The sequence below is a fragment of the uncultured Dechloromonas sp. genome, from assembly GCF_945957265.1.
Classification (GTDB): Bacteria; Pseudomonadota; Gammaproteobacteria; order Burkholderiales; family Rhodocyclaceae; genus Azonexus.
In genome coordinates, this window is record NZ_CAMFKO010000002.1 from 223,893 (window position 1) to 264,398 (window position 40,506).

A 40,506-nucleotide genomic window follows, 5' to 3' on the forward strand; every position below is an offset into this window, starting at 1 on the left:
TTCTCGGTTTGCGTTAGCCGGCATGAAATCCCGGCTGCTCGCGAAACAGCTGCAGGAAATCTTCGGCGACGAAGGTGAGTCGCGGTTTCGCCAGCTGCTGGAGCAGGCGCGCCAGGCGAATCAGCCGGAACTGGCCGATGGCGCCGACAGGCTGCTGGGGGTTGTCGATTCGGCCTACCGGGCCTATGCCGGGCAGAATCTGAGCGGCTGGTATGCCCGCTTGTCGGGCGACGCGCTGACCGACTGGAATCTGGCAACCGGCCATATCGAGTCAGGCAGGCAGTGGAAGCAGATGCTCGGCTATGCCGAGGGCGATCTGGACGACTCCATCGTCCAGTGGCAGCGCATGGTGCATCCCGAGGACCTGCGCGCGCTGCAGGCGCGGATCGACGCGCATCTCAAGAGTCAGGAAGTCGCCTTCCAGGCCGAGTGCCGGCTGAAGGCCAGGGACGGCCAGTGGCGCTGGTTCCTGTTGCGCGGCGCGGTTGCCGTGCGCGATGCCGAGGGGCGGCCGGCGCGGGTCTTGGTGCTGCAGCGCGACATCAGCGAAATGAAGGCCACCGAGGCGGCGCTGATTTCGGCGAAGGAGGCTGCGGAGGCCGCCAATCGGGCGCGGGGCGCGTTTCTGGCCAACATGAGTCATGAAATCCGCACGCCGATGAACGGCATCATCGGCATGATCGAGCTGGCCCTGGATACCGATCTCGATGCCGAGCAGCGGCACTATCTGAAAACCGTCAAATCCTCTGCCGATGCCCTCCTGACCATCGTTAACGACATCCTCGACTTTTCGAAGATCGAGGCCGGCAAGATGGAGTTCGAAGCCCTGGCCTTCTCGGTGCAGGATGTCGTGCTCGAGGCCGTCAGGGTGCTTGCCGTCAGCGCGCACAAGAAAGGCCTGGAGCTGATCGCCGATGTCCGGCCCGATGTTCCGGCCCGCGTCGTGGGTGATCCGACGCGTTTGCGCCAGGTCGTGATCAACCTGATTGGCAATGCGATCAAATTCACCGAGGCGGGTGAGGTCGTGATACGGATCGAGGTCGATCAGCAGACTGAGCATTCCGTATTCCTGCGCTTCTCGGTGCGCGATACCGGTATGGGGGTTCCGGAGGACAAGCAGCAGGCCATTTTCGAGGCGTTTTCCCAGGCCGACGTATCGACGACCCGGCGTTTCGGCGGGACCGGTCTCGGGCTTGCCATTTGCGCCCGCCTCGTCCAGTTGATGGACGGCAGGATCTGGCTGGAGAGTGCGCCGGGGCAGGGGTCGGTGTTCTGCTTTACCGGGCGTTTCGGCGTCGAGGCACCGGTTGGCGCGCCCTTGCTCGATCCGCGCTATGCCGGGCGACGTGCCTTGGTCATCGACGACAACGAGGCCAGCGGGCGCTATCTGGTCGAATTGATCGAGCGGCTCGGCGTTCAGGCCTCCTGGTCGGCGGACGGTGCGGCGGCGGTGGCTGCGGTGGAGCGTAGTCGGGCGGTCGATTTTCCCTATGACTACATCGTGCTCGACGCCAACATGGATCCTCCGGCCGGTTTTACCTTGGCCGAAACATGGGGGCAGTCGGGGCGCAAGGAAAAGCTGATCATCGTGCTGACCACCGAAAACCAGCGTCACGACCTGGCGCGCTCGAGGGAATTGGGGGTCTCGGCGCATCTCGTCAAGCCGGTAGGCTGTGCCGACATGCTCGATGCCCTGGCGCTGGTCGAGGGCAGGGACAACCTGGAACTCGACGCTTTCATGTTGTCGCACGTGAATTTCGCCAAGCTTGCCGAAGAGGAAAAGGCGGGCCTGAGCGTATTGCTGGTTGAGGACAATCCGGTCAACCAGGAGCTGGCCAGGCGCTTGCTGGAGCGCATGTCGCACCGGGTGTCGATCGCCAATAATGGCGCCGAGGCCCTGGATCAGTTCGATGGCGGGCATTTCGACGTGATCCTGATGGATATGCAGATGCCGGTGATGGGCGGGCTGGAGGCGACCGAAGCCATACGCTCCCGGGAAATGCGGCGGAGCTGGGTTGTCTCGCACGAATTCAGGCCGGTCTACATCGTTGCCATGACCGCCAATGTCATGGCATCGGACCGCGAGCGCTGCCTGGGGGCGGGGATGAACGACTACGTCGCCAAACCCTTGCGGCCCGATGATCTTTACGCGGCGCTCGATCGGGCGCGCGGCAACGCCTCGGAGACCGGGTTCGCGGCGCTGGATGGTGGAATGACCGGCGCTTCGGCGCAGCTGGATCTGGGGGCCGCGCTAAGGGATATCGGGGAGCCGGACTTGCTTGCAACCATGGCCTGGATGCTGCTGTGCGAATGGGATGCCCATCTCGGCCGCCTGCGCTCGGCCATCGACGCGACCAATCCCCATGAGACCCGCATGCACGCCCATACCCTGAAGGGGCTGCTGGCCATGTTCCACGCCGAGCACTCGCGGCTGCGGGCGATGGAACTGGAGCAGGCGACGCTGGCCGTGGAAAACGTCGACTGGGCGGTCTGTCGTCGACTTTACGGGGCTCTGGTCGATGAAATGACCCTCATCAAGCCGATTTTCGAACGCTACGTCGAGACGCGTGTAATCCCTTGAATTTGCCTGAAAAGGCACTTTTCGGCTAGAATAGAAAGGTTAAAAAGCACAAGCGGGGAGGCGCAAGCCTTCCCGCTTGGCACATGATAAAGCAGAAAATATTTGGAGAGCCGACGTGTCACTGCTGCCCTCATTCACACCCGCCATTCTCGCCCTCGCCGACGGAACGGTTTTCAAGGGCCAATCCATCGGCGCCGATGGCCTGACCAGTGGCGAAGTGGTGTTCAACACCGCCATGTCCGGTTATCAGGAAATCCTGACCGATCCGTCCTATTGCCGCCAGATCGTCACCCTGACCTACCCGCATATCGGCAACACCGGCTGTAATGCGGAGGATTTCGAATCCAACGCCAACTACGCCGCAGGCCTGGTCATCCGCGACCTGCCGCTGGTTGCGTCCAACTGGCGTACCCAGGACGACTTGTCGTCCTACCTGAAGAAGCACGGCATCGTCGCCATCGCCGGCATCGATACGCGCAAGCTGACCCGCATCCTGCGCGAAAAGGGCGCCCAGGCCGGCTGCATCCTGGCCGGCGAGGCCGACGAGTCCAAGGCCCTGGCCATGGCGCGCGCCTTCCCGGGGCTGAACGGCATGGACCTGGCCAAGGTGGTTTCGGCCAAGGACAGCTATTCCTGGACCGAGGCCGAGTGGACCCTGAAGGGCTACAAGCCGGCTGCCGAGCCGCGCTTCCATGTCGTCGCCTACGACTTCGGCGTCAAGCGCAACATCCTGCGTATGCTGGCCGAGCGCGGCTGCCGCCTGACCGTGGTGCCGGCGCAGACGCCGGCCGCCGACGTGCTGGCCATGAAGCCGGACGGCGTCTTCCTGTCCAACGGCCCGGGCGACCCGGAGCCGTGCGACTACGCCATCGCCGCCATCCGCGAATTCCTCGACCGCGGCGTGCCGACCTTCGGCATCTGCCTCGGCCACCAGTTGCTGGCGCTGGCCTCCGGCGCCAAGACGGCCAAGATGAAGTTCGGCCACCACGGCGCCAACCACCCGGTCAAGGACATGGACACCGGCCAGGTGCTGATCACCAGCCAGAACCACGGCTTTGCCGCCGACATCGAGTCGCTGCCGGCCAACCTGCGGGTCACGCACGTCTCGCTGTTCGACGGTTCCCTGCAAGGCATCGCCCGCACCGACGTGCCGGCCTTCTCCTTCCAGGGCCATCCGGAAGCCAGCCCGGGGCCGCACGACGTGGCCTACCTGTTCGACCGCTTCCTCGACACCATGACGCGTGGCGTTGCCGCGCTGCAGCCGGCGCAATAAGGCGAGAGTAAAGAAATGCCGAAACGTACAGACATAAAGAGTGTTTTGATTATTGGCGCCGGCCCGATCATCATCGGTCAGGCCTGCGAATTCGACTACTCCGGCGCCCAGGCCTGCAAGGCCCTGCGCGAGGAGGGCTACAAGGTCATCCTGGTGAACTCCAACCCGGCGACCATCATGACCGACCCGGAAATGGCCGATGTCACCTACATCGAGCCGATCACCTGGCAGGTCGTCGCCAAGATCATCGAAAAGGAACGCCCGGACGCGCTGCTGCCGACCATGGGCGGCCAGACCGCGCTGAACTGCGCGCTCGACCTCGATCGCGAGGGCGTGCTGGCCAAGTTCGGCGTCGAGCTGATCGGCGCTTCCAAGGAAGCCATCGACAAGGCCGAGGACCGCCAGAAGTTCAAGGACGCGATGACCAAGATCGGTCTCGGTTCCGCCAGGTCGGCCACCGCCCACAGCATGGAAGAGGCCTACCAGGTGCAGGCGATGATCGGCTTCCCGACCATCATCCGTCCGTCCTTCACGCTGGGCGGCACCGGCGGCGGCATCGCCTACAACATGGAAGAGTTCGAGACCATCTGCAAGCGCGGTCTCGAAGCCTCGCCGACCAACGAGCTGCTGATCGAGGAATCGCTGCTCGGCTGGAAGGAATACGAGATGGAAGTCGTCCGCGACAAGGCGGACAACTGCATCATCATCTGCTCGATCGAAAACCTCGATCCGATGGGCGTGCATACCGGCGACTCGATCACCGTCGCCCCGGCCCAGACGCTGACCGACAAGGAATACCAGATCCTGCGCAACGCCTCGATCGCCGTGCTGCGCGAGATCGGCGTCGATACCGGCGGTTCCAACGTCCAGTTCTCGATCAACCCGAAGGACGGTCGCATGATCGTCATCGAGATGAACCCGCGCGTCTCGCGTTCGTCGGCGCTGGCCTCCAAGGCCACCGGCTTCCCGATCGCCAAGATCGCCGCCAAGCTGTCGGTCGGCTACACCCTCGACGAACTGTCCAACGACATCACCGGCGGCAAGACCCCGGCTTCCTTCGAGCCGTCCATCGACTACGTCGTCACCAAAGTGCCGCGTTTCGCCTTCGAGAAATTCCCGCAGGCCGATTCGACGCTGACCACGCAGATGAAGTCGGTCGGCGAAGTGATGGCCATCGGCCGCACCTTCCAGGAGTCCCTGCAGAAGGCCCTGCGCGGGCTGGAAGTCGGTGTCGACGGCTTCAATCTGAAGTCGGTCGATCCGGAAACCATCGACGAGCAGCTGGCCCGTCCGTCGCCGGATCGCCTGTGGTACGTTGCCGATGCCTTCGGTGTTGGCATGACCGTCGACAAGGTCTTCGAGCTGACCAAGATCGACCCGTGGTTCCTGGTCCAGATCAAGGAGATCGTCGACCTCGAGCTGCAGATCGAGAAGCGCGAACTGGCCTCGTTCTCGGCCGAAGAGCTGCGCTACCTGAAGCGCAAGGGCTTCGCCGACCGCCGTCTGGCCCACCTGACCAAGACCAGCGAAGCCGCCGTCCGCGAGCGTCGCCATGAGTTGAAGGTGCGCCCGGTCTACAAGCGCGTCGACACCTGCGCCGCGGAATTCGCCACCGGCACCGCCTACATGTACTCGACCTACGAGGACGAGTGCGAGGCCAACCCGACCGACAAGAAGAAGATCATGGTGCTGGGCGGCGGTCCGAACCGCATCGGCCAGGGCATCGAGTTCGACTACTGCTGCGTGCACGCCGCCATGGCCATGCGCGAAGACGGTTACGAAACCATCATGGTCAACTGCAACCCGGAGACCGTGTCCACCGACTACGACACCTCCGACCGCCTGTATTTCGAGCCGCTGACGCTGGAAGACGTGCTGGAAATCTGCGCCATCGAGAAGCCGGTCGGCGTCATCGTCCAGTACGGCGGCCAGACCCCGCTGAAGCTGGCGCTGGCGCTGGAAGCCAACGGCGTGCCGATCATCGGCACGACGCCGGAATCGATCGACATCGCCGAAGACCGCGAACGCTTCCAGAAGCTGCTGCACGATCTCGGCCTCAAGCAGCCGCCGAACCGCACCGCCCGTACCGAAGAGGATGCGCTGCGCCTGGCGCAGGAAATCGGCTATCCGCTGGTCGTCCGCCCGTCCTACGTGCTCGGCGGCCGGGCCATGGAAATCGTCCATGAGCAGAAGGACCTCGAGCGCTACATGCGCGAAGCGGTCAAGGTTTCCAACGATTCGCCGGTGCTGCTCGACCGCTTCCTGAACGACGCCGTCGAGTGCGACGTCGATGCGCTGTCGGACGGCGAGGAAGTGATCATCGGCGGCGTCATGGAACACATCGAACAGGCCGGCGTGCACTCCGGCGATTCGGCCTGCTCGCTGCCGCCGTACTCGCTGTCGGCCGCCGTGCAGGACGAACTGCGCCGGCAGACCAAGCTGATGGCCAGGGCCCTGAACGTCTGCGGCCTGATGAACGTGCAGTTCGCCATCAAGGACAACGACGTCTACGTGCTGGAAGTCAATCCGCGCGCCTCGCGCACCGTGCCCTACGTCTCGAAGGCGACCGGCCTGCAACTGGCCAAGATCGCCGCCCGCTGCATGTCGGGGCGCAGCCTGAAGGACCAGGGGATCACGAAGGAAGTCATTCCGCCGTATTTCTCGGTCAAGGAAGCCGTCTTCCCCTTCGTCAAGTTCCCGGGCGTCGATACCATCCTCGGGCCGGAAATGAAGTCGACCGGCGAGGTCATGGGCGTCGGAACCACCTTCGCCGAAGCCTTCGTCAAGTCGCAACTGGCGGCCGGCGTCAAGTTGCCGGCCTCGGGCAAGGTCTTCCTGTCGGTTAAGGACAGCGACAAGGCCAAGGCCATCGAGATCGCCCGCCACCTGCACGACGCCGGTTTCCAGCTGGCGGCCACGCGCGGCACGGCGCACGCCATCGAAGCGGCGGGCTTGCCGGTGCAGCAGGTCAACAAGGTCACCGAGGGCCGTCCGCACGTCGTCGACATGATCAAGAACGATGAAATCGTCTTGATCATCAACACCGTGGAAGAAAAGCGCGGGGCGATCAACGATTCGCGTTCGATCCGTACCTCCGGCCTGCAGGCGCGGGTGACCATGTACACGACGATCTGGGGTGCGGAAGCCGCTGCCGAAGGTATCCGCCATCTGGGTGAGCTTGTGGTGTATCCGATCCAGACGCTGCATTCGCAGCTTCACTAAAACCAACCTGAACCGCCGGGTAGCCCCTTTTCGGGCGCCGGCGGTTTTGCTTTTGCTGGAAAAAATATGAGCAAAGTACCGTTGACCGTGACCGGCGCAGAAAAGCTGCGCGAGGAACTGCATCGCCTGAAAACCGTCGAGCGCCCGAATGTGGTGGCGGCGATCGCCGAGGCGCGTTCGCATGGCGACCTGTCGGAAAATGCCGAATACGACGCCGCCAAGGAGCGCCAGGGCTTCATCGAAGGGCGCATCCAGGAAGTCGAGGGCAAGCTGTCGAATGCCCAGATCATCGATCCGAAAATGCTCGATGCCGACGGCCGCTGCGTATTCGGCGCAACCGTCGAGATGGAAGACCAGGATAGCGGCGACAGCGTGACCTACCAGATCGTCGGCGAGGATGAAGCCGACATCAAGAATGGCAAGATTTCCGTCAATTCCCCGGTGGCCCGCGCGCTGATCGGCAAGTACGCCGGCGATATCGCCCAGGTCCAGGCGCCGGGCGGCATGCGCGAATACGAGCTGATCGACGTCCGCTACGAATAAGTCGCGATGCGCCGTTTTTCCGAAGCCCTCTATCTGATCGCCATCACCTTATGGGTCGGCGGGCTTTGGGCCATAGGCTACGTTGCGGCGCCGGTTCTTTTCGCCAGTCTGGGGGATCGGCAACTGGCCGGCCTGGTAGCCGGCAAGCTGTTCGCATGGGTGGGCTGGATCGGCCTCGGCTGTGCCGCTTACCTGCTGCTGTTCGCGCTGCTGCGCTCGGGGACGGGCTTCTTCAGGAGCGCCGTCTTCTGGCTGGTGCTGCTGATGGGCTTGCTGACGGTCGCCAGCCAGTTCGGCATCCAGCCGTTGATGGCGCAGTTGAAGGCCGACGCCCTGCCGCGGGAAGTGATGGAAAGCGTGTTGCGCGACCGCTTTGCGGCGTGGCACGGCATCTCCAGCATCCTCTACCTGGTGCAGAGTCTGCTGGGGCTGTGGCTGGTGGTGTGGAGCGGACGCGGGCTGAGGTGATCAGCCCTGGTGGCTGCGCTTGGTGCGGCGCGGCGCGGTGGCGGCGCGGGCAGCCTGCGCTTTCTTGGCTTCGGCAGCCGCTTTTTCTGCATTGTGACGGTAGACCACGAGCAGCTTGCCGATATGTTGCACCGGAGCGGCACCCAGTTGGGCGCAGATTTGTTCGTAGTATGCGATGCGGTCTTCGCGACTGTCGCCATAGACGCGAATCTTGATCAATTCGTGAGCCTTGAGGCAGTTGTCGATTTCCTTGAGCACCGAGTCGGTCAGGCCGTTTTCGGCAATCGAGACGACCGGATTCAGTCCATGTGCCTGGGCGCGCAGTTCGCGACGCTGGGCAGAGTTGAGTTGTTGCATAGTAAAACCTTTCAAAAACGGCATTTTACCGAATGAAGAGAACCAGAACCAGCAAAGCTTGGATGCGCGAGCACATCAATGATCCCTATGTCCAGTTGGCCAGGAAGGAAGGCTGGCGTTCGCGGGCTGCCTTCAAGCTGATGGAGATCGACGACAAGGACCTGCTGCTCAAGCGCGGCGAAGTCGTGGTCGACCTCGGGGCGACACCCGGCGGCTGGTCGCAGGTCGCGGTCAAGCGCGTCGGCGACCAGGGGCTGGTGTTCGCCCTCGATCTGCTCGAAATGGAGCCGATTCACGGTGTTCACTTCATCCAGGGTGATTTCCGCGAGGACGAGGTCCTGCATCAACTGGAAGAAAAGCTCGGCGATCGCCGGGTGGGGCTTGTAATGTCGGACATGGCCCCCAATATGTCCGGTGTGCCGCTGGTCGATCAGGCCCGCGTCATGCATCTCGCCGAGTTGGGCCTGGAGTTCTGCCGAGCCCATTTGAAACCGGAAGGCGCTTTTCTGGTCAAAGTTTTCCAAGGGTCCGATTACGAGACGTTTTTGAAGCAGATGCGTGAAACCTTCAAAACCGTCGCGGTACGGAAACCGGATGCTTCGCGCGATCGTAGCCCCGAGCTTTATTTGCTCGGTCGCACATTACGCTGAGAGTTTTGTTTAGAATGCTATTTTTGTCGCTCGACGCTGTAGAAGGAGAGCAAGCTTGAACAACATGTTCAAAAACCTCGCAATCTGGCTGGTCATCGGCCTGGTGCTGATGACGGTTTTCAACCAGTTCAACAACCGTCAGGTTGCGACCGGTGCTGTCGAATACTCCCAGTTCATCGAAGAGGTGAAGGCGGGGCGTATTTCCAAGGTGGTGATGGAAGGGCGCACGCTGAAGGCGACCACGTCCGAAGGCAAGCGCATCACCTCCTATGCGCCGCCCGACCTGTGGCTGGTTTCCGACCTCCTGAAGAATGGCGTCAAGATCGAAGCCCGGCCGGAAGAGGAGCCGTCCTTCCTGATGAACATCTTCGTCAGCTGGTTCCCGATGCTGCTGCTGATCGGCGTCTGGGTCTTCTTCATGCGCCAGATGCAGGGCGGCGGCAAGGGCGGGGCCTTCTCCTTCGGCAAATCGAAGGCGCGGATGACCGACGAGGCCCAGAACACGATTACCTTCGTCGATGTCGCCGGTTGCGACGAGGCCAAGGAAGAAGTCCAGGAAATCGTCGATTTCCTGCGCGATCCCTCCAAGTTCCAGAAGCTCGGCGGCCGCATTCCCAAGGGCGTGCTGATGGTCGGCAACCCGGGTACCGGCAAGACCCTGCTCGCCAAGGCCATCGCCGGCGAAGCCAAGGTGCCGTTCTTCAGCATTTCCGGTTCCGACTTCGTCGAAATGTTCGTCGGCGTCGGTGCGGCCCGTGTTCGCGACATGTTCGAGAATGCCAAGAAGCATGCCCCGTGCATCATCTTCATCGATGAAATCGACGCCGTCGGCCGCCATCGCGGTGCCGGCCTGGGCGGCGGCAACGACGAGCGCGAACAGACGCTGAACCAGCTGCTGGTCGAGATGGACGGTTTCGAAGGCCACTCCGGCATCATCGTCATCGCCGCCACCAACCGCCCCGACATCCTCGATCCGGCGCTGCTCCGCCCGGGCCGCTTCGACCGCCAGGTCGTCGTGCCGCTGCCGGATATCCGCGGCCGCGAGGAAATCCTCAAGGTGCACATGCGCAAGGTGCCGATCGCCGGCGACGTCAAGGCCGACGTCATCGCCCGCGGTACGCCGGGCTTCTCCGGCGCCGACCTGGCCAACCTGGTCAACGAGGCTGCCCTGTTCGCCGCCCGTCGCAACAAGCGCCTGGTGGACATGGACGACTTCGAGATGGCCAAGGACAAGATCATGATGGGTGCCGAGCGCCGCAGCATGGTAATGACCGAGGAAGAGAAGATGAACACGGCCTACCACGAGTCGGGCCATGCCGTGGTCGCCAAGCTGGTGCCCAAGTCGGATCCGGTGCACAAGGTCACGATCATCCCGCGCGGTCGCGCCCTGGGCCTGACCATGCAGTTGCCGGAGCAGGATCGCTACGCCTACGACCGCGAATACCTGATGAGCCGCATCGCCGTGCTGTTCGGCGGTCGCATCGCCGAAGAGCTGTTCATGAACCAGATGACCACCGGCGCCTCGAACGACTTCGAGCGTGCCACGGCTATGGCCCGCGACATGGTGACTCGCTACGGCATGTCCGACCTCGGCGTGATGGTCTATGGCGAGAACGACGGCGAGGTCTTCCTCGGCCGCTCGGTGACCCAGCACAAGAACGTGTCGGAAGCGACGATGCAGAAGGTCGATGCCGAAATCCGCCGCATCATCGACCAGCAATACGCCCTGGCGCGCCAGTTGCTGGAAGACAACCGCGACAAGGTCGAAGCGATGACCAAGGCGCTGCTCGAGTGGGAAACCATCGATGCCGAGCAGATCGACGACATCATGGGCGGCAAGCCGCCGCGTCCGCCGAAGCCGTCGCAGGGTTCGTCGCGTCCTGCGGCTTCGAATGACACCACGGGCGGTGCGGAGCCGAGTGCGGCAGCACCCGCCTGAACCGAAATGCCATGAACCCGGCCGGGATAGTCTCCCGGCCTTTTTGTTTTTGCCATGTCCACATTACAGTGCGGTTCATACCGCTTGTCGCTCGATCGTCCCTTGCTGATGGGGATCGTCAATCTGACGCCGGATTCCTTTTCCGGGGATGGCCTGGTCGGCCATGTCGATGACGCCATTCGGCACGCTCGCCAACAGCTCGAGGCGGGGTCGGATATTCTCGATATCGGGGCCGAGTCCTCGCGTCCCGGGGCGGTGCCGACCCCGGAAGACGAAGAATTGCGCCGCCTGATACCGGTTCTTCGTGAGATCACGACCTGGGGTGTGCCGGTGTCGGTCGATACCTACAAGCCCGCGGTGATGCGGGCGGCGCTTGAAGCGGGCGCCTCGATGATCAACGACATTACCGGCATGGCGCGCCAGGGGGCGCTCGACGCGGTGGCCGGCGGCAATTGCGCCGTTTGCGTGATGCACATGCAGGGCGAGCCGGGCACCATGCAACAGGCGCCGAATTACGATGACGTGGTCGGTGAGGTGCGCGCTTTCCTTGACGGCTGCGTGGCGCGCTGTCGCGCTGCCGGGATCGCGCGCGATCGCCTGGTCATCGACCCCGGTTTCGGCTTCGGCAAGACGCTTCGGCATAATCTTGCGCTGTTCCGGGCCTTGCCGGACGGGGCGCTGGGCGACCTGCCTTTGTTGGTCGGGGTCTCGCGAAAGTCGATGCTGGGCGCCATCACCGGCCGCCCGGTCGAGCAGCGACTGGCGTCCAGCGTGGCGGCGGCGCTCATGGCGGCGCAAAAAGGTGCGAAAATATTACGCGTGCATGATGTGGCGGCGACCAGGGATGCCCTGGCGGTGTGGTCGGCAATAGAACAGGGAGAGTCTTCGTGAGCAGAAAATATTTTGGAACCGACGGCGTGCGTGGTCGCGTGGGGCAGTCCCCGATCACGCCGGATTTCGTGATGCGCCTGGGCTATGCGGCCGGCAAGGTCCTGCTGGGGCGTTGCGAGATGCCGCCGGGCGAGCGTCCGGCGGTTCTGATCGGCAAGGACACCCGGCTGTCCGGTTATATGCTGGAGTCGGCCCTCGAGGCGGGGTTTTCGGCGGCCGGTGTCGAGGTTTGTCTGGTCGGGCCGATACCGACCCCGGCGGTGGCCTATCTGACGCGTGCCTTGCGCCTTCAGGCGGGGATTGTCATTTCCGCTTCGCACAATCCGTACTACGACAACGGCATCAAGTTCTTCTCGGCCCAGGGCACGAAGCTGCCGGACGAGGTGGAGCAGGCCATCGAGCGGGGAGTCGATGAGCCCATGGTCTGCGCGCCGCCGGCCGAATTGGGTCGGGTCAAGCGCATCGAGGATGCGCGCGGTCGCTACATCGAATTTTGCAAGAGCACCTTTCCGAACGATCTGGACCTTCGCGGCCTGAAAATCGTCGTCGATTGCGCTCATGGCGCGGCCTACCACATTGCGCCCAGCGTCTTCCACGAACTGGGCGCCGAGGTGGTGACGATAGGCGTTCAGCCCAATGGCCTGAATATCAACGACGCGGTCGGCGCCACCGCGCCGAAGGCGCTGTGCGAGGCCGTCCTGGCCAACCGTGCGGACCTCGGGGTGGCCCTCGATGGCGATGCCGACCGCCTGCAGATGGTCGATGCGGACGGCAATCTCTACGATGGCGACCAGTTGCTCTACGCCATCGTGCGCAGTCGGGCCAGGACCTCGGCGGTCAAGGGCGTCGTCGGAACCCTGATGACCAACCTGGCGCTCGAACATGCCCTGGGCAAGCTGGATATTCCGTTTGCCCGGGCTGCGGTGGGCGATCGCTATGTCGTGGAGATGCTCAACGAAAAGGGCTGGCTGTACGGCGGCGAGAACTCCGGCCACATCCTGGCGCTGGACCGCCACACGACAGGGGACGGCATCGTCGCCGCCCTGCAGGTTCTGGCGGCGCTGCGCGAATCCGGCGGCGATTTGAAGTCGCTGCTGGGCGGGTTGGTGCTCTATCCGCAGAAATTGATCAATGTTCCGGTCGTCCGCGGTTTTTCGTGGAAGGAGCATCCGGCGATCGTGGCGGCCTTGGGCGATACCGAGAAGCGGCTGGCGGGGCGTGGCCGGGTGCTGTTGCGCGCCTCGGGTACCGAGCCTTTGCTGCGCGTCATGGTCGAGGGCGAAGATGTCGCCGAGGTGCTTGATGCGGCGGAAAAACTGGCTTCCGTGGTGCGCGAGGCGGCTCAGTAGTCATCCGCTGTTTCCCGGTTCTTATTGACCGAAAAATCGCCAAGTCGCTATAATCCAAAAGTTTTTCGCCAACCAAACTACTGCATCCATGCGTAAAAAGCTCGTCGCCGGTAACTGGAAAATGCACGGCAGCCTCCAGAAGAATGCGGCGCTGCTTGAGCAGGTCAAGGCCGGGGTGTCTGGCTTGGCGTGCGAAGTGGCTGTGTGTCCGCCGTACCCCTATCTGGCTCAGGCCCAGGCCTTGTTGTCCGGTAGCCCGGTTGCCTGGGGCGCGCAGTCGGTCAGCGAGCATCCGGCTGGTGCCTATACGGCGGAAGTGTCGGCTGCCATGCTGCAGGATTTTGGCTGCCGCTATGTGCTGGTCGGCCACTCCGAGCGTCGTGCCTTGTTTGGCGAGACGGATGGGGTGGTGGCGGCGAAATTCGCCGCCGCGCAAAAGGCGGGGCTTGTTCCTGTCCTGTGTGTTGGTGAAACGCTGGCGGAGCGAGAGGCTGGCCTGACGGCTGTCGTGGTGTCCCGGCAGCTGGCGGCGGTGCTTGATGCGCAGGGCGTTGCGGCGCTGGCGTCGGCGGTTGTCGCATATGAGCCGGTATGGGCGATTGGCACGGGGATTACAGCCACGCCGCAGCAGGCGCAGGAAGTGCATGCGGCCATTCGTTCTCAGGTGGCGGCCCTGGATGCCTCGGTGGCGAATGGATTGCGTATTTTGTACGGTGGTAGCGTGAAGCCGCAAAGCGCGGCTGAATTGTTTGGGCAGGCGGATGTCGATGGCGGTTTGATCGGCGGCGCTGCCTTGGTTGCAGATGATTTCCTGGCAATTTGCCGGGCGGCAAATTGATAGGCTGATACATGAACTGGTTATTTTCTCTCGTCCTCGCGGTCCATATCCTGGTGGCCATTGCAATCATTGGTCTTGTGCTGATGCAGCATGGCAAGGGGGCTGACATGGGGGCGGCCTTCGGTAGCGGCGCCTCGGGGAGTTTGTTCGGGGCGACCGGTTCGGCGAATTTTCTCAGCCGTGCGACCGGCATTCTGGCCGCCGTGTTTTTCGTGACCAGTCTTACCCTGGCCTATATCGGTTCCAATAAGCCAAAAACGACTGGCAGTCTGATGCAAGAACCGGTACAATCGCAGTCTGTTTCGCAGCCGACTTCGGCGGCTGGCGAAGCGCCGGCGGCCCCTGCTGATGCGGGTTCCAAGGCGAAAGAAATACCGAAGTAGCGCAAGGTGACTTGCCTGGCACGGGGTCCTCGCCGGGTGGGTTGCAAAAAAATAGTGCCGACGTGGTGAAATTGGTAGACACGCTATCTTGAGGGGGTAGTGGCGCAAGCTGTGCGAGTTCGAGTCTCGCCGTCGGCACCAAAAAACTGGGGCAGTGGCCTGCGGGTACGCTGTTTCGAACAAGAAACTGAATATTGGCGGCGGATCATGGAAAACTACTTTCCAATCCTGATGTTCGTTCTGGTGGGGGTTGCGATCGGCGTTCTGCCTGTTGCGATGGGCTTTATTCTTGCCCCCAGTCGTCCGGACCCGGAAAAGCTCTCTCCCTACGAGTGTGGCTTTGAGGCATTCGAAGATGCGCGCATGAAGTTCGATGTGCGCTATTACCTGATTGCCATTCTCTTCATTCTGTTCGATCTTGAAGTTGCCTTCCTTTTCCCGTGGGCGACGATCTTCAAGGATATCGTGGCGACGGAATCGATCAAGATGTTCGGTTTTGTCGAGATGATGGTATTCGTTGCCATTCTGGTCGTCGGCTATATCTATGCCTGGGCCAAGGGCGCGCTGGAATGGGAATAAGGCTCGAATATGGCTATTGAAGGCGTTCTTCAGGAAGGCTTTGTCACCACGACGGCTGACAAGCTGATCAATTACATGCGCACCGGCTCCTTGTGGCCGATGACCTTCGGTCTGGCGTGCTGCGCGGTCGAGATGATCCATGCCGGTGTGTCCCGCTATGACCTGGACCGCTTTGGCGTGGTGTTCCGCCCGAGTCCGCGTCAGTCCGACGTGATGATCGTGGCCGGTACGCTGACCAACAAGATGGCGCCGGCCTTGCGCAAGGTCTATGACCAGATGGCCGAGCCGCGCTGGGTCATTTCCATGGGCTCCTGCGCCAACGGTGGTGGCTATTACCACTACTCCTATTCCGTGGTGCGCGGCTGCGACCGCATTGTTCCCGTTGATATCTACGTGCCGGGCTGTCCGCCGACCGCCGAGGCGCTGATCTACGGGATCATTCAGTTGCAGAACAAGATACGCCGTACCAATACCATTGCTCGTTAATTGCCAAGGCTGATCGAATATGTCTGCCAAGCTGGAAACGCTTAGTGAGAACCTGCAGAAGCATTTCGGCGACAAGATAAAGTCTCTGAAGCTGGCGCTCGGTGAAGTAACCATTGAAGTCGGTGCTGCTGACTACCTCGGCGTGATGACTGCGCTGCGCGACGAGTCGGACTTCCGCTTCGAAGAGTTGATCGACCTGTGTGGCGTCGATTATTCGACCTACGGTGACGGTGCCTGGACTGGCGCGCGTTTCGCGGTCGTCGTCCATCTCTTGTCGGTGTCCCAGAACATCCGTCTGCGCGTTCGCGTCTTTGCCGATGACGAAAGCTTCCCGTCGGTCGATTCGGTGACTGCTGTCTGGTCGACGGCCAACTGGTTCGAACGCGAGGCCTTCGATCTCTACGGCATCGCCTTCGTCGGCCACGACGACCTGCGTCGCATCCTGACCGACTACGGCTTCATCGGCCATCCTTTCCGCAAGGACTTCCCTATCTCCGGTCACGTCGAAATGCGTTACGACCCGGATCAGGCTCGCGTGATCTACCAGCCGGTGACCATCGAGCCACGCGAAAACACCCCGCGCATCGTGCGCGAAGATACCTACGGGGATCCGGCACATGGCTGATATCCGCAATTTCACCCTGAACTTTGGCCCGCAGCACCCGGCGGCGCACGGCGTGCTGCGTCTGGTGCTCGAACTGGACGGCGAAGTCGTCCAGCGCGCCGACCCGCATATCGGCTTGCTGCACCGTGCCACCGAGAAGCTTGCTGAAACCCGTACCTGGGTCCAGTCCGTGCCCTACATGGATCGTCTCGACTACGTGTCGATGATGTGCAACGAGCACGCCTACTGCCTGGCAACCGAGAAGCTGCTCGGCATCGAGGTGCCGGAGCGCGGCAAGTACATCCGCGTGATGTTCGACGAAGTCACCCGTATCCTCAACCACCTGTTGTGGATCGGCTGTCACGCGCTGGACGTCGGTGCGATGACCATGGCGCTGTACACCTTCCGCGAGCGCGAAGACCTGATGGACGTCTATGAGGCGGTTTCCGGTGCCCGGATGCACGCTGCCTACTATCGTCCGGGCGGCGTCTATCGCGACCTGCCGGATCGCATGCCGCAGTACCAGGAATCGACCTGGACCAATGCCAAGAAGGCGGCGGAGAAGAACGAGAACCGCAGCGGTTCGGTCCTCGACTTCCTCGAGGACTTTACCAATCGCTTCCCGACCTATCACGCCGAGTACCATACCCTGCTGACCGATAACCGTATCTGGAAGCAGCGCCTGGTCAATGTCGGCGTGGTCAGTCCCGAGCGTGCCCTGCAGATGGGCTTCACCGGCGCCATGCTGCGTGGTTCGGGCATTGCCTGGGACTTGCGCAAGAAGCAGCCGTACGCCGCTTACGACAAGGTCGATTTCGATGTGCCGGTAGGCGTGAATGGCGACAGCTACGACCGCTACCTGGTTCGCATGGAAGAAATGATCCAGTCGAACAACATCATCAAGCAGTGTATTGCCTGGCTGCGCAAGAATCCCGGCCCGGTGATCACCGACAACAACAAGGTGGCGCCGCCGCCGCGTGAAAACATGAAGACCAACATGGAGGAGCTGATTCACCACTTCAAGCTCTTCACCGAAGGGATTCATGTTCCGGCAGGCGAGGCCTACGCTGCCGTCGAGCATCCGAAGGGCGAGTTCGGTATCTACTTCGTCTCCGACGGTGCCAACAAGCCGTACCGCATGAAGATCCGTGCGCCGGGCTTTGTCCACCTGTCCGGCCTCGATGAAATGTCCCGTGGCCACATGATTGCCGACGTCGTTACGATCATCGGCTCCCAAGATATCGTTTTTGGCGAGATCGACCGCTGATGTTTTCCGCTGAAACCCTCCAGAAATTTGCGCGCGAAGTCGCCAAGTACCCGGCTGATCAAAAGCAGTCGGCCACCATGTCCTGCCTGGCCCATGCCCAGGAAGAGAAGGGCTGGTTGCCTTCCGAGGCAATCGAGGCCGTCGCCGATTATCTCGGCATTGCCCCGATGGCTGTCTACGAGGTCGCTTCCTTCTACAACATGTACGACCTCAAGCCGGTCGGCAAGTACAAGATCACGGTCTGTACCAACCTGCCGTGCGCGCTGTCCGGCGGCTACCATGCCGGCGAGTACGTGCAGAAGAAGTTGGGCATCGGCTACGGCGAAACCACGGCCGACGGCAAGTTCACGTTGAAGGAAGGCGAGTGCATGGGCGCTTGCGGCGATGCGCCGGTCTTCATCGTCAACAACCGCTCGATGTGCAGCCACATGCATCCGGAACAGATCGACAAGCTGCTTGAGGAGTGCAAATAATGGCAATGCTTGGTTCGATCAACGGCGTTCTGATGGAAGGCCTGGACGGCGACAACACCTGGCATCTCAAGGATTACGTCGCCCGTGGCGGCTATGCGCAGCTGAAGCGCATCCTGGAAAGCAAGATGACCCAGGAAGACGTCATCAGCGAAGTCAAGAAGTCCGTGCTGCGCGGTCGTGGCGGCGCCGGCTTCCCGACCGGCCTGAAGTGGTCCTTCATGCCGCGTTCCTTCCCGGGTGACAAGTACGTCGTCTGCAATACCGACGAAGGCGAGCCGGGGACCTTCAAGGACCGCGACATCATGCGTTACAACCCGCATTCCGTCATCGAAGGCATGGCCATTGCCGCCTACGCGATGGGCGCGAACCGCGGCTACAACTACGTGCACGGCGAAGTCTGGCAAGAGTACAAGCGTTTCGAGGAGGCGCTCGACGAAGCGCGCGCCGCCGGCTTCATTGGCCAGAACATTCTCGGCTCCGGCTTCAATTTCGAACTGTTCGCCCACCACGGCTACGGCGCCTACATCTGTGGCGAGGAAACCGCGCTGCTCGAGTCGATCGAGGGCAAGAAGGGCCAGCCGCGCTTCAAGCCGCCATTCCCGGCCTCTTTCGGCCTCTACGGCAAGCCGACGACGATCAACAATACCGAGACCTTCGCTTCCATTCCCTTCATCCTGAAGATGGGCGGCGAGGAGTTCCTCAACCTGGGCAAGCCGAACAACGGCGGCACCAAGCTGTTCTCGGTGTCCGGCCACGTCAATCGTCCGGGCAACTATGAAATTCCGCTCGGCACGCCGTTCTCCACCCTGCTCGAAATGTGCGGCGGGATGCGCGGCGGACGCAAGCTGAAGGCCGTCATCCCCGGCGGTTCGTCGGCGCCGGTCATGCCGGGCGAAGTCATCATGGATTGCACCATGGACTACGACTCGATCAGCAAGGGCGGCTCGATGCTCGGTTCCGGCGCGGTCATCGTCATGGACGAAACGGTTTGCATGGTCAAGGCGCTGGAGCGTCTCTCCTTCTTCTATCACGAAGAGTCCTGCGGCCAATGCACGCCTTGCCGCGAAGGCACCGCCTGGATGTACAAGGTCGTGCATCGCATCGAGAACGGTCTCGGCAAGCCCGAGGATCTCGACCTGCTGAACAGCGTGCTCGGCAATATCGCCGGTCGCACCATCTGCGCGCTCGGCGATGCGGCAGCCTTCCCGGTGCAGAGCTTCATCAAGCACTTCGGCAAGGAATTCGAGTACCACATCGAAAACAAGACCTGTCTGGTTCCCAAGGATGTGCAATGGGCCGGCAGTGGCTTCCACAAGATTCCGGCCTGACAGGCCGCGGGTTAGTAACGAAAAAACTGGCTACAAGGTAGCGACATGCTAGAAATCGAGATCGACGGCAAAAAGGCGCAAGTGCCCGACGGCAGCACGGTGATGGATGCCGCGCAGCAGGTTGGCGTTTACATTCCGCATTTCTGCTACCACAAGAAACTTTCGATCGCCGCCAACTGCCGGATGTGTCTGGTGCAGGTGGAAAAGGCGCCGAAGCCGTTGCCGGCTTGCGCGACCCCGGTGACCAACGGGATGAAGGTGTTCACCCACTCCGAACTGGCCGTCAAGGCCCAGAAGGGCGTGATGGAATTCCTGCTCATCAACCACCCGCTGGATTGCCCGATCTGCGACCAGGGCGGCGAGTGCCAGCTGCAGGACATGTCCGTCGGCTACGGCCCGATGAAGAGCCGCTACACCGAGGAAAAGCACGTCGTCTTCCACAAGAGCGTCGGTCCGCTGATCTCGATGGAAGAAATGAGCCGCTGCATCCACTGCACCCGTTGCGTCCGCTTCGGCCAGGAAATCGGCGGCATCATGGAACTGGGCATGGCCAATCGCAACATGCACTCGGAAATCATGACCTTCGTCGGTCGTTCGGTGGATTCCGAACTGTCCGGCAACATGATCGACCTGTGCCCGGTCGGTGCGCTGACTTCCAAGCCTTTCCGCTACACCGCCCGTTCCTGGGAACTGCAGCGCCGCAAGTCGATCAGCGCGCAGGATTCCGTTGGCGCCAACCTGGTGGTCCAGGTCAAGCACGACGACGTGATGCGCGTTCTGCCGCGCGAGAACGAAGCGGTCAATGAATGCTGGATCTCCGACAAGGAGCGTTTCTCCTACCAATCCCTGAGCTCCGACGAGCGGCTGACCAAGCCGATGGTCAAGCAGGGCGGCGAGTGGAAGGAAGTCGACTGGAACGTCGCCCTCGACTATGTCGCCCACGGCCTGAAGGATGTCGCCCGCGAACATGGCGGCGACGCCGTGGCCGCGCTGGCCGCCCAGAGCTCGACGGTGGAAGAGCTGTTCCTGCTCGGCAAGGTCATGAAGGGCCTGGGTAGCGGCAATACCGATTTCCGTCCGCGCCAGAGCGACTTTTCGTCCGATTTCAAGCGCGCCGGCGCGCCCTGGCTGGGCATGCGCCTCGCCGAGATCAAGGATCTCGACGGTGCATTGGTCGTCGGTTCCTTCCTGCGCAAGGATCATCCGCTGATCGCCCAGCGCCTGCGCCAGGCCGCCAAGAAATTCACCAAGGTCAGCCTGCTCGACGTGGCCGGTGACGATCCGCTGATCAATGTGCACGCTCGCCTGACCGTCGCCCCGGCCGCGCTGGCGAACGCGCTGGCCGCCGTGGTCAAGGCTGCCGCCGAGATCAAGGGCGTTGCTGTCCCGGCCGCGCTGGCCGCCGTCGCGGTTTGCGATACCAGCAAGAAGATTGCGCAAAGCCTGGTCGATGGCGAAAAACGCGCCGTCTTCCTGGGCAATGTGGCGACCCAATCCGCCGATGCCACCCAGCTGCACGCGCTGGCCCTGGAACTGGGCAAGCTGACCGGCGCCACCGTCGGCTTCCTCGGCGAGGGTGCCAATACCGTCGGTGCCCACCTGTCCTGGGCGCTGCCTTCCGGTGCCAATGCCCGCCAGATGTTCGAGCAGCCGCGCAAGGCCTATGTCCTGATGGGCATCGAGCCGGAATTCGATTGCGCCAATCCGCAACTGGCGCTGGCCGCGCTCAAGCAGGCCAGCCTGGTGGTTTACATGTCGGCCTTCAAGCACGCGCCGGCACTGGAATACGCCGACGTGATGCTGCCGATCGCGCCCTTCACCGAAACCTCGGGAACCTTCGTCAATACCGAAGGCCGTGCCCAGAGCTTCAACGGCGTGGCCAAGGCCCGCGGCGATGCCCGTCCGGCCTGGAAGATCCTGCGCGTGCTGGGCAATGTGCTCAACCTGGACGGCTTCGGCTACGCTTCGAGCGAACAGGTTCGCGACGAGGTGTTCGGGGGTACGGCGGTTGAATTCGTCGCCGGTCTCAGCAACGAACTGAACGGTATCGCCATCGCTCAGCCCGCCGCCGCGGCGAACGGTCTGCAGCGTATTGCCGATGTGCCGATCAACTTCGCCGATCCGATGGCGCGTCGCGCTCCGGCGCTGCAGCAAACGGCCGACTCGGTCGCGCCGACCGCCCGCATGAATGAACAAACCCTGGCCCAGATCGGTGTTGCCGACAAGGGGCAGGTCCGGGTCAAGCAGGGTGCCGGCGAGGCTGTTCTCGCAGCCAGGCTGGATAACGGCGTGCCGGCCGGTTGTGTTCGTGTTGCTGCGGCACATGCGAGCACCGTCATGCTCGGCGACATGTTTGGCTCGATTTCCGTGGAGCGTGCATAAATGGACGCACTGATGAATTTCGGACAAGGCCTTTTCGGCGGCGCATGGCCTGCGGTATGGGCCCTGCTCAAGATTGTCCTGATCGTTGCGCCGATGATGCTTGGCGTTGCCTACCTGACCTACTTCGAACGCAAGGTCATCGGCTACATGCAGGTTCGTATCGGTCCCAACCGGGTCGGTCCGTGGGGCCTGATCCAGCCGATCGCCGACGGCCTGAAGCTGCTGATGAAGGAAATCATCGTTCCGGCAACGGCCAACAAGGGCATCTTCGTCATCGCCCCGATGCTGGCCATCGCGCCGGCACTGGCCGCGTGGGCCGTGGTTCCCTTTACCGACAGCCTGGTCCTGGCCAATATCGACGCCAGCCTGCTGTACATCATGGCCATCACCTCGATGGGTGTGTACGGGATCATCCTGTCCGGCTGGGCTTCCAACTCCAAGTACGCTTTCCTCGGCGCCATGCGTTCCGCGGCGCAGATGGTTTCCTACGAAATCTCGATGGGTTTCTCGCTGATCTGCGTGCTGATGGTTTCCAACAGCCTGAACCTGGTTGAAATCGTCAATGTCCAGAACCAGGGCCGCTTCGCCGGCTGGGGGCTGAGCTTCCTGTCCTGGAACTGGCTGCCGCTGTTCCCGATGTTCCTGGTGTACTTGATTTCCGGCGTGGCCGAAACCAACCGCGCCCCGTTCGACGTCGCCGAAGGCGAGTCGGAAATCGTCGCCGGTTTCCACGTCGAATACTCCGGCATGGCCTTCGCCGTCTTCTTCCTGGCCGAATACGCCAACATGATCCTGGTCGCTGCGCTGACTTCCATCATGTTCCTGGGCGGCTGGCTGTCGCCGGTCGGTTTCCTGCCGGACGGCATTCTCTGGCTGTTCGCCAAGATGTCGGCGATCCTCTTCCTCTTCCTGTGGTTCCGCGCGACTTTCCCGCGTTACCGCTATGACCAGTTGATGCGTCTGGGCTGGAAGGTGTTTGTGCCGATCTGTCTGATCTGGCTGGTTGTTGTCGGCGTCTGGATGATGTCGCCGCTGAATATCTGGAAGTGAGGAGAGACTAATGGGTTCGATGAAGGAAATCTTCAACAGCCTCTTCCTCAAGGAATTGTTGAAGGGGATGTCGGTGACGGGCAAGTATTTCTTCGCCCGCAAGATCACCGTTCAGTATCCGGAGGAAAAGACGCCGCAGAGCTTCCGTTTTCGTGGCCTGCACGCCTTGCGTCGCTACGAGAACGGCGAAGAGCGCTGCATCGCCTGCAAGCTGTGCGAGGCGATCTGCCCGGCTTTGGCGATCACCATCGAGGCCGAGCCGCGCGACGACGGTTCGCGTCGTACGACGCGCTACGATATCGATCTGACCAAGTGCATCTTCTGCGGTTTCTGCGAAGAAGCCTGTCCGGTCGATGCGATTGTCGAGACCCGCATTTTCGAATACCACGGTGAAAAGCGCGGCGATCTGTATTACACCAAGCAGATGTTGCTGGCCAACGGCGACCGCTACGAAGATCAAATCGCGAAGGATCGCGAGCTTGATGCTGCTTACCGATAACAGGTGCTAGCGATGGATTTTCAAACTGGGGTTTTCTACTTCCTGTCGGCGATTCTGATCTTCGCGAGCCTTCGCGTGATCACCGCCCGCAATCCGGTGCATGCCGCGCTTCACCTGATCCTCGCCTTCTTCACCTGCGGCGGCATCTGGGCTTTGCTGCAGGCGGAGTTTCTGGCGATCGCCATCATTCTGGTGTACGTCGGCGCGGTCATGGTCCTCTTCCTGTTCGTCGTCATGATGCTGGACATCAATATCGACCGCATCCGCCAGGGTTTCTGGAACTATCTGCCGCTGGGCGCCTTGCTCGGCCTGCTGATGGTCATGGAGATGGGCCTGGTGCTGGGCAGCAAGTACTTCCAGGTACCGGCAGCCGAAGCCATGGTGCCGGCCGGCGTGTCCAACACCAAGGCGATCGGTGCGCTGATGTTCAGCGACTACGTCTATCCCTTCGAACTGGCTTCCTTGATCCTGCTCGTCGGCATGATCGCCGCGATCGTGCTGACCTATCGCGGTCCGAAGAAATCCAGGTACACCAACCCGAACCAGCAGGTCTTCGTCAAGGCGAAGGATCGCGTCCGCGTCCTGCAGATGCCGGTTGAAAAAGACTGAACCCAGGGAAGATCATGCTCAATCTGACACTCTCGCATTTCCTGATTCTGGGCGCGATCCTGTTCGCGATCAGCGTCGTCGGGATATTCCTGAACCGCAAGAATCTTCTCGTTCTGCTGATGGCCATCGAACTGATGCTGCTGGCGGTGAACATGAACTTCGTGGCCTTCTCGCACTATCTGCAGGATATCTCCGGCCAGATTTTCGTCTTCTTCATCCTGACCGTCGCTGCCGCTGAATCGGCGATCGGTCTGGCCATCCTGATCGTGCTGTTCCGCAACCTCAAGAGCATCCATGTGGATGACCTGGGCAGCCTGAAGGGTTAAACATGGAAATGCAAAAACTCTATCTGCTCGTTCCGCTGGCACCGTTGATCGGTGCCATGATCGCCGGCCTGTTCTGCCGCGTCATTCCGCGCTGGGTTGCCCATACCGCCACCATCGCCGGTGTCGCCATCGCCTTCATCGCCTCGGTGATGATCTTCAAGGACGTCCAGGCCGGGCACACCTTCAACGGTCCGGTCTACACCTGGCTGACCAGCGGCGACTACAAGTTCGAGGTCGGCTTCCTGATCGACTCCCTGACCACGACCATGATGATCGTGGTCACCTTCGTGTCGCTGATGGTCCACATCTACACCATCGGCTACATGCAGGAAGATCCGGGCTACAACCGCTTCTTCAGCTACATCTCGTTGTTTACCTTCTCCATGCTGATGCTGGTGATGAGCAACAACTTCATGCAGCTCTTCTTCGGCTGGGAAGCCGTGGGCCTGGTCTCCTACCTGCTGATCGGCTTCTGGTACACCCGCCCGACCGCCATCTTCGCCAACATGAAGGCCTTCCTGGTCAACCGTGTCGGCGACTTCGGTTTCATCCTCGGCATCGGCCTGATCCTGACCCATTTCGGTACCCTGGATTACGCCACCGTCTTCCAGAAGGCTCCGGAACTCGCCGCGACCACGATCAACCTGTTCGCCGGCCGCGAGTGGGCCACCGCGTCCCTGATGACAGTGACCTGCATCTGCCTGTTCATCGGTGCCATGGGCAAGTCCGCCCAGGTTCCGCTGCACGTCTGGCTGCCCGACTCCATGGAAGGCCCGACCCCGATTTCCGCGCTGATTCACGCCGCGACCATGGTTACCGCCGGTATCTTCATGGTGTCCCGGATGTCGCCGCTGTTCGAACTGTCGACCACGGCCTTGTCCTTCGTCATCGTGATCGGCGCCATCACCGCGCTGTTCATGGGCTTCCTGGGCATCATCCAGAACGACATCAAGCGCGTCGTCGCCTACTCGACGCTGTCGCAGCTCGGCTACATGACGGTCGCGCTCGGCGCGTCGGCCTACTCGGTCGCCATCTTCCACCTGATGACCCACGCCTTCTTCAAGGCGCTGCTCTTCCTTGCCGCGGGTTCCGTCATCATCGGCATGCACCACGACCAGGACATCCGCAACATGGGCGGCCTGCGCAAGTACATGCCGATCACCTGGATCACCTCCCTGGTCGGCTCGCTGGCCCTGATCGGCACGCCCTTCCTGTCCGGCTTCTACTCCAAGGACTCGATCATCGAGGCGGCCGCCGTTGCCTATCACGCCGGTCAGCCGGGGGCAGGCTTCGCCTACTACGCCGTTCTCGCCGGTGTCTTCGTCACCGCCTTCTACTCCTTCCGCATGTACTTCCTGGTCTTCCATGGCGAGGAACGTTTCGGCAAGGCTGACGATGCCCATCATCATGAGCACGAAGGCGACCACGACGACGAGGAAGCCACGCACGACCACCACCATGGTCTGGCCCCGGGCCAGAAGCCGCACGAGACCCCGTGGGTCGTCTGGCTGCCGCTGGTGTTGCTGGCCATTCCGTCGCTGGCGATCGGTTACCTGGCGATCGAGCCGATGCTCTACGGCGATTACTTCAAGGGCGTGATCTTCATCGATCACCACGCTCACCCGGCCATGGAACACCTGGCCGAGGAGTTCCACGGCGCCGCGGCGATGGGTGTCCATTCGCTGACCACGCTGCCGTTCATCCTGGCCCTGTCCGGTGTCGTCGTCTCCTGGTTCTTCTACATGAAGCGTCCGGACATTCCCGCCGCCATCCAGCGTCGTTTCTCGGCGATCAACACCCTGTTCGAGAACAAGTACTACTTCGACAAGTTCAACGAAGTCGTATTCGCCGGCGGTGCCCGTCTGCTCGGCAAGGCCTTGTGGAAGGGCGGCGATGTCGCCGTGATCGACGGCCTGATCGTCAATGGCTCGGCCAAGATGGTCGGCTGGATTGCCACCGTGACCCGCCTGTTCCAGACCGGTTACGTTTATCACTACGCTTTCACCATGATCATCGGCGTCTTCGTGCTGATGACCCTGTGGATCAACCGCGCCTAGCGTGAATAGTTCGCAGAAGAGCAAGGAATAACATGTCGACTTACCCGCTGCTATCTCTCGCAATCTGGATTCCGATCGTTTCCGGCCTGGTCGTGCTGACCACCGGCGGCGACCGGAACGCTCCGCTGGCGCGGATGCTTGCCCTGATCGGTGCGGTCGTTGCCTTCCTGGTGACGATCCCGCTGTGGACGAACTTCGACATCGCCAACGGTGGCATGCAGTTCGTCGAACTGAAGACGTGGATTCCGCGCTTCAACATCAACTACCACCTCGGGGTCGACGGCATCTCGATGCTCTTCGTCGTCCTCAACGCCTTCATCACCATCGTCGTGGTGGCGGCCGGCTGGGAAGTGATCGAGCAGAAGGTCGCCCAGTACAACGCCGCCTTCCTGATCATGTCGGGCCTGATGAACGGCATCTTCACCTCGCTGGACGGCGTGCTGTTCTACGTCTTCTTCGAAGCCTCGCTGATCCCGCTGTACCTGATCATCGGCGTCTGGGGCGGCCCGAACCGGGTTTACGCCGCCTTCAAGTTCTTCCTCTACACGCTGTTCGGTTCGCTGCTGTTCCTGCTGGCCCTGATGTACCTGTTCATCCAGTCCGGCGGCAGCTTCTCGATCCTCGAATGGCACAAACTGCCGATCGGCCTCGGTCCGCAGATCTGGCTGTTCCTGGCGTTCCTGATCGCCTTCGCCGTCAAGGTGCCGATGTGGCCGGTGCACACCTGGTTGCCGGACGCTCACGTCGAGGCGCCTACCGGCGGCTCCATCGTCCTGGCGGCCATTGCGCTGAAGCTCGGTGCCTACGGCTTCCTGCGTTTCTCGCTGCCGATCGCCCCGGATGCCTCGCACGAGTTGTCCGGCCTGGTCGTCGCGCTGTCGCTGATCGCCGTGGTCTATATCGGCTTCGTCGCCCTGGTTCAGGAAGACATGAAGAAGCTGGTCGCCTATTCCTCGATCGCCCACATGGGTTTCGTGACGCTGGGCTTCTTCATGTTCAGCGCCATGGGTATCGAAGGCGCGCTGGTCCAGATGGTTTCCCACGGCTTCGTGTCGGGCGCCATGTTCTTCTGTATCGGCGTCATGTACGACCGCGTGCATAGCCGCCAGATCGCCGATTACGGCGGTGTGGTCAACAAGATGCCGAAGTTCGCCGCGCTGTTCATGCTGTTTACCATGGCCAACGCCGGCTTGCCGGCCACCTCGGGCTTCGTCGGCGAATTCATGGTCATCCTCGGCGCTGTCAAGTTCAATTTCTGGGTGGCCTTCGCTGCCGCCTCGTCGATGGTCATCGGCGCCGCCTACTCGCTGTGGATGTACAAGCGCGTGATTTTCGGCGACGTCGCCAACCATCACGTCGAGGAACTGAGCGACATCAACAAGCGGGAGTTCGCCATCCTGGCAGTGCTGGCCATCGCCACGCTGTGGATGGGTATCTACCCGCAGCCCTTCACCGAAGTCATGCACGCCTCGGTCAACGACCTGCTGCATCACGTTGCCATCAGCAAGATTCAATAAACGGTAGCCGACATGTTCGACAATTTCGTTGTCCCCAATCTTCTGCCCGCTGCACCGGAAATCTTTCTGGTGACGATGGCCCTGGCCATCCTGATGATCGATCTGCTGGTCAAGGACAGCCGGCGCACCGTCACCTTCGTGCTGACCCAGCTGACCCTGATCGGTTGCGCCGCGATCCAGTTCGCGACGAGCACCGGCGAGATCACCTACACCTTCAGCAACATGTTCGTCGACGACCTGATGTCCGACCTGCTGAAGCTGTTCCTCTACATGACCGTGGTCATCGTGATGTTCTACTCGCGCGGCTACATCATCGACCGCGAGTCGATGAACAAGGGCGAGTACTACGTGCTGGCCTTGTTCGCCACGCTCGGCATGATGGTCATGATCTCGGCCAACCACTTCCTGACCATCTACATCGGTCTGGAACTGCTGTCGCTGTCGCTGTACGCGATGGTGGCGATGAACCGTGATTCCGTGGTGTCGACCGAAGCCGCGATGAAGTACTTCGTCCTGGGCGCGCTGGCTTCCGGCCTGCTGCTGTACGGCATGTCGATGATCTACGGTGCTACCGGCACGCTGGAAATCACCGGTATCGCCGAGCGCCTGTACGGCGGCGGCGTCAACAAGACCGTGATGGTCTTCGGCCTGGTCTTCCTGGTTGCCGGCCTGGCCTTCAAGCTCGGCGTCGTGCCCTTCCACATGTGGATTCCGGACGTCTATCACGGCGCGCCGACCTCGGTCACGCTGTTCATCGGTTCCGCGCCCAAGCTGGCCGCTTTCGCCATCGTCATGCGCCTGCTGGTCAATGGCCTGATCACCATGGCCCAGGATTGGCAGGCCATGCTGGTCATCCTGTCGGTGCTGTCGATGGCCATCGGCAACCTGGCCGCCATCGCCCAGACCAACCTCAAGCGCATGCTGGCCTACTCGGCAATTTCCCACATGGGTTTCATGCTGCTCGGCATCGTCACCGGCGTGGTCGGCGGCGACGCCCGCTATGCGCTGAACGCCTACAGCTCGTCGATGTTCTACGTCATCGCCTACGTGCTGATGTCGGCCGGTACCTTCGGCATGATCCTGCTGATGTCCCGCGCCGGTTTCGAGGCCGACGAACTGGAAGACCTCAAGGGCCTGAACAAGCGCAGCCCGTGGTTCGCCGGCATCATGCTGATGCTGATGTTCTCGATGGCCGGCGTGCCGTTCTTCATCGGCTTCTTCGCCAAGTTCTCGGTGCTGCAGGCCGTCGTCGCCGCCGGTTACCTGTGGCTGGCCATCGTCGCCGTGCTGTTCTCGCTGATCGGTGCCTTCTACTACCTGCGTGTCGTCAAGCTGATGTATTTCGACGCACCGGTCGACGAAACCCCGCTCACCGCCGGCATGGACATGCGTATCCTGATTTCCGCCAACGGCCTGGCCGTGGCTTTCCTGGGCATCTTCCCGCAAGTGATCATGTCGCTGTGCGCCTACGCACTGTTGCGCTCGCTCTGATCGGGAACCGCTGCTGAATCAAAAACGCCCCGCCTGTCGGGGCGTTTTGCTTTGTGGAGTTGAACATGTCGCACGACGCACACCTGATCGAATCCGAAATAGCCAGCGAATCCGTCTTCGATGGCGCCTTGCTGAAAGTGAGGAAGGACCGTGTCCGCCTGCCCAACGGCAAGGAGTCGGTACGGGAATACATCGTCCATCCCGGGGCCGTCGTCATCCTGGCCTTCCTGCCCAATGGCAATCTGCTGTTCGAGCGCCAGTTCCGCTATCCGCTGCGTCGGGTATTCCTGGAGTTGCCGGCCGGAAAGATCGACCATGGCGAGGCCATCATCGAGACGGCGAAGCGCGAGTTGCTCGAGGAAACCGGCTATGCCGCCAGCGAGTGGGAGTACCTGGGGGTGATGCACCCTTGCATCGGCTATTCCGACGAGCGCATCGAGATCTTCGCCGCTCGTGGTCTGCGGCTGGAAGGTGAAAAGCAGCTCGACCACAACGAGTTCCTGGATGTCGTCGAGCTGTCGCCGGCCGAAGCCCGGCAGGCAGTCTGGGACGGCCGCATCACCGATGCGAAAACCATCACCTCGCTGTTCTGGCTGGAAAAAGCCTGATCAGGAAACCCGTCGGTCGCCAGCGCGACTTTTCAGGCAGAAACAAAAACGCCCCGGGAAAACCGGGGCGTTTTGCTTGACGCTTCAGGCGATCAGCCGCAGGTGCCGACCGCGCCGCAGGCGGTGCAGAAGTCGCAGCCGTCCTTGCGGATCATCGTGTGGTTGCCGCACTCGCCGCACAGCTTGCCCTGGGTCGGCAGCACCTTGTTGCTGGTGGTGTCTTCCGGCGCTTCCAGGATGCCCATCTGCTGCAGCGGGAAGCCGGATTCGTCGAGGATGCCGAGCATGGCGTAGCGGTGGATGATCAGGTTGGCGATGTAGGCCACCGTGGACGGGTAGGTCTGCTGCTTGCGCGAACCCGGCACGAAGGCCATGAAGTCGCCGAGCGGCTCGGAGTAGTCGATCAGCTTGCGCAGCTTCATGCCGATCCAGGCCGGGTCGAGGACGCGCATGTCGAGCGACAGCAGCTTGGAGAGGCCGTCCAGGGCGCGCGGGTAGTTGCCCGACAGCCACATCGAGTACGGACGCGAGGTGCCGTCCGGCAGCGTGATTTCCTTGAGGCCGAGGACGAAATCCTCGCCGGTCGACGGGTTGCTGACATCGACGGTCCAGGACAGCGTGCCGTCGGTGCCGGTCTTCGGCTCCTTGGCGCTGAACAGGGCATCCTTCACCGGGGTCGGGCCTTCGTGCTTGAAGGCGCCGAGCTGCTCGCAGCGCCAGGCGATGACCTGGGCCATGGCGGAGACGACCGACGGCATGCGCTTGCGCTCGCCGTGCGGCGGCATCTGCATGTCGAAGGAGTCGCCCGGCGTCTTGGCCAGGGCGTCCAGCTTCATTTCCAGCCAGCCGTGGTCGTTGGCGCGCATGTCCATCGACAGCGTCTTGGCGACGGCACCCAGGCCGCGCGGTTCGGCCGGGCCATTGGCCCACACTTCGAACGGCCAGGCGCGGCCTTCCGGTTCGACGTGGCCGACGAACAGCGCGAACTTGCCGATCGGCGAATCGACCATGTAGGTCCAGCACAGGTTGCCTTCCGGCAGGTTCGGGCGGCCCGGCCAGCGCAGGCTGGCGAGCACCGGGGCCGGCAGGTTCTTGATCGACAGGCGGCGGTTGGCGTCGGAAACGAAGTCCTGCGGCGCCTTGGCGTCGGCGGCGGCTTCGCTCTTGGCCGGCTCGGCACTGGTCACCGACAGGACGGAACCGAGCACGCTGTTCGGACGGTAGGTGGCCAGACCCTTCAGGCCGGCCTTCCAGGCCTGCATGTAGAGGTCCTGGAAGTCTTCGTACGGGTAGTCGGCCGGGACGTTGACCGTCTTCGAGATCGAGGTGTCGATGAACGGGGCGACGGCGGCGACCATGTCGCTGTGGGCCTTGGCCGAGATTTCCAGGGCGGTGACGAAGTAGTCGGGCAGGTTGCCGACGTCGCCGCCACGGTGCTTGTACAGGCGCCAGGCGTAGTCCTCGACCGAGTATTCCTTGATCGTGCCGTCCTGCATGCGCTTCTTGCGGTTGTAGGTCCACGAGAACGGCGGTTCGATGCCGTTCGAGGCGTTGTCGGCGAAGGCCAGCGAGATGGTGCCGGTCGGCGCGATGGACAGCAGGTGCGAGTTGCGCAGGCCGTGCTTGCGGATCTCGGCCTTGACCTCGTTCGGCAGGCGGGAGGCGAAGTTGCCGCCGGACAGGTAGAGCTCGGCGTTGAACAGCGGGAAGGCGCCGCGTTCCTTGGCCAGTTCGACCGAGGTCAGGTAGGCGGTGTCGCGCATGAATTCGCTGATGCGCGACGCCATGGCGCGGGCTTCGGTCTTGTCGTAGCGCAGGCGCAGCATGGCCAGGGTGTCGCCGAGGCCGGTGAAGCCGAGGCCGACGCGGCGCTTGTTGGCGGCTTCCTGCTGTTGGCGCTCGAGCGGCCAGTGGGTGGCGTCGAGCACGTTGTCGAGCATGCGGGTGGAGATGCGGACGACTTCGGCGAAAGCGTCGAAATCGAACTCGGCCTGCTCGGAGAACGGGTTCTTGACGTACAGGGTCAGGTTGATCGAGCCCAGGCAGCAGCAGCCGTACGGCGGCAGCGGCTGTTCGGCGCACGGGTTGGTCGCCTCGATCACTTCGCAGTAATTGAGGTTGTTGTCCTTGTTCATGCGGTCGAGGAACAGGATGCCCGGCTCGGCGTGGTCGTAGGTGGACTTCATGACCTGGTCCCACAGGTCGCGGGCGCGCACCTTGCGATAGACCCACATGCCGTCCTCGCGCTGGTAGGCGCCGGCGGCGCGCATGTCGCCGTTCGGTTCGGCGCGATGCACCAGCTCGACGTCGGTGTCGGCATCGACGGCTTCCATGAAGCCGTCGGTGACGCCGATGGAGATGTTGAAGTTGGTCAGGTCGCCATGGTCCTTGGCGTGGATGAAGTCCTCGATATCCGGGTGGTCGCAGCGCAGCACGCCCATCTGGGCGCCGCGGCGGGCGCCGGCGGATTCGACGGTTTCGCAGGAGCGGTCGAAGACGCGCATGTACGACACCGGGCCGGAAGCGCGCGACTGGGTGCCCTTGACGCGGGCGCCCTGCGGACGGATGGACGAGAAGTCGTAGCCGACGCCGCCGCCGCGACGCATGGTTTCGGCGGCCTGGGCGAGCGCGGTGTAGATGCCGGGACGGCCGTCGGTGTTCTCGACGATGGAGTCGCCGACCGGCTGCACGAAGCAGTTGATCAGCGTGGCCTGGAGGTCGGTGCCGGCGGCGGAGTTGATGCGGCCGGCCGGGATGAAGCCGTTTTCCTGGGCCCACAGGAACTTGGATTCCCAATGCGCCTGGTCAGCTTCCTGCTCGATCTGGGCCAGCGCCCAGGCAACGCGCTTGCGCACGTCGTGGACGTTGGTTTCCTTGCCCTTGGCGTATTTTTCGATCAGCACCTCGCCGGAAATTTCCTGTTCCGGCAGGGGGGCGAATTCGGGGGGCGCGGGAATATCGGTCAGTGAAAGCTGCTCTGCGACTTTGCTCATTGATGGCTCCTCTCGACAGTTTCGGTTCTAGTGTTCGAATGGAGCGAATCTACTATATCTAGTGGGTTGATTCAATATCTTGACTATATACAGTGGTTCTGCCTTGACTGGATGGTGACGCCGTCATGCTTGAAAAAGCCCGAAAAAACAAAGCCCCGGGCCACTTTCGTGAGACCGGGGCGGGCTGAAAAAATTTCTCGTCAGAGGGCGAGCAGGGTCTGCGCGTGGTGCGCCATCATCCATTCCTCGTTGGTCGGGATGACCAGCACATCGACGCTGCTGTTGCCGGCCGAGATGCGCAGTTCGTGGCGGGCGTTGGCTTCCGGATTGACCCGGATGCCCAGCCATTCGGACTGCAGGCAGACGCGGCGGCGCACTTCGGCGGCGTGCTCGCCGATGCCGCCGGTGAACACCAGCGCATCGAGGCCGCCGGCCGCAGCGGCCAGCGAGCCGAGCTCGCGGGCGATGCGGTAGCAGAACAGGTTGACCGCCTCCTCGGCTTCCGGCTTGTCGCTGGCGAGCAGGGTGCGCATGTCCTGGCTGAGGCCGGAGACGCCGAGCAGGCCGGATTCCTTGTAGAGCATCTTGGTCATGTCCTTGACCGACAGGTTCTTGGTCTCCATCAGGTGCAGGATGACGCCTGGGTCGAGGTTGCCGCAGCGGGTGCCCATGACCAGGCCGTCGATGGTCGAGAAGCCGAGCGTGGTGGCGACGCACTTGCGGTCGACCATGGCCGCCATGCTGGCGCCGTTGCCGAGGTGGGCGACGACGACGCGGCCGCTGGCGCGGCCCGAGTGCTGCGGCAGGGCGCGGGCGATGAACTCGTAGGACAGGCCGTGGAAGCCGTAGCGCTTGATGCCCTCGGCGGTGATGTTGCGCGGCAGGCCGAAGGTCTGGGCGACTTCCGGCTGGCTGCGGTGGAAAGCGGTGTCGAAGCAGGCGATCTGCGGCACGCTGGGCAGCAGGGCCTGCAGCGCGATGATGCCGGCGACGTTGTGCGGCTCGTGCAGCGGGGCGAGCGGGATGAAGCTCTGCAGGTGGCCGAGCACGGTGTCGTCGATGACCGTCGGCTGCGAATAGCGCTCGCCGCCATGCACGACGCGGTGGCCGACGGCGACGATCCGCCAGTTGGCATGGCTGGCGGTGAACCACTTGAGCAGCGCGTCAAAAGACTGGGCGTGGTTGACCTTGCTGCCTTCCAGCAGCTGGTCGGCGATGCGTTCGCCGGCCTTGTTCTTGGCGACCATTTTGGTCGTTTCGGCGCCGATGCCGTCGATCTGGCCGGAGACTTCGGCCTCCGGGGAGATCGGGTGGTCGAGCGGGAAGAGGGCGAACTTGATGGAGGACGATCCAGCATTGATCGTCAGGATTCCTTGCTTCATGTCAGGTGGTTCCGTTCTTGCGGTTGGCGTGGGCGATCAGTGCGGCGATGACGCACGATGCGGTTCGGGTTTCGGCGCTGTCGGCGCGGCTGGTCAACACGATGGGCACCTTGGTGCCGAGCACGATGCCGGCGGTCAGGGCGTTGGCCAGGTACTCCAGCTGCTTGGCCACCATGTTGCCGGATTCGAGGTCGGGGACGACGAGGATTTCGGCATGGCCGGCGACGGCGGACTTGATGCCCTTGGTCTTGGCGGCGACGATGGAAATGGCGTTGTCGAAGGCGAGCGGGCCGTCGAGGATGCCGCCCCTGATCTGGCCGCGGTCGGCCATCTTGCACAGGGCGGCGGCATCGAGCGTGGACTGGATTTTCGGGTTGATGGTCTCGACCGCCGACAGGATGGCGACCTTGGGTTCCGGAATGCCGATGACGTGGGCGAGGTCGATGGCATTGCGGATGATGTCGGCCTTCTCCTCCAGCGTCGGGGCGATGTTGATCGCCGCGTCGGTGATGAGCAGCGGCCGGTGGTAGGTCGGCACATCCATCACGAAGACGTGGCTGATCCGGCGCGAGGTGCGCAGGCCGTTGGCGCGGGCGACGACTTCGCCCATCAGCTCGTCGGTGTGCAGGCTGCCCTTCATCAGCGCCTCGGCGTCGCCGGTGCGCACCAGGGAGACGGCGTTGGCCGCCGAGTCGTGGCTGTGCGCGGCATGGACGAGACGGATGCCGTGCAGGTCGATGCCGAACTCCTCGGCGACGGCGCGGATCTTGTTCTCCGGGCCGACCAGGATGGGCTCGATGATGCCGGCCTGGAAGGCCATGACCGGGCCTTTCAGCGATTCCTCGTCGCACGGGTGGGCGACGGCGGTGGGGATCGGTTCCAGGCCCTTCACGCGGTCCAGCAGGTGGGTGTAGCGCTCGCGCTTGTCGTCGATGCGAATCTGCGGCATGTGCACTTCTTCGAGACGCGACACCTTTTCCAGCGGGGCGAGGATCTCGGCCGTGCCGCGCACCACCTGCAGGTTTTCCTGGTTGGTGCATACGCAGTCGAAGATGACATGCTTGTTGTGCTCGAACTTCTGCTTGGCGGTGACGGTGATGGTGATGCTGTCGCCGATGGTCACCGGCCGGGCGAAATGCAGGCTCTGGTCGACCAGGATGGTGCCCGGGCCGGGGAATTGCGTGCCGAGCACGGTGGAGATCAGCGAGCCGCTCCACATGCCGTGGGCGATCACTTCGCGGAACATGCCGCTTTCGGAATATTTCGGGTCGACGATGGAGGGATTCACGTCGCCGGTCAGGATGGCGAAAAGCTTGACGTCCTCCGGCATCAGGGTGCGCGTCAGCGATGCGGAGTCGCCGATGCGGATTTCATCGAAAGTCTTGTTGGCCAGGTAACGGGGTTCGGTTTGTTGGTTCATGCAGGTGTGCTCCAGTGCTTCAAGCGATCTTCAGGTTCAGTCGCGCTGCGCGCGACGGCGCTCGCGGTCGAGCAAAGGCCGGGGAATGTCGACCGAAAGCCCCTGGTGGTGCGCTTCCAGCAGGTCGATCACCCACTGGTTGGCTTCGTAGGTGAATTCCCGGGCTTCCAGCGGCGCGCCGGTCAGCGCTTCGGCGAATAGCGCGACGGCCGCCGAGCGGCTGACCCCGTATTCGCAGTGCACCATCAGCGAAATCTCGAACGGCGCGGCGTGCAACTCCTCGATGAAGGTGCAGATATGCGCCGCCATGTGGTGATCGAACAGGCCGGGCAGGGCCGGCATGTATTCGTCGGCCGGAATGGCGTCGAAAAAGGACAGGCGGAGCACGTGGCGGAACAGCGGGTCGAGCTTCGCCTCCGGCGTCGTCGGATCGGTGATCGAGATCACCGCCATGTAGGGCGAGCCGCGCAGCTGTTCGGCCAGCTTGCGCGAGGTGTATTGGATACGGCTGACGGTCATTGCTTCACTCCATGAAGACAGGATCGGAGAAGACGAGGGTACCGTCCTTGCGCATCATCAGGTTGTCGGCCTTGATCAGGTCGGGCAGGGCGCCGTATTCGTTGGAAAACACTTCCAGCGCCTTCAGCGAGTCGTGCACCGCCTCGCTCCAGCCCATGGGGGTGACATTGAGGTGGTGCAGCGCGATGCGCCCCATGTCCTGGGCCAGGTTGCGCCACATCATGCAGGCGTCGAAATAGGAGGTGGACAGCTTGGTCGCCACCTCGGCGGCCTCGCCGTGGCCGGGCAAGGGGTAGAGGCGCTCGACCTCGACGATGTGGAAGGGAAAGCCGCGGCTGGAGCGCCCGAACGTGCCGTGGTCGGCATAGACCAGCGGAAAATGGCGGCCGGTCGGCCGGTCCGGGGCGGTGTAATAGGCGTAGTCGGTGGGCGAGGAAAGCACCTTGAAGACGCGTTCCAGGCCGTCGACGGTATCCGCCTCGAGAACGATGGTGCTCTCGCCGCGGCCGATTTCCCGGCGGCCGCGCAACAGCGGGTGATCCGGTACGGGGTCGGGGAGCAGTCCTTCGATATCAGCCATGATGGTCTCCGCGCTGGTTTCGCGTGACGGGTGTCGGTCACGCCGTCGGGGAAAACCGGACCCCGGGCGATGCCGCTCGGGGTCCGCGAGGCATGCTGCGATCAGGCGACGATGTGGGCGCCGGCGTCGACGTAGATGGTCTGGCCGGTCATGCCGGAGGAGCCCGGGGTGCACAGGAAGGCGGTCAGGGCGCCGACTTCGTCGATGGTCACGGTGCGGCCGAGCGGCGCCTTCTCGGCGTCGTTTTCGAGCAGCGTGTTGAAGTTGGCGATGCCGGAGGCGGCACGGGTCATGATCGGGCCGGGCGACACGGCGAAGACGCGGATGCCCTTGGGGCCGAGGTCGTAGGCCATGTAGCGGACGGCGGATTCGAGCGCGGCCTTGATGATGCCCATGACGCCGTAGTTGCGCACGACGCGCTCGGCGCCCAGGTAGGACATGGTGATCAGCGAGCCGCCGTGGGCCATCAGCGGCTCAAGCGCCTTGGCCATGCGCAGGAAGCTGTGGCAGGAGACGTTCATCGCCGCATCGAAGCCTTCCTCGGTGGCGTCGATGACGCGGCCGTGCAGGTCGTCGGCGTTGCAGAAGGCCATCGAGTGAATGGCGAAATCGAGCTCGCCGAAGGTTTCGCCGCACTGCGCGATGACGCCTTCGAGGCAGCCCGGTTCGGCCACGTCGAGCTTGACGAACAGCTTGGCGCCGAGGGCTTCGGCCAGCGGCTGGGTGTAGCGGGCGGTCTTGTCGTTCTGGTAGGTGACGGCGATTTCGCCACCCAGTTCGACGATGGCCTTGGCGACCGCGTAGGCGATCGACTTATCGTTGGCGATGCCGGTGATCAGGCCCTTCTTGCCGGCCAGGGGAAGCGCTGGATTCGTGGTGTTCATGCTGTTTCATCCTTCCAATACGGTTTGGGGACTCGTGCTCTGCTGCGCAATTAACGAAAAGTTCCGCCAATTACGAAACGGATCACTAGTGCGCCGCATCAATCTTCTCTGAAGTCGTCGATTTGGCGAGCTAAATTTGATGCTGTAGTGCAGCAATATTCTTGCACAGGCGGATTACGATTTGTTGAATCGCGAGGCTTTGCCATTTGATCTAGAACAACAAACCGTCATCTAGGGGTGCTAGTCTGTTCCTGTCATGAGCTCTTCCGGGGAGGTTGTCGTGGCACACAACGCAATGCATGCCGAAGCGGTTGCCGGCGTGGTCGATCGGGTGGTTGCCCGCCATCGGCGCGACCCTTCCAACATGGTGCAGATACTGCGGGAGATACAGGAAAGCTGCGACTGGATCTCGCCGGAAGCCATCGACCGGCTGCAAGCGACGCTCGGCGTTCCGCGCACCAAGATAGAAGGGGTCGCCGGCTTCTATTCCTTCTTCTACACCGAGCCGCGCGGCAGGTACCGGGTGCTGTTTTCCGACAACATCACCGACCGCATGCTCGGCAACCGGGCGCTGATGGAGCGCCTGTGCAACAACCTGTGGGTCGAGCGCGGCAAGGTCTCCGAGGATGGCCTGGTCAGTGTCGGCAAGACGGCCTGCACCGGCATGTGCGACCAGGGGCCGGCGCTGCTGGTGAACAACATCGCCATCGCCGGGCTGAATGCCGAGCGCATCGACGAAATCGCCGAACTCATCCGCAACAAGCTTCCCCTGTCCGAATGGCCGGCGGCCTTTTTCAAGGTGGAGGACAATATCCGGCGGGCCGACATCCTGCTCAACGCCGACTTCAGGCCCGGCGCGGCGCTGCTCGCCGGCCGGGCGCGGGCGCCGGACGAGGGGCTGATGGCCTCCAACATGCGTTCCTGGCGCGAGGGACTGCCCAGCGGGATGGGCGGGCCGATCGCCGTGCTCGACGAGATCAAGCGCGCCGGCCTGCGCGGTCGCGGCGGCGCCGGATTCATCACCGGCATGAAGTGGGAGGCCTGCCGCAACGCCCAGCTCAAGGCCGGTTACCAGCGCATCGTCGTCTGCAACGCCGACGAAGGCGAGCCGGGCACCTTCAAGGATCGCGTGCTGCTGTCGAAACATGCCGACCTGGTGTTCGAGGGCATGACCGTGGCGGCCTACGCGGTGGGGGCGAGCCGGGGTTTCGTCTATCTGCGCGGCGAATACCGCTACCTGCTCGATCATCTGAATGCCGTGCTCGCCCGGCGCCGCCGCGACAAGCTGCTGGGCGAGAACATCCTGGGCATTCCGGGGGCGGATTTCACCATCGAGATCCATGTCGGGGCCGGCGCCTATGTCTGCGGCGAGGAGTCGGCGCTGATCGAGTCGCTCGAAGGCAAGCGCGGCACGCCGCGCAACCGGCCGCCTTTCCCGGTGACCAACGGCTACCTGGACCAGCCGACCATCGTCAATAACGTCGAGACCTTCGCCGCGACGGCGATGATCGCGCTCAAGGGCGGCGACTGGTATGCCGGCATCGGCACCCGGCATTCGACGGGGACCAAGCTATTGTCGGTTTCCGGCGATTGCACGCGGCCGGGCATCTACGAATACCCGTTCGGCGTCAGCGTGCGCCAGGTGCTGGAAGATTGCGGGGCGCAAGACACGCAGGCCGTGCAGGTCAGCGGCCCCTCCGGCATCTGCGTGGCGGAAAGCGAGTTCGACCGCATCATCGGTTTCGAGGACATCCCGACCGCCGGCGCCTTCACCGTCTTCGACAAGAGCCGCGACATGTTCCAGGTGGCGCGCAACTACGTGCATTTCTTCCAGCACGAGAGCTGCGGCTTCTGCACGCCGTGCCGGGTCGGCACCTCGCTGCTCAAGAACCTGATGGACAAGCTGCACTATGGCGCCGGTTCGCCCTACGACTTTAGCGAAATCGAGAAGCTCAACCAGCTGCTGCAGTCGATGAGCCATTGCGGCCTCGGCCATACGGCCTGCAACCCGGTGCTCGACACCATTGCCAAGTTCCGCCCGGCCTACGAGCGGCGCATGAACCAGAAGGACTTCACGCCGGCCTTCGATCTCGACCGCGCGCTGGCGGCGGCCCGGCAAATGACCGGGCGCGACGACCCCAACGCCCATCTGTCGACTGAACACGGAGGTGCAGCATGAGCCTGACCTTTACGCTCGACGGCAAGACCATTCCCTTCGCGGACGGCCAGACCATCATCCAGGCCGCGCAGGCCGCCGGGGTCTTCATCCCGCACCTGTGCTACCACCCGGAGTTCAAGCCGCACGGCTCGTGCAAGCTGTGCACGGTCAAGGTCAACGGCCGCCACACGGCGTCGTGCACCCTGCGCGCCATGCCCGGCATGGTGGTCGAGAGCGATACCGAGGAAATCAACGCCGAACGCCGGGCGCTGACCCAGATGCTGTTCGTCGAGGGCAACCACTTCTGCCCGTCGTGCGAGAAGAGCGGCAATTGCCAGCTGCAGGCCACGGCCTACCACCTGGGCATGATGAGTCCGCATTACGACCACTTCTTCCCGAACCGGCCGGTCGATGCCTCGCACCCGGAGGTGCTGCTCGACTTCAACCGCTGCATCCTGTGCTCGCTGTGCGTGCGGGCCAGCCGCGATGTGGATGGCAAGAACGTCTTCGCGCTCTCCGGGCGGGGCATCGGGACGCACCTGATCGTCAATGCCCGGTCCGGCCAGCTGGGCGACACCGACTTCACGCTGGACGACAAGGCGGCGCAGGTCTGCCCGGTCGGCGTGATTCTGAAGAAGCGGCGGGGTTTCGCCGTGCCGATCGGCGAACGCAAGTACGACAGGATGCCGATTGCCGACGCCGCGACGGAGGGCAAGTGAGATGAGCGAAAAGAAGAAGCTCAAGGTCGCCTACTGCGCTCGCTAGCTTATGAGTCCGACTTGTTTGACGAGGCAGGATCG

General features: G+C 62.7%; 36 protein-coding genes and 1 tRNA gene (1 of these 37 cut by a window edge). 30 read left to right on the top strand and 7 right to left on the bottom strand.

From position 1 onward, the window contains the following. From dapB to Q0P59_RS02380, 6 genes are all read left to right on the top strand, one after another. Positions 1-17, top strand: the end of a protein-coding gene (gene dapB / locus Q0P59_RS02355; protein WP_295003106.1) for a 4-hydroxy-tetrahydrodipicolinate reductase. 790 nt of this gene lie to the left of the window's left edge; 17 of the gene's 807 nt are visible here — the last part of the coding sequence; its start codon lies off the left edge, out of view; it ends in the stop codon at positions 15-17. 5 nt (positions 18-22) lie between these two features. Continuing rightward, positions 23-2,581, top strand: a complete 2,559-nt coding sequence (locus Q0P59_RS02360) for a response regulator (RefSeq protein WP_295003108.1) — start codon at positions 23-25, stop codon at positions 2,579-2,581. Positions 2,582-2,705: 124 nt separating this feature from the next. Continuing rightward, positions 2,706-3,854: a glutamine-hydrolyzing carbamoyl-phosphate synthase small subunit gene (gene carA / locus Q0P59_RS02365; protein ID WP_295003200.1), complete on the top strand. Its 1,149-nt coding sequence runs from the start codon at positions 2,706-2,708 to the stop codon at positions 3,852-3,854. Between the two features lie 15 nt (positions 3,855-3,869). Then, a complete protein-coding gene (carB, locus tag Q0P59_RS02370) occupies positions 3,870-7,076 on the top strand; it encodes a carbamoyl-phosphate synthase large subunit (protein WP_295003111.1) in 3,207 nt (1,068 codons plus the stop codon). A gap of 66 nt (positions 7,077-7,142) precedes the next feature. Then, on the top strand, positions 7,143-7,619 hold the full coding sequence (gene greA / locus Q0P59_RS02375) for a transcription elongation factor GreA (RefSeq protein ID WP_295003113.1): 477 nt from the start codon (positions 7,143-7,145) through the stop codon (positions 7,617-7,619). 6 nt (positions 7,620-7,625) lie between these two features. Beyond that, entirely contained in the window at positions 7,626-8,087 is a 462-nt protein-coding gene (locus Q0P59_RS02380) for a DUF4149 domain-containing protein (RefSeq protein WP_295003115.1), read from the top strand. On the opposite strand, the gene yhbY is transcribed toward Q0P59_RS02380, so the two are convergent. Then, a complete protein-coding gene (yhbY, locus tag Q0P59_RS02385) occupies positions 8,088-8,444 on the bottom strand; it encodes a ribosome assembly RNA-binding protein YhbY (RefSeq protein WP_295003117.1) in 357 nt (118 codons plus the stop codon). 32 nt (positions 8,445-8,476) lie between these two features. Here yhbY and rlmE point away from each other — a divergent pair, with 32 nt between their 5' ends. From rlmE to Q0P59_RS02495, 22 genes are all read left to right on the top strand, one after another. Beyond that, the gene (rlmE, locus tag Q0P59_RS02390; protein WP_295003120.1) at positions 8,477-9,094 is read left to right on the top strand and encodes a 23S rRNA (uridine(2552)-2'-O)-methyltransferase RlmE; all 618 of its coding nucleotides are present in this window, start codon (positions 8,477-8,479) and stop codon (positions 9,092-9,094) included. 55 nt (positions 9,095-9,149) lie between these two features. Next, the gene (ftsH, locus tag Q0P59_RS02395) at positions 9,150-11,033 is read left to right on the top strand and encodes an ATP-dependent zinc metalloprotease FtsH (RefSeq protein WP_295003122.1); all 1,884 of its coding nucleotides are present in this window, start codon (positions 9,150-9,152) and stop codon (positions 11,031-11,033) included. A 54-nt stretch (positions 11,034-11,087) separates the two neighbouring features. Next, positions 11,088-11,924 (top strand): dihydropteroate synthase, encoded by an 837-nt coding sequence (gene folP / locus Q0P59_RS02400; RefSeq protein ID WP_295003125.1) that lies wholly within the window; start codon positions 11,088-11,090, stop codon positions 11,922-11,924. Beyond that, positions 11,921-13,273: a phosphoglucosamine mutase gene (glmM, locus tag Q0P59_RS02405; protein WP_295003127.1), complete on the top strand. Its 1,353-nt coding sequence runs from the start codon at positions 11,921-11,923 to the stop codon at positions 13,271-13,273. Before folP ends, glmM begins: the two co-directional genes overlap by 4 nt. Positions 13,274-13,361: 88 nt before the next feature. Continuing rightward, positions 13,362-14,111, top strand: a complete 750-nt coding sequence (gene tpiA / locus Q0P59_RS02410) for a triose-phosphate isomerase (RefSeq protein ID WP_295003129.1) — start codon at positions 13,362-13,364, stop codon at positions 14,109-14,111. A gap of 11 nt (positions 14,112-14,122) precedes the next feature. Beyond that, entirely contained in the window at positions 14,123-14,494 is a 372-nt protein-coding gene (gene secG / locus Q0P59_RS02415) for a preprotein translocase subunit SecG (RefSeq protein WP_295003131.1), read from the top strand. Between the two features lie 56 nt (positions 14,495-14,550). Then, positions 14,551-14,635: transfer RNA gene (locus Q0P59_RS02420), tRNA-Leu, on the top strand. A 63-nt stretch (positions 14,636-14,698) separates the two neighbouring features. Further along, a complete protein-coding gene (locus tag Q0P59_RS02425) occupies positions 14,699-15,073 on the top strand; it encodes an NADH-quinone oxidoreductase subunit A (protein ID WP_366090147.1) in 375 nt (124 codons plus the stop codon). Positions 15,074-15,082: 9 nt separating this feature from the next. Next, a complete protein-coding gene (locus tag Q0P59_RS02430; protein WP_011286715.1) occupies positions 15,083-15,559 on the top strand; it encodes an NADH-quinone oxidoreductase subunit B in 477 nt (158 codons plus the stop codon). 19 nt (positions 15,560-15,578) lie between these two features. Then, a complete protein-coding gene (locus Q0P59_RS02435) occupies positions 15,579-16,184 on the top strand; it encodes an NADH-quinone oxidoreductase subunit C (RefSeq protein ID WP_295003138.1) in 606 nt (201 codons plus the stop codon). Further along, complete coding sequence (locus Q0P59_RS02440; RefSeq protein WP_295003139.1) at positions 16,177-17,430, top strand: NADH-quinone oxidoreductase subunit D; 1,254 nt, start codon at positions 16,177-16,179, stop codon at positions 17,428-17,430. Before Q0P59_RS02435 ends, Q0P59_RS02440 begins: the two co-directional genes overlap by 8 nt. After that, positions 17,430-17,903: an NADH-quinone oxidoreductase subunit NuoE gene (gene nuoE / locus Q0P59_RS02445; RefSeq protein ID WP_150427514.1), complete on the top strand. Its 474-nt coding sequence runs from the start codon at positions 17,430-17,432 to the stop codon at positions 17,901-17,903. Before Q0P59_RS02440 ends, nuoE begins: the two co-directional genes overlap by 1 nt. Then, on the top strand, positions 17,903-19,231 hold the full coding sequence (gene nuoF, locus Q0P59_RS02450; protein ID WP_295003144.1) for an NADH-quinone oxidoreductase subunit NuoF: 1,329 nt from the start codon (positions 17,903-17,905) through the stop codon (positions 19,229-19,231). Before nuoE ends, nuoF begins: the two co-directional genes overlap by 1 nt. A gap of 45 nt (positions 19,232-19,276) precedes the next feature. Further along, entirely contained in the window at positions 19,277-21,613 is a 2,337-nt protein-coding gene (nuoG, locus tag Q0P59_RS02455; protein ID WP_295003147.1) for an NADH-quinone oxidoreductase subunit NuoG, read from the top strand. Further along, the gene (gene nuoH, locus Q0P59_RS02460) at positions 21,614-22,663 is read left to right on the top strand and encodes an NADH-quinone oxidoreductase subunit NuoH (RefSeq protein WP_295003150.1); all 1,050 of its coding nucleotides are present in this window, start codon (positions 21,614-21,616) and stop codon (positions 22,661-22,663) included. A 10-nt stretch (positions 22,664-22,673) separates the two neighbouring features. Beyond that, positions 22,674-23,162, top strand: a complete 489-nt coding sequence (gene nuoI / locus Q0P59_RS02465) for an NADH-quinone oxidoreductase subunit NuoI (protein WP_295003153.1) — start codon at positions 22,674-22,676, stop codon at positions 23,160-23,162. Positions 23,163-23,174: 12 nt separating this feature from the next. Then, positions 23,175-23,771: an NADH-quinone oxidoreductase subunit J gene (locus tag Q0P59_RS02470; RefSeq protein ID WP_295003156.1), complete on the top strand. Its 597-nt coding sequence runs from the start codon at positions 23,175-23,177 to the stop codon at positions 23,769-23,771. A gap of 14 nt (positions 23,772-23,785) precedes the next feature. Beyond that, positions 23,786-24,097 carry an NADH-quinone oxidoreductase subunit NuoK gene (nuoK, locus tag Q0P59_RS02475; protein WP_150427520.1) on the top strand — a complete coding sequence of 104 codons (312 nt, stop codon included), beginning with the start codon at positions 23,786-23,788 and terminating at the stop codon, positions 24,095-24,097. A gap of 2 nt (positions 24,098-24,099) precedes the next feature. Further along, positions 24,100-26,154: an NADH-quinone oxidoreductase subunit L gene (gene nuoL, locus Q0P59_RS02480; protein ID WP_295003159.1), complete on the top strand. Its 2,055-nt coding sequence runs from the start codon at positions 24,100-24,102 to the stop codon at positions 26,152-26,154. Positions 26,155-26,186: 32 nt separating this feature from the next. Beyond that, positions 26,187-27,671, top strand: coding sequence for an NADH-quinone oxidoreductase subunit M (locus Q0P59_RS02485; protein ID WP_295003162.1), 1,485 nt, complete (start codon positions 26,187-26,189; stop codon positions 27,669-27,671). 12 nt (positions 27,672-27,683) lie between these two features. Further along, a complete protein-coding gene (nuoN, locus tag Q0P59_RS02490) occupies positions 27,684-29,162 on the top strand; it encodes an NADH-quinone oxidoreductase subunit NuoN (RefSeq protein WP_295003165.1) in 1,479 nt (492 codons plus the stop codon). A 65-nt stretch (positions 29,163-29,227) separates the two neighbouring features. Beyond that, positions 29,228-29,770, top strand: coding sequence for an NUDIX hydrolase (locus tag Q0P59_RS02495; protein ID WP_295003169.1), 543 nt, complete (start codon positions 29,228-29,230; stop codon positions 29,768-29,770). A 92-nt stretch (positions 29,771-29,862) separates the two neighbouring features. Here the strand turns inward: Q0P59_RS02495 and Q0P59_RS02500 are convergent, their stop codons facing one another. From Q0P59_RS02500 to fabI, 6 genes are all read right to left on the bottom strand, one after another. Then, complete coding sequence (locus Q0P59_RS02500; RefSeq protein WP_295003172.1) at positions 29,863-32,763, bottom strand: adenosylcobalamin-dependent ribonucleoside-diphosphate reductase; 2,901 nt, start codon at positions 32,761-32,763, stop codon at positions 29,863-29,865. 200 nt (positions 32,764-32,963) lie between these two features. After that, positions 32,964-34,145 carry an acetate/propionate family kinase gene (locus tag Q0P59_RS02505; RefSeq protein ID WP_295003174.1) on the bottom strand — a complete coding sequence of 394 codons (1,182 nt, stop codon included), beginning with the start codon at positions 34,143-34,145 and terminating at the stop codon, positions 32,964-32,966. A 1-nt stretch (position 34,146) separates the two neighbouring features. Further along, positions 34,147-35,565 (bottom strand): bifunctional enoyl-CoA hydratase/phosphate acetyltransferase, encoded by a 1,419-nt coding sequence (locus tag Q0P59_RS02510; protein ID WP_295003177.1) that lies wholly within the window; start codon positions 35,563-35,565, stop codon positions 34,147-34,149. 36 nt (positions 35,566-35,601) lie between these two features. Continuing rightward, positions 35,602-36,084, bottom strand: coding sequence for a hypothetical protein (locus Q0P59_RS02515; protein WP_295003179.1), 483 nt, complete (start codon positions 36,082-36,084; stop codon positions 35,602-35,604). 4 nt (positions 36,085-36,088) lie between these two features. Beyond that, positions 36,089-36,664 carry a hypothetical protein gene (locus tag Q0P59_RS02520; RefSeq protein ID WP_295003182.1) on the bottom strand — a complete coding sequence of 192 codons (576 nt, stop codon included), beginning with the start codon at positions 36,662-36,664 and terminating at the stop codon, positions 36,089-36,091. Positions 36,665-36,765: 101 nt separating this feature from the next. After that, entirely contained in the window at positions 36,766-37,548 is a 783-nt protein-coding gene (fabI, locus tag Q0P59_RS02525; protein WP_295003185.1) for an enoyl-ACP reductase FabI, read from the bottom strand. Positions 37,549-37,843: 295 nt separating this feature from the next. Between fabI and Q0P59_RS02530 the strand changes: the two genes are divergently transcribed. Together Q0P59_RS02530 and Q0P59_RS02535 are read left to right on the top strand one after the other, a co-directional pair. Beyond that, positions 37,844-39,727: an NAD(P)H-dependent oxidoreductase subunit E gene (locus Q0P59_RS02530; RefSeq protein ID WP_295003202.1), complete on the top strand. Its 1,884-nt coding sequence runs from the start codon at positions 37,844-37,846 to the stop codon at positions 39,725-39,727. Then, a complete protein-coding gene (locus Q0P59_RS02535) occupies positions 39,724-40,425 on the top strand; it encodes a 2Fe-2S iron-sulfur cluster-binding protein (RefSeq protein WP_295003187.1) in 702 nt (233 codons plus the stop codon). The genes Q0P59_RS02530 and Q0P59_RS02535 overlap by 4 nt, the downstream gene beginning before the upstream one ends. Positions 40,426-40,506 lie beyond the last annotated feature (81 nt).

Excerpts from the sequence above, each read along its gene's own strand:
- tpiA (WP_295003129.1), top strand. The coding sequence starts at position 13,362 with ATGCGTAAAAAGCTCGTCGCCGGTAACTGGAAAATGCACGGCAGCCTC.
- Q0P59_RS02485 (WP_295003162.1), top strand. The coding sequence starts at position 26,187 with ATGTCGACTTACCCGCTGCTATCTCTCGCAATCTGGATTCCGATCGTT.
- nuoL (WP_295003159.1), top strand. The coding sequence starts at position 24,100 with ATGGAAATGCAAAAACTCTATCTGCTCGTTCCGCTGGCACCGTTGATC.
- Q0P59_RS02510 (WP_295003177.1), bottom strand. The coding sequence starts at position 35,565 with ATGAACCAACAAACCGAACCCCGTTACCTGGCCAACAAGACTTTCGAT.
- Q0P59_RS02520 (WP_295003182.1), bottom strand. The coding sequence starts at position 36,664 with ATGGCTGATATCGAAGGACTGCTCCCCGACCCCGTACCGGATCACCCG.
- greA (WP_295003113.1), top strand. The coding sequence starts at position 7,143 with ATGAGCAAAGTACCGTTGACCGTGACCGGCGCAGAAAAGCTGCGCGAG.
- Q0P59_RS02440 (WP_295003139.1), top strand. The coding sequence starts at position 16,177 with ATGGCTGATATCCGCAATTTCACCCTGAACTTTGGCCCGCAGCACCCG.
- carB (WP_295003111.1), top strand. The coding sequence starts at position 3,870 with ATGCCGAAACGTACAGACATAAAGAGTGTTTTGATTATTGGCGCCGGC.
- Q0P59_RS02435 (WP_295003138.1), top strand. The coding sequence starts at position 15,579 with ATGTCTGCCAAGCTGGAAACGCTTAGTGAGAACCTGCAGAAGCATTTC.
- rlmE (WP_295003120.1), top strand. The coding sequence starts at position 8,477 with ATGAAGAGAACCAGAACCAGCAAAGCTTGGATGCGCGAGCACATCAAT.
- secG (WP_295003131.1), top strand. The coding sequence starts at position 14,123 with ATGAACTGGTTATTTTCTCTCGTCCTCGCGGTCCATATCCTGGTGGCC.
- Q0P59_RS02430 (WP_011286715.1), top strand. The coding sequence starts at position 15,083 with ATGGCTATTGAAGGCGTTCTTCAGGAAGGCTTTGTCACCACGACGGCT.
- Q0P59_RS02470 (WP_295003156.1), top strand. The coding sequence starts at position 23,175 with ATGGATTTTCAAACTGGGGTTTTCTACTTCCTGTCGGCGATTCTGATC.
- nuoF (WP_295003144.1), top strand. The coding sequence starts at position 17,903 with ATGGCAATGCTTGGTTCGATCAACGGCGTTCTGATGGAAGGCCTGGAC.
- nuoG (WP_295003147.1), top strand. The coding sequence starts at position 19,277 with ATGCTAGAAATCGAGATCGACGGCAAAAAGGCGCAAGTGCCCGACGGC.
- Q0P59_RS02505 (WP_295003174.1), bottom strand. The coding sequence starts at position 34,145 with ATGAAGCAAGGAATCCTGACGATCAATGCTGGATCGTCCTCCATCAAG.
- nuoK (WP_150427520.1), top strand. The coding sequence starts at position 23,786 with ATGCTCAATCTGACACTCTCGCATTTCCTGATTCTGGGCGCGATCCTG.
- nuoH (WP_295003150.1), top strand. The coding sequence starts at position 21,614 with ATGGACGCACTGATGAATTTCGGACAAGGCCTTTTCGGCGGCGCATGG.
- folP (WP_295003125.1), top strand. The coding sequence starts at position 11,088 with ATGTCCACATTACAGTGCGGTTCATACCGCTTGTCGCTCGATCGTCCC.
- yhbY (WP_295003117.1), bottom strand. The coding sequence starts at position 8,444 with ATGCAACAACTCAACTCTGCCCAGCGTCGCGAACTGCGCGCCCAGGCA.
- Q0P59_RS02360 (WP_295003108.1), top strand. The coding sequence starts at position 23 with ATGAAATCCCGGCTGCTCGCGAAACAGCTGCAGGAAATCTTCGGCGAC.
- Q0P59_RS02515 (WP_295003179.1), bottom strand. The coding sequence starts at position 36,084 with ATGACCGTCAGCCGTATCCAATACACCTCGCGCAAGCTGGCCGAACAG.
- Q0P59_RS02495 (WP_295003169.1), top strand. The coding sequence starts at position 29,228 with ATGTCGCACGACGCACACCTGATCGAATCCGAAATAGCCAGCGAATCC.
- Q0P59_RS02380 (WP_295003115.1), top strand. The coding sequence starts at position 7,626 with ATGCGCCGTTTTTCCGAAGCCCTCTATCTGATCGCCATCACCTTATGG.
- Q0P59_RS02530 (WP_295003202.1), top strand. The coding sequence starts at position 37,844 with ATGCATGCCGAAGCGGTTGCCGGCGTGGTCGATCGGGTGGTTGCCCGC.
- fabI (WP_295003185.1), bottom strand. The coding sequence starts at position 37,548 with ATGAACACCACGAATCCAGCGCTTCCCCTGGCCGGCAAGAAGGGCCTG.
- nuoE (WP_150427514.1), top strand. The coding sequence starts at position 17,430 with ATGTTTTCCGCTGAAACCCTCCAGAAATTTGCGCGCGAAGTCGCCAAG.
- nuoI (WP_295003153.1), top strand. The coding sequence starts at position 22,674 with ATGGGTTCGATGAAGGAAATCTTCAACAGCCTCTTCCTCAAGGAATTG.
- Q0P59_RS02500 (WP_295003172.1), bottom strand. The coding sequence starts at position 32,763 with ATGAGCAAAGTCGCAGAGCAGCTTTCACTGACCGATATTCCCGCGCCC.
- nuoN (WP_295003165.1), top strand. The coding sequence starts at position 27,684 with ATGTTCGACAATTTCGTTGTCCCCAATCTTCTGCCCGCTGCACCGGAA.
- Q0P59_RS02535 (WP_295003187.1), top strand. The coding sequence starts at position 39,724 with ATGAGCCTGACCTTTACGCTCGACGGCAAGACCATTCCCTTCGCGGAC.